At 66.5% G+C, this 57,671-nt stretch carries 48 protein-coding genes and 6 pseudogenes (1 of these 54 running past the window's edge); 26 read left to right on the forward strand and 28 right to left on the reverse strand.

Annotation, left to right across the window (positions count from 1 at the left end):
• Positions 1 to 255 precede the first annotated feature (255 nt).
• Positions 256 to 618 (forward strand): annotated as a pseudogene (locus MSM1_RS22160) (transposase); the annotation flags it as partial.
• Positions 619 to 705: 87 nt separating this feature from the next.
• Here the strand turns inward: MSM1_RS22160 and MSM1_RS18475 are convergent.
• Both MSM1_RS18475 and MSM1_RS18480 read right to left on the reverse strand, forming a co-directional pair.
• Positions 706 to 2,532, reverse strand: coding sequence for a site-specific integrase (locus MSM1_RS18475; RefSeq protein ID WP_213445124.1), 1,827 nt, complete (start codon positions 2,530 to 2,532; stop codon positions 706 to 708).
• Positions 2,529 to 3,569, reverse strand: a complete 1,041-nt coding sequence (locus MSM1_RS18480) for a tyrosine-type recombinase/integrase (RefSeq protein WP_213441018.1) — start codon at positions 3,567 to 3,569, stop codon at positions 2,529 to 2,531. The genes MSM1_RS18475 and MSM1_RS18480 overlap by 4 nt, the downstream gene beginning before the upstream one ends.
• Here MSM1_RS18480 and MSM1_RS18485 point away from each other — a divergent pair.
• Positions 3,546 to 4,067 (forward strand): hypothetical protein, encoded by a 522-nt coding sequence (locus MSM1_RS18485; RefSeq protein ID WP_236056891.1) that lies wholly within the window; start codon positions 3,546 to 3,548, stop codon positions 4,065 to 4,067. The genes MSM1_RS18480 and MSM1_RS18485 overlap by 24 nt on opposite strands.
• Before the next feature lie 13 nt (positions 4,068 to 4,080).
• Complete coding sequence (locus MSM1_RS22165) at positions 4,081 to 4,512, forward strand: DUF6262 family protein (RefSeq protein ID WP_282100971.1); 432 nt, start codon at positions 4,081 to 4,083, stop codon at positions 4,510 to 4,512.
• Between the two features lie 97 nt (positions 4,513 to 4,609).
• Here MSM1_RS22165 and MSM1_RS18490 read toward each other — a convergent pair.
• The 3 genes and pseudogenes from MSM1_RS18490 to glnA form a co-directional block, all read right to left on the reverse strand.
• Positions 4,610 to 5,662 (reverse strand): annotated as a pseudogene (locus MSM1_RS18490) (IS256 family transposase); the annotation flags it as partial.
• 125 nt (positions 5,663 to 5,787) lie between these two features.
• On the reverse strand, positions 5,788 to 6,228 hold the full coding sequence (locus MSM1_RS18495) for a DoxX family protein (protein WP_213445126.1): 441 nt from the start codon (positions 6,226 to 6,228) through the stop codon (positions 5,788 to 5,790).
• Positions 6,229 to 6,249: 21 nt separating this feature from the next.
• Complete coding sequence (glnA, locus tag MSM1_RS18500; protein ID WP_213445129.1) at positions 6,250 to 7,686, reverse strand: type I glutamate--ammonia ligase; 1,437 nt, start codon at positions 7,684 to 7,686, stop codon at positions 6,250 to 6,252.
• Between the two features lie 206 nt (positions 7,687 to 7,892).
• Here glnA and MSM1_RS18505 point away from each other — a divergent pair, with 206 nt between their 5' ends.
• Complete coding sequence (locus tag MSM1_RS18505) at positions 7,893 to 8,441, forward strand: RDD family protein (protein ID WP_374101742.1); 549 nt, start codon at positions 7,893 to 7,895, stop codon at positions 8,439 to 8,441.
• A gap of 59 nt (positions 8,442 to 8,500) precedes the next feature.
• Here MSM1_RS18505 and MSM1_RS18510 read toward each other — a convergent pair whose 3' ends face one another.
• The 7 genes and pseudogenes from MSM1_RS18510 to MSM1_RS18540 form a co-directional block, all read right to left on the reverse strand.
• Positions 8,501 to 9,253 (reverse strand): DUF4191 domain-containing protein, encoded by a 753-nt coding sequence (locus MSM1_RS18510; protein WP_213445131.1) that lies wholly within the window; start codon positions 9,251 to 9,253, stop codon positions 8,501 to 8,503.
• 36 nt (positions 9,254 to 9,289) lie between these two features.
• Positions 9,290 to 10,228 (reverse strand): lipoyl synthase, encoded by a 939-nt coding sequence (gene lipA, locus MSM1_RS18515; RefSeq protein WP_307857437.1) that lies wholly within the window; start codon positions 10,226 to 10,228, stop codon positions 9,290 to 9,292.
• 154 nt (positions 10,229 to 10,382) lie between these two features.
• Positions 10,383 to 11,069, reverse strand: a pseudogene (gene lipB / locus MSM1_RS18520) (lipoyl(octanoyl) transferase LipB); the annotation flags it as partial.
• 117 nt (positions 11,070 to 11,186) lie between these two features.
• Positions 11,187 to 12,098: a TIGR01777 family oxidoreductase gene (locus tag MSM1_RS18525; RefSeq protein ID WP_213445137.1), complete on the reverse strand. Its 912-nt coding sequence runs from the start codon at positions 12,096 to 12,098 to the stop codon at positions 11,187 to 11,189.
• A gap of 15 nt (positions 12,099 to 12,113) precedes the next feature.
• Complete coding sequence (sucB, locus tag MSM1_RS18530) at positions 12,114 to 13,883, reverse strand: 2-oxoglutarate dehydrogenase, E2 component, dihydrolipoamide succinyltransferase (RefSeq protein ID WP_213445740.1); 1,770 nt, start codon at positions 13,881 to 13,883, stop codon at positions 12,114 to 12,116.
• Positions 13,884 to 14,094: 211 nt separating this feature from the next.
• Positions 14,095 to 15,630 carry a leucyl aminopeptidase gene (locus MSM1_RS18535; protein ID WP_213445139.1) on the reverse strand — a complete coding sequence of 512 codons (1,536 nt, stop codon included), beginning with the start codon at positions 15,628 to 15,630 and terminating at the stop codon, positions 14,095 to 14,097.
• Between the two features lie 11 nt (positions 15,631 to 15,641).
• On the reverse strand, positions 15,642 to 16,775 hold the full coding sequence (locus tag MSM1_RS18540) for an adenylate/guanylate cyclase domain-containing protein (protein ID WP_307857438.1): 1,134 nt from the start codon (positions 16,773 to 16,775) through the stop codon (positions 15,642 to 15,644).
• Between the two features lie 43 nt (positions 16,776 to 16,818).
• On the opposite strand from MSM1_RS18540, the gene gcvT reads away from it, so the two are divergent.
• On the forward strand, positions 16,819 to 17,916 hold the full coding sequence (gene gcvT / locus MSM1_RS18545; protein ID WP_213445143.1) for a glycine cleavage system aminomethyltransferase GcvT: 1,098 nt from the start codon (positions 16,819 to 16,821) through the stop codon (positions 17,914 to 17,916).
• Between the two features lie 22 nt (positions 17,917 to 17,938).
• Positions 17,939 to 19,045, forward strand: coding sequence for a branched-chain amino acid aminotransferase (locus tag MSM1_RS18550; protein WP_213445145.1), 1,107 nt, complete (start codon positions 17,939 to 17,941; stop codon positions 19,043 to 19,045).
• Positions 19,046 to 19,097: 52 nt separating this feature from the next.
• Here MSM1_RS18550 and MSM1_RS18555 read toward each other — a convergent pair whose 3' ends face one another.
• The 4 genes from MSM1_RS18555 to MSM1_RS18570 are packed head-to-tail and all read right to left on the reverse strand — an operon-like array spanning position 19,098 to position 22,153.
• Complete coding sequence (locus MSM1_RS18555; RefSeq protein ID WP_213445147.1) at positions 19,098 to 19,832, reverse strand: adenosylcobinamide-GDP ribazoletransferase; 735 nt, start codon at positions 19,830 to 19,832, stop codon at positions 19,098 to 19,100.
• Positions 19,829 to 20,896, reverse strand: a complete 1,068-nt coding sequence (gene cobT / locus MSM1_RS18560; protein ID WP_213445742.1) for a nicotinate-nucleotide--dimethylbenzimidazole phosphoribosyltransferase — start codon at positions 20,894 to 20,896, stop codon at positions 19,829 to 19,831. The genes MSM1_RS18555 and cobT overlap by 4 nt, the downstream gene beginning before the upstream one ends.
• Positions 20,893 to 21,438, reverse strand: coding sequence for a bifunctional adenosylcobinamide kinase/adenosylcobinamide-phosphate guanylyltransferase (locus MSM1_RS18565; protein ID WP_213445149.1), 546 nt, complete (start codon positions 21,436 to 21,438; stop codon positions 20,893 to 20,895). Before MSM1_RS18565 ends, cobT begins: the two co-directional genes overlap by 4 nt.
• A gap of 28 nt (positions 21,439 to 21,466) precedes the next feature.
• Complete coding sequence (locus tag MSM1_RS18570; protein ID WP_213445744.1) at positions 21,467 to 22,153, reverse strand: DUF3043 domain-containing protein; 687 nt, start codon at positions 22,151 to 22,153, stop codon at positions 21,467 to 21,469.
• Positions 22,154 to 22,309: 156 nt separating this feature from the next.
• Between MSM1_RS18570 and MSM1_RS18575 the strand changes: the two genes are divergently transcribed.
• The 3 genes from MSM1_RS18575 (at position 22,310) to MSM1_RS18585 (ending at position 25,145) form a co-directional block, all read left to right on the forward strand.
• A complete protein-coding gene (locus MSM1_RS18575; protein ID WP_213445746.1) occupies positions 22,310 to 23,389 on the forward strand; it encodes a glycerate kinase in 1,080 nt (359 codons plus the stop codon).
• A gap of 129 nt (positions 23,390 to 23,518) precedes the next feature.
• Complete coding sequence (locus MSM1_RS18580; protein ID WP_213445151.1) at positions 23,519 to 23,875, forward strand: iron-sulfur cluster assembly accessory protein; 357 nt, start codon at positions 23,519 to 23,521, stop codon at positions 23,873 to 23,875.
• 295 nt (positions 23,876 to 24,170) lie between these two features.
• On the forward strand, positions 24,171 to 25,145 hold the full coding sequence (locus tag MSM1_RS18585; RefSeq protein ID WP_213445154.1) for a carbohydrate kinase family protein: 975 nt from the start codon (positions 24,171 to 24,173) through the stop codon (positions 25,143 to 25,145).
• Between the two features lie 43 nt (positions 25,146 to 25,188).
• Here MSM1_RS18585 and asnB read toward each other — a convergent pair whose 3' ends face one another.
• On the reverse strand, positions 25,189 to 27,147 hold the full coding sequence (asnB, locus tag MSM1_RS18590; RefSeq protein ID WP_213445156.1) for an asparagine synthase (glutamine-hydrolyzing): 1,959 nt from the start codon (positions 27,145 to 27,147) through the stop codon (positions 25,189 to 25,191).
• Between the two features lie 241 nt (positions 27,148 to 27,388).
• Here asnB and MSM1_RS18595 point away from each other — a divergent pair, with 241 nt between their 5' ends.
• From MSM1_RS18595 to MSM1_RS18625, 7 genes and pseudogenes are all read left to right on the forward strand, one after another.
• A complete protein-coding gene (locus MSM1_RS18595) occupies positions 27,389 to 28,435 on the forward strand; it encodes a cytochrome c oxidase subunit II (protein WP_213445749.1) in 1,047 nt (348 codons plus the stop codon).
• 8 nt (positions 28,436 to 28,443) lie between these two features.
• Positions 28,444 to 28,863, forward strand: coding sequence for a cytochrome c oxidase subunit 4 (locus MSM1_RS18600; protein WP_213445158.1), 420 nt, complete (start codon positions 28,444 to 28,446; stop codon positions 28,861 to 28,863).
• 282 nt (positions 28,864 to 29,145) lie between these two features.
• The gene (locus tag MSM1_RS18605) at positions 29,146 to 30,069 is read left to right on the forward strand and encodes an MmpS family transport accessory protein (RefSeq protein WP_213445160.1); all 924 of its coding nucleotides are present in this window, start codon (positions 29,146 to 29,148) and stop codon (positions 30,067 to 30,069) included.
• The gene (locus MSM1_RS18610) at positions 30,069 to 30,725 is read left to right on the forward strand and encodes a DUF2561 family protein (RefSeq protein WP_213445163.1); all 657 of its coding nucleotides are present in this window, start codon (positions 30,069 to 30,071) and stop codon (positions 30,723 to 30,725) included. The genes MSM1_RS18605 and MSM1_RS18610 overlap by 1 nt, the downstream gene beginning before the upstream one ends.
• Positions 30,726 to 30,874: 149 nt before the next feature.
• A pseudogene (locus MSM1_RS22570) lies at positions 30,875 to 31,510 on the forward strand (transposase); the annotation flags it as partial.
• Entirely contained in the window at positions 31,491 to 32,171 is a 681-nt protein-coding gene (locus MSM1_RS22575; protein WP_282100973.1) for a transposase, read from the forward strand. The pseudogene MSM1_RS22570 and the gene MSM1_RS22575, both read left to right, overlap by 20 nt.
• A 425-nt stretch (positions 32,172 to 32,596) precedes the next feature.
• Positions 32,597 to 33,994: an IS1380 family transposase gene (locus MSM1_RS18625; protein WP_213445167.1), complete on the forward strand. Its 1,398-nt coding sequence runs from the start codon at positions 32,597 to 32,599 to the stop codon at positions 33,992 to 33,994.
• Positions 33,995 to 34,247: 253 nt separating this feature from the next.
• Here MSM1_RS18625 and MSM1_RS18630 read toward each other — a convergent pair whose 3' ends face one another.
• The 4 genes from MSM1_RS18630 to MSM1_RS18645 form a co-directional block, all read right to left on the reverse strand.
• Positions 34,248 to 35,480 (reverse strand): ISL3 family transposase, encoded by a 1,233-nt coding sequence (locus MSM1_RS18630; RefSeq protein ID WP_213445169.1) that lies wholly within the window; start codon positions 35,478 to 35,480, stop codon positions 34,248 to 34,250.
• A 178-nt stretch (positions 35,481 to 35,658) separates the two neighbouring features.
• A complete protein-coding gene (locus tag MSM1_RS18635; RefSeq protein ID WP_213445171.1) occupies positions 35,659 to 36,108 on the reverse strand; it encodes a hypothetical protein in 450 nt (149 codons plus the stop codon).
• Between the two features lie 25 nt (positions 36,109 to 36,133).
• Positions 36,134 to 39,046, reverse strand: coding sequence for an RND family transporter (locus tag MSM1_RS18640; protein WP_213445172.1), 2,913 nt, complete (start codon positions 39,044 to 39,046; stop codon positions 36,134 to 36,136).
• Positions 39,043 to 39,486 carry an MmpS family transport accessory protein gene (locus tag MSM1_RS18645; protein WP_213445173.1) on the reverse strand — a complete coding sequence of 148 codons (444 nt, stop codon included), beginning with the start codon at positions 39,484 to 39,486 and terminating at the stop codon, positions 39,043 to 39,045. The genes MSM1_RS18640 and MSM1_RS18645 overlap by 4 nt, the downstream gene beginning before the upstream one ends.
• A gap of 136 nt (positions 39,487 to 39,622) precedes the next feature.
• On the opposite strand from MSM1_RS18645, the gene MSM1_RS18650 reads away from it, so the two are divergent.
• Positions 39,623 to 40,456, forward strand: a complete 834-nt coding sequence (locus MSM1_RS18650; protein WP_213445174.1) for a TetR family transcriptional regulator — start codon at positions 39,623 to 39,625, stop codon at positions 40,454 to 40,456.
• A gap of 236 nt (positions 40,457 to 40,692) precedes the next feature.
• On the opposite strand, the gene MSM1_RS18655 is transcribed toward MSM1_RS18650, so the two are convergent.
• Entirely contained in the window at positions 40,693 to 41,178 is a 486-nt protein-coding gene (locus tag MSM1_RS18655) for an N-acetylmuramoyl-L-alanine amidase (RefSeq protein ID WP_236056896.1), read from the reverse strand.
• Positions 41,179 to 41,828: 650 nt separating this feature from the next.
• Here MSM1_RS18655 and MSM1_RS18660 point away from each other — a divergent pair.
• Complete coding sequence (locus tag MSM1_RS18660) at positions 41,829 to 42,767, forward strand: IS1380 family transposase (protein ID WP_236057143.1); 939 nt, start codon at positions 41,829 to 41,831, stop codon at positions 42,765 to 42,767.
• Between the two features lie 274 nt (positions 42,768 to 43,041).
• Here MSM1_RS18660 and MSM1_RS18665 read toward each other — a convergent pair.
• Positions 43,042 to 44,232 (reverse strand): annotated as a pseudogene (locus tag MSM1_RS18665) (IS3 family transposase).
• A gap of 842 nt (positions 44,233 to 45,074) precedes the next feature.
• Between MSM1_RS18665 and MSM1_RS18670 the strand changes: the two are divergent.
• Positions 45,075 to 45,503, forward strand: coding sequence for a hypothetical protein (locus MSM1_RS18670; RefSeq protein WP_213445177.1), 429 nt, complete (start codon positions 45,075 to 45,077; stop codon positions 45,501 to 45,503).
• Positions 45,504 to 45,701: 198 nt separating this feature from the next.
• On the opposite strand, the gene MSM1_RS18675 is transcribed toward MSM1_RS18670, so the two are convergent.
• From MSM1_RS18675 to MSM1_RS18690, 4 genes are read right to left on the reverse strand one after another with little or no spacing between them, the layout of a single operon-like run.
• Positions 45,702 to 47,375 carry a cytochrome bc complex cytochrome b subunit gene (locus MSM1_RS18675; RefSeq protein WP_213445179.1) on the reverse strand — a complete coding sequence of 558 codons (1,674 nt, stop codon included), beginning with the start codon at positions 47,373 to 47,375 and terminating at the stop codon, positions 45,702 to 45,704.
• On the reverse strand, positions 47,372 to 48,568 hold the full coding sequence (locus MSM1_RS18680; protein WP_374101743.1) for a ubiquinol-cytochrome c reductase iron-sulfur subunit: 1,197 nt from the start codon (positions 48,566 to 48,568) through the stop codon (positions 47,372 to 47,374). The genes MSM1_RS18675 and MSM1_RS18680 overlap by 4 nt, the downstream gene beginning before the upstream one ends.
• Entirely contained in the window at positions 48,565 to 49,380 is an 816-nt protein-coding gene (locus MSM1_RS18685) for a c-type cytochrome (protein WP_213445751.1), read from the reverse strand. The genes MSM1_RS18680 and MSM1_RS18685 overlap by 4 nt, the downstream gene beginning before the upstream one ends.
• Before the next feature lie 58 nt (positions 49,381 to 49,438).
• On the reverse strand, positions 49,439 to 50,050 hold the full coding sequence (locus tag MSM1_RS18690; protein ID WP_213445181.1) for a heme-copper oxidase subunit III: 612 nt from the start codon (positions 50,048 to 50,050) through the stop codon (positions 49,439 to 49,441).
• Positions 50,051 to 50,161: 111 nt separating this feature from the next.
• Here MSM1_RS18690 and trpD point away from each other — a divergent pair, with 111 nt between their 5' ends.
• The 5 genes from trpD (at position 50,162) to MSM1_RS18715 (ending at position 54,928) form a co-directional block, all read left to right on the forward strand.
• Entirely contained in the window at positions 50,162 to 51,259 is a 1,098-nt protein-coding gene (trpD, locus tag MSM1_RS18695) for an anthranilate phosphoribosyltransferase (RefSeq protein WP_213445184.1), read from the forward strand.
• Positions 51,260 to 51,384: 125 nt separating this feature from the next.
• Positions 51,385 to 51,678, forward strand: coding sequence for a hypothetical protein (locus tag MSM1_RS18700; RefSeq protein ID WP_236056898.1), 294 nt, complete (start codon positions 51,385 to 51,387; stop codon positions 51,676 to 51,678).
• 109 nt (positions 51,679 to 51,787) lie between these two features.
• Entirely contained in the window at positions 51,788 to 52,921 is a 1,134-nt protein-coding gene (ripC, locus tag MSM1_RS18705; RefSeq protein WP_213445757.1) for a peptidoglycan hydrolase RipC, read from the forward strand.
• A 34-nt stretch (positions 52,922 to 52,955) separates the two neighbouring features.
• Positions 52,956 to 53,771 (forward strand): hypothetical protein, encoded by an 816-nt coding sequence (locus tag MSM1_RS18710; protein WP_374101754.1) that lies wholly within the window; start codon positions 52,956 to 52,958, stop codon positions 53,769 to 53,771.
• 11 nt (positions 53,772 to 53,782) lie between these two features.
• A complete protein-coding gene (locus tag MSM1_RS18715) occupies positions 53,783 to 54,928 on the forward strand; it encodes a glycosyltransferase family 4 protein (RefSeq protein ID WP_213445186.1) in 1,146 nt (381 codons plus the stop codon).
• A gap of 106 nt (positions 54,929 to 55,034) precedes the next feature.
• Here the strand turns inward: MSM1_RS18715 and MSM1_RS18720 are convergent.
• A pseudogene (locus tag MSM1_RS18720) lies at positions 55,035 to 56,835 on the reverse strand (long-chain fatty acid--CoA ligase).
• Between the two features lie 126 nt (positions 56,836 to 56,961).
• Between MSM1_RS18720 and MSM1_RS18725 the strand changes: the two are divergent.
• Together MSM1_RS18725 and MSM1_RS18730 are read left to right on the forward strand one after the other, a co-directional pair.
• Positions 56,962 to 57,351: a polyketide cyclase / dehydrase and lipid transport gene (locus tag MSM1_RS18725; protein ID WP_213445188.1), complete on the forward strand. Its 390-nt coding sequence runs from the start codon at positions 56,962 to 56,964 to the stop codon at positions 57,349 to 57,351.
• 105 nt (positions 57,352 to 57,456) lie between these two features.
• Positions 57,457 to 57,671: the beginning of an SRPBCC family protein gene (locus MSM1_RS18730; protein ID WP_213445190.1), read on the forward strand. It continues 223 nt past the right edge of the window; the window shows 215 of its 438 coding nt (coding positions 1–215); its start codon is at positions 57,457 to 57,459; its stop codon lies beyond the right edge, outside the window.

The following is a 57,671-nucleotide window of genomic DNA, read 5'->3' on the forward strand; positions in this document are numbered from 1 at the left end:
CTGCGCGGTGAGCGTATCTGCTCGCAACGTCGTGCCGCCCACATCGGCCTGCTCAACCGGTTTTTCGCCGCTATCCGCCAACATTGCTGGGACACTGCGCTTCCCGCCGACGCGACGTTCTACGTCGAGGACTATCCCAAACGCGCCGAACGGCTGCCGCGGGCGCTGGCCGAACATGTCATGGCCCAGCTCGAGCACCCCGACAACCTCGCCCAGTTCGCCGACCCCGCCCACCGGCTGGTCACGATCATCTTGATGCGCTGCGGGCTGCGGGTAACCGACGCGCTCCGGCTGCCTGCCGACTGCCTGGTCGCCGACGCCGAAGACGCCCCGTATCTGCGCTACTACAACCACAAGATGAAACGCGAAGCGCTGGTGCCGATCGATGAGCAATTGCGCGAACTGATCACCCAACACCGGCACCGCATCGCCCAACGCTGGCCGGCCGGCACACCCGGCCTGTTCCCGCGGCCGACGAAAAATGTCGACGGCACCCAGCCAATCGCCAGTCCCACCTATCGGGCGGCGCTACTGCGCTGGCTGGCCGCCTGCGACATCCGCGACGAACACGGCCAGCCGGTGCACCTGACGCCTCACCAATGGCGCCATACCCTCGGGCATCGGCTGATCAACCGCGATGTTCCCCAAGAGGTGGTGCGGCGCATCCTCGACCATTATGCGGGTGATCTTGTCAAGTGGGTGCGGTCAGGAGGCGGCATCGTCGAGGCGGGCGAGCAGTCCGTCGAACACTTTCTGGCGGCCGAGTTGTCCTTTCTCGGCGGCGTCGTCGCGTTGTGCCTGCAGAGTCGGGCGGAATTCGATGGTGGTCTGGAAGAAAGTGCAGGATTCGCAGATGGATTCGAAGTGGCAGTCCAGGCCGACGGGTCGGGCGCAGTAGCCGTTGCCGAGCATGCGGCGGTGCATCTCGGCACGGAGCTTGCGCATTTCAGCGCCTTCGGCGTCGGCGGGAAGTGCGCGCGGCTGATCGTAGAGGGCTTCGACTTTTTCACTGACGGAGAAGTATTCGTCGGCGACAGTGCGATCGGCGATTCGGGCGTAAACGAGCGTCATACGCATAGATCGGTGACCCAACAGCGCGGCCAGCGCTTCCAGGGACATGCCGCGGTTGATCGCCTGGGTCGCCAAGGTATGCCTGAGACGATGCGGCGAAACACGGCCGATGCCAGCCGCTTTCGCGGCTTCAGCGACTGCCCGATCGACGCGGCCCTCGCCGATGCGTTGGCCGTATTCGATAAACAGGTAGGGGCTGCGCAAGCTGGTGGGTCGGTTGGCGATCCAGGCGTCGAGGAGGTCCTTGAGTTGGGGGTGCAAGGGGATGTAGCGGTCGGTGCGCAGTTTCCCCAGCGGCACGTGCAACCAGTATGCCGCCCCGATCTGCACCACGGAATCAACTGTGAGATCGAGGAATTCGCCCTTGCGCAGCCCGGTGCGGGCCAGAAACTCCACACACAGTCGAACGAACGGATCATCAGCGGTGCGCGCGGCCTGCAGCAGCTTGGTGAACGCGGCGTCGTCGAGGAAGCGGGGCAGCGGGTCGTCGCGCAGCGGCAGGTCGCCGGTGAACATGAGCACGCGGGCGGGAATGTCGTCGCCGCACCATTCGGTGAGCCGGTCGAAGCAGGTGCGCAAGGTACCGAGGTGTTCGGCGAGACTGATCTTGGACAACCGCCCACCGCGGGCCGAGGGCCGGGTGCTCAGGTGCAGCTTGTAGGCCTCGATGTGTGTCCGACGCAGGTCGGCGACGCAGACCACCTCGGGGGCGTTCGCGGCCAGCCAACCGGCGAACTCCCGCAGCACGCCTTCGACGCGCACCATCGTCGACGCCCGCAGCGACAGCCGTGTCTGGGCGATGTAACCGGTCAGGGTGGCCGCCAGCCGCGGCGGGACCGCCGCCCACTGGGCGGCCCGTTCAGCCGAGCGGTTTGGGCTGGTCTTGCGGGGCGCGGTGTCCAGGACGCCGAGGTGGAACAGGGTGGTCTGCGCACCGAACAGCGCCGCGCTCAGTGCCTTGGCGCCGTGGCTGCCGGGTCGGTGGCGAGTTATCGCGCTGGTCAACGCTTTTCGCTGCGTATCGATCACCGGCTGGGTCAGCTTCTCGGGAGTCAGCCCGGCCAGCGCGGCCACCTTGGCCAGGGCGGACCACTGCAGGCGGGTCACGACGGGACCGAACCCGAGCTCAGTGGAGGTCGCCACGAACCGTTGGTGGAACCTGCGGTGATGGTGAGCGGCGACTTCGCCGAGGTAGGGCCGGCACGCCACGAGATAGTCCGGGCTGGGCCGCAGCCGTCCCGTCACGATCAGCCAACCGACCACCCGTCGATCCTTCAGCGGCAAAGCGCACTGGGTTGCCAGCGGCAACGCAGACCAGCCCGCCACACCCACGCGGGTGAAGAACGTGCGGGCCACCGAGGTCACCGGGTGTCCCGCGAACATCCTGGCCGCAACGAGGTCGGCCCTATACGCCTCGACGAGCTCCTCGATGTCGGGGCGAGGTGCCGGTGAGCGGTTCATTTCTCGGCCGCCTCACCGGACGCGACGACCTGCGCCTCGATCGCCTCGGCGGCCCGCAGGTACTCCCGTTCCAGCCAGTCGTTGGCCAGATGCAGATAGATGCGGGTCGAGTCGATCGATGCGTGGCCGGCCTGAGCCTGGATCGCCTCCAGCGCCATCCCCGCCTCCCGCAGCCGGGTGAAACAGGTGTGCCGCAGCTGATGGCACGTCGCCTGGGTCAGCCCGGCGCGACCGCGCGCACCCTCGAGGATCTCGTCCAGACCGGCAGCCGACAACGGCTCGCCACGCCGGGATCCCTTCAACACCACGAACACTCGATCGGTCGACGTCTGCGGGCGCTCCTGATCCAGATAGTCCCCCAGCGATGCGAAGAACCGCGCCGATACCGGCACCATCCGCTGCCGACCGCCCTTGCCTTCGGCCACGAACACCCGCCGCTCGCCGGCGTTGACATCGTCGAGGCGCAGTCCCAGCACCTCACAGCGTCGCAGACCACCCAGCAGCATCGCCTCGACCATGGCCCGGTCGCGGTGGGTGCGCAGCGCCGCCCGCAACGCGTCGACCTCGCTTGGCACCAGCACCCGGGGCAGCGTGCGCGGGGTGCGGATCAACGGCACGCCGCCCTTGCCGCGCCGAGCACCGGGGCGACGCGCCGCCAGGCTTGTCGGGACGGGGTTGCAGGTGACGCCGGTATCACCGCGGGCCGCGAGGTAGGCATACAGGCCACGCACACTGGACAACCGGCGGGCGATCGTGCGCGACGCCAACCCTGGCTCGCCGTCCTCCAACCGCACCACCTGCTCGCCCAAGCGGGCAGTGCGTTGAGAAGCCAAGAACGCGAAGACATCTGCGGCGTTCACCTGAGCCGGTTGCTTGGCAACTACACCGAAGAAGATCTTCAAATCCGACGCCACCGCCAGCCATGTGTTGGTCCGGGCTCGCGCCGCAACGAAGGCCAGGTAGTCATCCAGCAGCGAATGCCCCAGGGTGATCGCGACCAGTTCCGCCCCACGATGGTGACGAACCAGGCACGGCATGAACACGACAACCTCCCGCCGCCAGCATCCGCGTCAGCCCCGCTGGATCACGGCAGACACGCCGAATATCACCCGTATATCAAACACGACTCCGCGCAGATGACCGGGCACTATGCCCGGCTGAACGACACCACAGTGCGCCGCCAGTGGCAAGCCGCCCGCAAGGTCGACATCCACGGCCGCACAGTCACTTTGGACCCCGCCGGGCCGTTGGCCGACGCGGCCTGGGCCAAGCAACGACTGGGTCGTGCCACCCAGGCCCTTCCCAACGGCTACTGCGGGCTGCCGGTGCAGCAGAGCTGCCCGCACGCCAACGCCTGTCTGACTTGCCCAATGTTCCTGACGACCCCCGAGTTCCTGCCCCAACACCGCGCCCAGCGCCAGCAGGTCCTGCAACTGATCACCGTCGCCGAAGCCCGCGGCCAGCAACGGCTCGCCGAGATGAACCGGCAGGTGCTGGGCAACCTGGACAACATCATCACCGCCCTCGACGAGTAAAAGGACACCAAACATGCGGGCTGACAACAGCATCCACCTCATCACCGCCGCCAAACAGCGTCACGAATACACCCGCGCCAAGGCGCTCGCAGCGATGCATGAGCTCGATAGAGCCGGCGCCGTGCTCACCTTCGAAGCTGTCGCCCGCCACGTCGGAGTGTCGCGCTCCTGGATCTACACCCAGACCGACATCAAAGACGAGATCCGTCGGCTCCGCGCCCAGCACCGGCCCGAGCCAAGCACACCGTTACCTGCCCGGCAACGCGCCAGCGATGACTCCCTACGCCAACGTCTTGAACTCGCCAACCGCCGCAACCGCGAACTCGCCGACGAGAACCAGCGGCTGCGCCGCCAACTCGCCCACGCCCTCGGCCAACTCCGCGACCGCGGACCGTTCCCAGCCCGAACCAACCATTGCAGTTCTGTAACGATCGCACCGTGCTGACCACCGCCGAGACCGATGACATCGCAGCGTCGAAGACACCATCCACAACGCAAACCCCCAGGTCAACAGCGCCTCTTACTCGAAGACTCGAGATAATCATCGGATTCGTCGTCCTCAAGTGGATCCAATGTTCGGCCGGATACTTGTAGAACTCGAGCAGGGTGTCCAGGTCGTCGGTGATCTTGGCGACCGCCTTGGGATACCTCGCGCCGAAATCGACCTCGAACGCTTTGACCGCCACCTGAGCCTTGTCAATATCCTCGGCGTTGTAGATGTCCTTGATCGCCGCCAACGCGGCCGGGTGCGCCGACTTCGGCAGCGCGGCAAGGACATTGGCTTGCTTGTGAAACCAGCACCGCTGCTCCCGGGTCGCGGGGAACACTTCGCGGACGGCCTTCCAGAACCCCAAAGCGCCGTCACCGACGGCCAACACCGGGGCGGTCATCCCGCGACGCTTACAGTCGCGCAGCAGATCGGCCCACGACTCGCTCGACTCCCGATACCCATCGGTCAATGCGACCAGTTCCTTGCGGCCATCAGCACGCACACCGATCATCACCAGCAGGCACAGCTTGGTCTGCTCCAAGCGCACCTTCAGATGGATGCCGTCGACCCACAGGTACACGTAGTCGGTGCCGGACAAATCCCGACGGCCGAACGCGGCGGCTTCGTCTTGCCACTGCGCGGTCAGGCGGGTGATCGTGCTCGCCGACAACCCTGCCCCCGACCCGATGAACTGCTCCAGCGCCGGCCCGAAATCGCCGCTGGACAGCCCATGCAGGTACAGCAGCGGCAACACCTCGGACATCTGCGGGGACTTTCGTGCCCACGCAGGCAGGATCGCCGAGGAAAACCGCTGCCGCTCACCAGAATCGGGGTCGACACGGCGGTCGTTGACCCGCGGTGCTTTGACCTCGACCGCGCCGGCCGCGGTCAGCACCACGCGGGCCTGGTGATAACCATTGCGCACCACCAGCCGGTGACCGTTCTCGTCGAGCTGGTCGGCGAACTGCTCCACATACGCGGCCACCTCGGCTTTGAGCGCCGTGGCCAGCATCTGGCGGGCCCCGTCGCGGACGATGTCATCGAGCAACGATCGGCTGGCCTCGTTGCCGTTGGCCTCATCGGCGTCGTGAACTACGGTGAGCATGGGCGTACCTTCCCAACCAGCGCGCCAACGCCGGTCTTGATCAGAGCTACTGGACTTTCAGATCATCCTCGGGAAGGTGCGCCCACCTTCACGCCCCCTCACCGAGGCTCATCCACAGGTTCTGATCATTGCTCACGGCCCCTTGGTGAGCGGGTCAGCTGCCTAGTGGTGGCGGACCGGCGGGCGTCTAGCCCATACGCCCCCGCCCCGAGAAAGACCAGCAACAGGAAAGCAAAACAGTAGAGCAGCGCGAGCTCACCCTTGTTGGTGATCGGCACCAGCCCGAGCGGCAGGTGCCGGATAAAGTACGCGACCGCCATCTCGCCGCACGCGATGCCGGCCGCTATCCGGGTGAACAAGCCGATGACGACCAGCGCGCCGGTGACCAGTTCGATCCAACCCGCGTAATACAACGGCCACTGGCCGACCGGGACCGCGTGAGTGGCTGGCCAACCGACCAGTTTGGACAGCCCGTGGCAGGCGAACAACGCTCCGAACACCACGCGGAACACGGCCACCGCCGCAGGTGCACAAGCGTCACGCCGGGCCCGAAGATTACCCTTCATGCGGCGACGACACCCGCTGGCCTACACGTCGAAGTACAGCGCGAACTCGTACGGATGCGGGCGGATGTTAACCGGCTCGATCTCGTTCTCGCGCTTGTAGGCGATCCACGTCTCGATCAGATCTTCGGTGAACACCCCGCCCTCGGTGAGGTAGTCGTGGTCCGCTTCGAGGCGGTCGATCACCGCCGACAACGAGGTGGGGGCCTGCGGGATGTTCGCCGCCTCTTCCGGCGGCAGCTCGTAGAGGTCCTTGTCCACCGGCGCCTGCGGCTCGATCTTGTTCTTGATGCCGTCGAGGCCCGCCATCAACTCGGCCGCGAACGCCAGATACGGGTTTCCCGACGAGTCGGGGCAGCGGAACTCCAGCCGCTTGGCCTTGGGGTTGGTGCCGGTGACCGGGATACGCACGCATGCCGACCGGTTGCGCTGGCTGTAGACGAGGTTGATCGGTGCCTCGTACCCGGGCACCAGGCGCTTGTAGGAGTTGACCGTCGGGTTGGTGAACGCCAGCAACGACGGCGCGTGGTGCAGCAGGCCGCCGATGTAGTGCCGGGCCAGGTCCGAGAGGCCCGCGTAGCCCGCCTCGTCGTAGAACAGCGGGTTGCCGTCCTTCCACAGGGACTGGTGGGTGTGCATTCCCGATCCGTTGTCGCCGAAAAGGGGTTTGGGCATGAACGTCACGGTCTTGCCGGCCTGCCAGGCGGTGTTCTTGATGATGTACTTGTATAGCTGCGCGTCGTCGGCCGCGTGCAGCAGCGTGTTGTAGAGATAGTTGATTTCCGCCTGCCCGCCGCTGCCCACCTCATGGTGACCCTTTTCGAGGGTGAACCCGGCGTTGATCAGGTTGGTCAGCATCCGGTCGCGCAGGTCGACATAGTGGTCGTTGGGCGCAACCGGGAAGTAGCCACCCTTGTGGCGCACCTTGTAGCCGCGGTTGGGGCTGCCGTCGGCTTCGGTCGCATTACCGGTGTTCCACCAGCCCGAGATCGCGTCTACCTCGTAGAACGCGCCGTTGGCTCGCGAGTCGAAGCTCACCGAGTCGAAGATGTAGAACTCGGCTTCCGCCCCGAAGTATGCGGTGTCGGCGATACCGGTGCTCGCCAGGTAGTTCTCCGCCTTGCGGGCGACATTACGCGGGTCGCGCGAGTAGGGCTCCAGGGTGAACGGATCGTGCACGAAGAAATTCAGGTTCAGTGTCTTGGCGGCCCGGAACGGGTCGACGCACGCGGTGTCCGCATCGGGCAGCAGCAACATGTCGGACTCGTGGATCGCCTGGAAGCCGCGGATCGACGAGCCGTCGAACGCGATTCCGTTCTCGAACACGTTCTGGTCGAAGCTTGACGCCGGAATCGTGAAGTGTTGCATGACGCCGGGTAGATCACAGAACCGGACATCGATGTATTTGATGTCCTCGTCTTTGACGAGTTTGAAGACGTCGTCGGGCGTCATTTCCGTCACTGATGTGCTCCTTTACTGGTCATCGCCGGATCGACGCTAGGGAGCCCATGTTTCCTGGGCGTCAAGCCTGTGTTGCGCAGACGTTACACCAGCTTGTGGCGATCTTCGAACCGGGTGTCACATCGCTACTCTCGTACCGATCTCATACCGATTATCCCGGCAGACCTATCGCGGCGTACCTGTGGTGGCATACCTATGGTGGGGAGGTGGCCCGCGTGATCGCATCCTGGCTGTCCGGTCGTGCCCGGTCGCGGTGCGGACACGCCGAGCCCGGGGCGGGCCGGCCCACCGCCGGCTGGGAATCGGGGCATCAGACCCGCCCGCCGGTCGGCGGTCGTCGTGGCGGGCATCCGGGTGAGGCGCTCGGGCTGCCGGAGGGCGGCCCCGGATCGCTGGCCCGGATGGGGCGCCGGTCAGCGGCGCTGGCCGTCGACTGGCTGGTGGCCTACGGTCTGGCAGCGCTGGCGATGCGGTTGGGGATGGTGACACCGGAGCAGCTGGCGACCGCGGTCATGGTCGTCTGGCTTTTGCTCGGCGTGGTTGCTGTCCGGTTGTTCGGGTTCACACCGGGTCAGTTCGCCCTGGGCATCAGGGTGGTGCCGACGGGTGCGGGGACTGGCCGGTCGCACGTCGGGCTCGGCCGCGCGGTGGCGCGGGGCGTGATGATCGCGCTGGTGATTCCGGCGCTGTTCGTCGACGCCGACGGACGCGGTCTGCAGGACCGGCTGAGCGGAACCGCTGTGGTGCGCCGCTAAGCCGCTAAAGCGTGTCGAGGGGACTTCGCCTAAACTCAGCCTGCCTGGGTTTAGCCGCGTTATCTGCGGCGCACGGTGCGCTGCACGCCGCGTAACTTGGCCGCGGTGGGTGCCGGCCCCTTCGGCGTGGCGGTCGCGGAGGCCCGCGAACCCAGTGCGGCCAGCCGCGACTCCAGCGAGTCCATCTGTTTGACGCTGATGTTGGCTGGCAGGCGGGTGAGGTGGCGCTCCAGCTTGGCCAGCGGAATCTCGCCCTCGGCATTGCCCACGACGATGTCGTAGATCGGTGTGTCGCCGACAAGCCTCGCGGTGCGCTTCTTTTCCTGGGCGAGCAGCGGTTTGACGCGGGCGGCGGATCCTTCGGCGACGAGGATGACCCCGGGGCGGCCGATCACGCGGTGCACGGCGTCAAAATGACCGGTGTCGGCCACGTTGCGGGTGACGCGCCACTTGCCGCGGAGGTTGTCTAGCACCCATGCCGCCGCACCGGGTTGTCCTTCCGCCTTGCGGTAGACCGTCCGTTGCGCGCGGCGGCCGAAGATGACGAATGCCGCCAGCGCGCCGACCACGATACCGAGTGGGATCATCATGATCGTGTTGAACCCGCCCGCGGCCACGGCGGCCATCACCGATACCCCGACGATCAGCACGAATGCGCCGATCATGAGGGGCAGCAGCCACTTGTCCTCCCGGCGCTGCATGAGGAACATCTGCCAGACCTGGGCGCGGCGCTCCCGGGCGGCGGCCTTACGGGCGGCCCTGGCCTCGGCCCTGGCGGCCTTTGCGGCAGCGGTATTGCGGGATTTCACCATGATCACCAAGGATACGGAAAAGTGGCCAGCGCCGTGTCAGCGGGGGCCAGCGGCGCGACCCCGTGCGACCGCCTGCTCGTAGAGCCGGCCGGCCCGGTAGGACGATCGCACCAGCGGCCCGGCCAGTACCCCGGCAAACCCCAGTCGTTGGGCGTATTGCGCGTAGTCGACGAACTCCTGCGGGTGGATCCAGCGCTCAACAGGGTGGTGGCGCGCCGACGGGCGTAAGTATTGCGTGATGGTGACGATGTCGCAGCCGGCCTGATACAGGTCGGACAGGGCGGTGCGCACCTCGTCGGGGGTCTCACCCAGCCCGAGGATCAGGTTGCTCTTGGTGAGCAGTCCGACGTCGCTCGCCGCGGTGAGCACGTCGAGGCTGCGCCGGTAGGCGAACGCGGGCCGAATCCGCTTGAAGATGCGCGGCACGGTTTCGACGTTGTGCGCCAGCACCTCCGGGCGTGCTTCGAAAACCCGCTCGAGCCGGGCTGGATCGCCGTTGAAATCCGGAATCAACAGCTCGACGCCGGTCGACGGGTTGAGCCGCTTGATGGCGCGTACCGTCTCCGCGTACAGCCACGCCCCGCCGTCGGGCAGATCATCGCGGGAAACGCCGGTGACCGTGGCATACCGCAGACCCATCGCACGCACACTCTCGGCGACCCGCCGCGGCTCATCGCGGTCCAGCGGCGCCGGTTTACCGGTGTCGATCTGGCAGAAATCGCATCGACGGGTGCACACTTCCCCGCCGATCAGGAAGGTCGCCTCCCGGTCCTCCCAGCATTCGAAGATGTTGGGGCAGCCCGCCTCCTCGCAGACGGTGTGCAGACCTTCACGGCGGACCAGGCGTTGCAGCTCGGTGTACTCCGGGCCCATGCGCGCCCGGACCTTGATCCACGGCGGCTTGCGCTCGACCGGCGTTCGCGCATTGCGAACCTCCAGGCGCAGCAATTTACGGCCTTCCGGGGCGACGGTCACGATGGCGATGCTACGCGTGCACGGCGACGATGCCCGCCGGGACGGGGGGCTGAGGAGCCGTGCCATCAAGCCCGCGGGCGACGATGCCCGCCGGGACGGCGGGCTGAGGAGCCGTGCCATCAGGACTGCAGGCGACGATGCCCGCCGGGACGGGGGGCTGAGGAGCCGTGCCATCAGGACTGCAGGGCAGTATGCCGTCGAGGGCGTCGCGCACCGCGTCGGCGACCGCCGAGCGGACGTCATCGACACCGACGCGGCGGCCCAGTTCCACCGATAACGACGTGACGCCGGCATCGGCGATGCCGCACGGGATGATCCGCGCGAACGCAGCCAAGTCGCAATCACAGTTGAGCGCGAACCCGTGCAGGGTCGTCGCGTGCGACACCCGGACACCGATGGCGGCCACCTTGCGGGCTGGCCGACCGGAGCCGGCCGGCAGCCAGACCCCGGAACGGCCGTCGACCCGACCCACCTCCAGGCCCAGATCGTTGCACACCTTGATCAGCGCTCCCTCAAGGCGCCGAACATAATTGACCACGTCAAGCGGTTCGGTCAACCCGATGATCGGGTAGCCGACCAGTTGCCCGGGGCCATGCCAGGTGATCTTCCCGCCACGGTCGGTGTCGATCACCGGTGTCCCATCGACGGGTCGTTCGTGGGGCTGGGTGCGCCGTCCGGCGGTGTACACCGCCGGGTGTTCCAGCAGCAGCAACGTGTCGGGGCCGCCGGCGATGCGGGCGTCGACAAGCTCGCGCTGCAACTGCCACGCGGCCAGGTAGTCGATGCTGCCCAGTTGGCGGACGTCGATCGGAGCCGCGCTGGAGCGGATGGAACTCGTCACGGTGGTGAGGGTACGCCGGTCGAGGATGGGGCCGCGCGGCGACCGGCGGCAAGCTGAAGTCCGCATGCGGCGGGCTCACTTACCGACGATAAGCGCGGACCTGCACGCCAATCCGGACTATGCCCTGACGGGCCGAGCCAGGGCCGAGCTCAATGCCTCACCGATGGTGTTGTGGTGGAACTGGAAACCCGCGCGCTCGAGGGCGGCCGGGATGGCGCGCTGGCCGGTGAGCAACCCCTCGTCGGCGAACTCGCCGAACGCGGCGCGCACCGCGAACCCCGGCCATATGAACGGGGCGGGGCGATTAAGCGCGCGTCCCAATGTCGCGGTGAACTCGGCGTTGGTGACGGGTGCGGGCCCAGTCAGGTTGACCGGGCCCGACAGCGACGGCTGTGCAACAACGAACATCAGGGCCCGAACCTCGTCTTCCAGGGTGATCCACGACATGTACTGGCGCCCATTGCCCAAGCGGGCGCCCAGTCCGAGCGAGAACAACGGGCGTAGCCGGCGCAGCAGACCTCCCGATGCGGCCAGCACCAGGCCGCTGCGGGCCAGCACCACACGGGCGCCGGCCTGCTGGGCGGGCGCTGTTGCCGCTTCCCAGTCTTTGCACAGCTGTGCCAGGAAACCTGCTCCAGCAGGGGCGGTTTCGTCGACAGTTTGATCTTTGGTGTTCCCGTAATAGCCGACGGCGCTGGCGTTGATCAGCACCCCGACACCAGCGTCGGCGACCGCAGACGCGAGGACCTCAGTCGGTGTGATGCGGCTGTCGCGCAAGCTTTGTTTGAAGGCTCCCGACCACCGGTGCCGGGCGATGTTGACGCCACAGAGGTTGATCACGGCGTCGACACCACGCAGCGCTCTGGCGTCAAACTGGCCGCTGTCGGGATTCCAGTGCAGCTCGCTGGCGGTGGCCGGTATTCGGCGCACGATCCGCAGCACGTGGTGGTCAGCGGCGCGCAGCGCCGCCACCAGTGCCGACCCGATCAGCCCGGACGAACCGGCAATCGCGATGACAGCCTCGGCCACGGTGGGAAGCCCTTCTCACAGCCCCAGGTCGGCCTCGAACGCTCCCTCTTCGAGCCGGTTTTTGATCGTGGTCAGGAAACGCCCCGCGTCGGCGCCGTCGATCAACCGGTGGTCGTAGGTCAGCGGCAGATAGCAGACCGAGCGTATTCCGATTGTTTCGTTGCCGTTTTCATCGACAATCACCCGCAGGCGTTTGACGATCGCCCCGGTGCCCAACATGGCGGACTGCGGTGGAATCAGGATCGGGGTGTCAAGCAGTGCGCCTTGGCTGCCGATGTTGGTGATGGTGAAGGTGGCGCCGAACAGCTCGTCTGGCTTCAGGTCTCCCGAGCGTGCCCGCGCGGCGATGTCGGCGATGGCACGGGCCAGTCCGGCCAGCGACAGATCGCCGGCGTTGTGGATGACGGGGGAGAGCAGACCCTGCTCGGTGTCGACGGCGATGCCGAGGTGTTCGGCATCGTAGTAGGTGATCTCCTTGGTCTCTTCGTTGTAGCTGGCGTTGATGTTGGGGTGAACCTTCAGCGCGTCGATGACCGCCCGGGCGATGAACGGCAGGAAGGTCAGGTTCACCCCTTCGCGTTCGGCGAATTCCGCCTTGGCCCGGTTGCGCAACGCCACGATCTTCGTCATGTCGACCTCGTGGGTCTGCGTGAGTTGCGCCGTAGCTAGCAGGGATTCCCGGGTTTTCTGGGCGGTGATTTGACGGATTCGGCTGGCCTTTTGGACGGTGCCCCGCAAATGCGCCAACGCCGGTGTGGGGGTGGGTGCGGCCGGCGCCGTGGTGCTGGGAGCAGGCTGCGGCGCGGCCGCGCGGGCTTTCTTCGCTTCTTCTTTCCGCTGGACGGCGGCCAGCACGTCTTGCTTGCGGATGCGCCCGCCAACACCGCTGCCCTTGATTTCGCTGAGGTCGATGCCGTTGTCGGCGGCCAGTTTCCGCACCAGCGGGGTGACGTAGGGCGCGCCGGTTGTCACGGGCGGCGATGCGGGCCGGGGCGCGGGTTGCGGTTCGGCCCTGGGGCTCGGCGGTGCCGCGGTGGCCGCCTCAGGCGCTGGCGCAATCGCCACCGCCCGCGCCGGCTCCGGTTTGGTTTCCGGCTCCGGTTTGGTTTCCGGCTCCGGTTTGGTTTCCGGCTCCGGTTCGGGCTGGACGGCACCGGGTTGGGCCTCGACGGCACCGGCCGCGGACGCGGGGCCGATTCGGGCGAGCTCACCGCCGACGGGGACGGTGGCGTCCTCGGCGGCGGTGATGCTGATCAGCGTGCCGGCCACCGGTGAGGGAATCTCGGTGTCCACTTTGTCGGTGGACACCTCCACCAGCGGCTCGTCAACTTGCACGGAATCGCCGACGTTCTTCAGCCAGCGGGTCACGGTGCCCTCGGTCACCGACTCGCCGAGCTCGGGCATGAGTACCGGTGTGGAGTCGTCGCCCCGCCGGATGGATGCGCCCGGGGCGGGCGCTTCGGGCTGCGGCTCGGTCTGGGTTTTGGGCTGCGGTTGCGGTACCGCCGCGCCGGGCTGCGCTTGCGGGCTTTCCGCCGGGCTTTCCGCCGCGTCACCGATGACGGCCAGCTCGCCGCCGACCTCGACGGTGTCGTCCTCCCGGGCGATGATCTTGGTCAGCACGCCGGCCGCCGGCGCCGGGATCTCCGTGTCGACCTTGTCGGTTGACACCTCGACCAGCGGTTCATCGAGTTCGACTCGGTCGCCTTCTTGCTTGAGCCAGCGGGTGACCGTCCCCTCGGTGACGCTTTCACCGAGTGCCGGCATCTGCACTGAGAAGGCCATCTGCGTTGACTCCTCGATCGATCGATCGGTCGGCATGCGCCGACTTCTGGCTTACCACGGCGCCGGGCGCCGCACCCGGGCCGATGTCACAACCATCCTGTCACTTCCGGACGCTCAACCCCCATGCAGGGCAGAGCCGACCGGCGCATGCCTCGGGGGTGTCGCGCGGCGTGTCCGTCAGGCCGCCGGGGACCTCGACGAGGTCATCCCGCTACCCGTTTTCGGCGATGTCCTCCAGCACAGCGAACATGGTGCGAGTCGGCACACCGGTGCCGCCCTTGGGCGTGTATCCCCATGGGCCGCCGGTGTTATACGCCGGTCCAGCAACGTCGATATGCGCCCAGCTGACTCCGTCGGCGACGAATTCGCGCAGGTAGGTGCCCGCGACCAGCATCCCGGCGAAGCGCTGGCTGCTCACATTAGCCAAATCGGCCACCGTCGATTTCAGCTCGTCTTTGAGCTCCTCGGGCAACGGCATCGGCCAGCCGTTCTCACCGACCCGCTGCGAAATCGCGGCGACCCGGTCGCGGAACTCGTCGCTGCCCATCACCCCTGGCGTGCGGTTGCCCAGCGCCACCGTCTGCGCCCCGGTCAGCGTCGAGGTCTCGATCAGGTAGTCCGGGTTGTCCTCACAGGCGCGCACGATGGCGTCGGCCAGGATCAGCCGGCCCTCGGCGTCGGTGTTGAGCACCTCCACCGTGGTTCCGCCGTAGTGGGTCAGCACATCGCCGGGGCGCTGCGCGCTGCCCGACGGCATGTTTTCGGCCATCGGCACCGTGGCGATCACGTCGATGGGCAGCCGCAGTTGAGCGGCCAGGGCCACCGTCCCGATGACGGCGGCCGCCCCGGCCATATCCCCGGTCATGTGGTGCATGTTCGCGGCTGGCTTGATGGAGATTCCCCCGGTGTCGAAGGTGATGCCCTTGCCGACCAGGGCCACTTTCTTGGTCTGCTTTGGGCTTTTGCTCAGCCGCGAGCCGTGGTGGATCAGGCGCACCAACCGTGGTGGGCGTGACGAGCCCTTGCCGACGCCGATCAGCCCACCGAAGCCGGCCTTGGCCAGCGCCTCGTCGTCGAGCACCTCCACATCGAGACCGACGGATTCACCCAAAGCCTTTGCACGCCGCGCGAATTCGACGGGATAGAGGTGACTCGGCGGGGTGTTGACGAAGTCGCGCGCCGTGGCGACGGCGGTCGCCACGGCCGCGGCGCGTGCGGCCTGGTCCCGGGCATTTTTGGCGGTGGATAGCGCGGTGATCTTGCGCAGCCCCGGATCCTTCGGTGCGGTCTTGTCGCTGCGGAAGGCGGTGAACCGGTAGCTGCCCAGGATCAGTCCCTCGACGGTGGCGGCCAGATCCAGCCCGGACAGCGTGGTGATCACCGACTCGGCGCCGTTGAGCGCCCGTGCCGCGGAACCGGCCGCACGCCGGATGGTCTCGGCCGGCCACTCGTCACGCGCCTTGCCCAAACCCACCGTCAGCACGCTGCCCACCGCCAGCGAGGACACCACCAGCCGGTGCACCTGCTCGCTGCCGCCCTTGGCGCTGAGCGCGCGCAGCCCGGCCTCGATCTCGGCGACGGCCTCGGCAGGCAGGAACGGCTCGGCCGCGGTGACGGCGGCGCCCGGCTGGTCCTCGTCACCGGTCGAGACCACCGGCACGATCAACACCGCCGACGCCGCGCCGCGGCGCGGCAGCGAGGCGGCGACGCTGACGGAGGGAGACAGGTACCTGAGTTCGGTGCTCACGGCCAACCACCCTAGTCAGCGCGCTGCGGCGGATTCGTCATGCCGCGCGGTCGCTGGCCGCCACTTAGGTCGTAGGCCTTAACTGGTGCGTGAAAGCCCTTCAGTGGCAATGGGTCTTGGGCAATGGCCGGCCAGTCGGGAAGTTTGTCGCGGATTTCCGGCGCGGCAAGGATCTGCCCGGGCCGTGCCGCGGCGACCAGCCGGGCGGCCAGGTTCACCGGGTTGCCGAAGTAATCACCATCGACGGCCAGCATCTCGCCGTAGCCCAGGCCGGCGCGGACCCGCAGCCCGACCTCGCGCACCCGCGGGTGATCGACCAGGTCGACCGCCGTCCTGGCCAGCCGTGCGACCGTCGGGCTCACCCACATCACGGCGTCGCCGATGAACTTCACCACCCGTCCTTCGTCGGCGCGCACCACGTCGGTGACGGTGGCGCCGAACTCGGTGAGCATTGCCGACAACTGCTCGGGTGTGAGCATCTGGGTCAACGCGGTGAAACCGGACAGATCCACAAAACCGACACCGCAGACCACGCTGGCCGCCGGCTGCGGGCTGACACTCTCGAAGTAGGCCCGGGCGGCCACCAGATGATGGCGGTGGACGGCGTCGAACATCGCCCCGATGCGCGGGATGAATTCGTTGACCCTGCGGTAGGCCCGCGCGGTGGTGAGTTCATCGTGGGTCTGGGTGATCCACACGTCGGGTGCGCCGACGCGGACAACCGCCGACTCGGCTTCGGCCAGCCGGGCGACGGTCGCGCCGATGACACGCAACAGGCCGCAAGCGGCGTCCGCGCCTATCTGGGCTCTGAGCGCCACCCAGGTCGCCAGGCCGTCGACGTCGGCTTGGGTCAACGCGGCAGTGTCGGGGTCTGCGACGGTCAGGCCAAGCATGGCCCAGGCGTGCGCGACGTCCGCCACCGGAACATCGAGCGCCTCGGCGGCGCTGCGCAGGCTATAGGTCCGGGGACCCGACCATTGCAGGACGTCACCGGCAAGTCCGAACAGCCGGCCCCGGCGCTCGGCCTCGGCCATCTCCTGGGCGGTGAAGCCGAGGCCCGCCAGGTACTCGATCAGCGGCGCGCGCTCACGCGCGTTGGCGATTCCGAGTGCCTCGAGCGCGTCGAAATCCAGGGCCTCGACCACCGACACAGTGTGCCAGCCGCGGACCGCATTAGGGTGGGTTTGCATGAGCGCCGACCTGCTGCACGGACCTCTGGAAGACCGCCACCGCGAGCTGGGCGCCAGCTTCGCCGAGTTCGCCGGCTGGTGGGTGCCGATGTCATATGCCGGGACCGTCGCCGAGCACAACGCGACTCGCGGCACCGTGGGCCTGTTCGACGTCAGCCACCTGGGCAAAGTGTGCGTACGCGGGCCGGGAGCCGCGGAGTTCGTCAACTCCGCGTTCACCAACGATCTTCGCAAAATCGGTCCCGGCAAGGCCCAATACACGTTGTGCTGCACCGAATCCGGCGGTGTCATCGACGACCTGATCGTCTACTACGTGGGGCCCGACGAAATCTTTCCGGTGCCCAACGCCGCGAACGCCGCCGCCGTGATCGCCGCGCTGCAGAACGCCGCTCCAGACACCCTGACGATCACCGACGAGCACCGCTCCTACGCGGTGCTGGCCGTGCAGGGGCCGCGGTCCACCGAGGTGCTCGACGCGCTGGGGCTGCCGAGCGCGCTGGAGTTCATGAGCTTCACCGACGCGACGTTCGACGGGGTGCCCGTGCGGGTGTGCTGCAGCGGCTACACCGGCGAACACGGTTACGAGTTGATGCCACCCTGGGAATCAGCCGCCGGGGTGTTCGACGCGCTGGTGAAGGCGGTCACCGACGTGGGCGGGCAGCTGGCCGGCATGGGGGCCCGCGATACCCTGCGCACCGAAATGGGTTATCCGTTGCACGGACACGAGCTCTCGGCTGACATCTCACCGCTGCAGGCCCGCTGTGGCTGGGCGGTCGGCTGGAACAAGGACACGTTCTGGGGCCGTGGTGCGCTGCTGGCCGAGAAGGCGGCGGGACCGCGGCGGCTGCTGCGGGGGCTGCGAGCCGTCGAGCGTGGTGTGTTGCGCCCCGGGCTGACGGTGTTCGACGGGGACACCAAGGTCGGGGTCACCACCTCCGGAACGTTCTCTCCGACACTGAAAGTCGGTATCGCGCTGGCACTGATCGACACCGCCGCCGGCATCGAGGACGGTCGGCGCGTCACCGTGGACGTCCGTGGACGCGCCATCGCGTGCGAAGTGACGCGGCTGCCTTTCGTGGCAGCCAAAACCCGATAACGCGCACATATAGAATCGGCGCATGGTCAGCGGTCCGCTCGAGTTCACGGTTTCTCGTGCGGTGAGCCCGGCGACCGACGAGGTGCGGCGATCGATCCTGGCGGACCCCGGTTTCGGCAAGTATCACACCGACCACATGGTGTCGATCGACTACGCCGACGGGCCCGGCTGGCACAACGCGCGGGTGATGGCCTACGGCCCGATCACGCTGGACCCCTCGGCGATCGTCTTGCACTACGCGCAAGAGGTGTTCGAAGGCCTTAAAGCCTATCGCTGGCCCGACGGCTCGATCATGTCGTTTCGCGCCGACGCCAACGCCGCCCGGATGCGCTCGTCGTGCCGTCGCCTGGCGATCCCCGAACTGCCCGAGGAGCTGTTCCTGGAATCGCTGCGCCAACTCATCGCCGTCGACAAGGCGTGGGTCCCCCCGCCCGGCGGCGAGGAGTCGCTGTATCTGCGGCCCTTCATCTTCGCCACCGAACCGGGACTAGGCGTGCGCCCGGCCAAGCAGTTCCGCTACCTGCTGATGGCTTCACCGGCCGGCGCATATTTCAAAGAGGGCATCAAACCGGTCAGCGTTTGGGTGTCGACGCAATACGTGCGGGCCTGCCCCGGTGGGACCGGCGCGGCGAAGTTCGGTGGCAACTACGCCGCATCGCTGGTGGCCCAGGTTCAGGCCGTGGAAAACGGGTGCGAACAGGTGGTGTGGCTGGACGCTGTCGAGCGCCGCTACATCGAAGAGATGGGCGGGATGAACATTTTCTTCGTGTTCGGCAGCGGGCCGTCGGCGCGGCTGGTCACACCCGAGCTGACGGGCTCGCTGCTGCCTGGTATCACACGGGACTCGTTGCTGCAGTTGGCGATTGACGCAGGTATCGCTGTCGAGGAACGCAAGATCGATATCGACGAATGGCAGAAGAAGTCCGCCGCCGGCGAGATCACCGAGGTGTTCGCCTGCGGCACCGCGGCCGTCATCACTCCGGTCGCGCGCGTCAAGTACGGCGACGCCGAGTTCACCATCGCCGACGGCGAGCCTGGTGAGGTGACCATGGCGCTGCGCGACACGCTGACCGGAATTCAGCGCGGCACCTTCGCCGACACCCACGGCTGGATTGCCCGCCTGGACTAGCCCCGGGTGTAAGCGCCGCCACAGCATGGCGGGGCGTTTCAGGCGTGTCGGGCTAGAACCGGGCCAGCCCCGCCAGCAGCACGGCGGTCACCGTCGTCGTCACCTCGATCGCGGCGCCCAGGACGTCGCCGGTGATGCCGCTGAACCGGTGTATGCAGTGCGCGATCAGCACCGCGGCGCAACAAAGCGCCACCAGCACCGCGACCGGTCCCTGCCAGGGCCGCGGACCGGCCGCCAGCGACACCACCGCCAGCACCACCAGCCAGGCCGCCACCACCGTGGCCGGCTGGGTGCCGGCCACGCGGGCGCCCAGGGTGCTGCCTTCGGCCGCGGGCACCGATCGGCGGCAGGCCACCACCACCGCGACGCGGCCGGCAACCACGGCGTCGACGATCCCGACCACGCTCAGCGTCGCGAACGCCAGACCCTGCACGACGATCACCATCACCACGGCCGCTACCCCCAACGGGCCGGTCCGCCCATCGCGCATCACCGCAAGCGCGCGGGACGGCGGGCCGTAGCAGCCCAGCCCATCGGCGGTGTCGGCCACGCCGTCGATGTGCAGGCCGCGGGTCGTGGCCAGCAGCGTCGCCACCGCGAGCAGGCCGGACAGCGCACTGCCGGGGCCGAAGACCAGTGCACCGACCCACGTCACGGCTGCGGCCAGCGCGCCCAGCGCGGCGCCCACCATCGGCAACGCCGTTATCGTGCCGCGGTCCAGCCGGCGATCGCCGGGCAGCGGGACCACGGTTTCGAAAGCGAAAGCGCTTGCCAGCGCCTTGATCACGGCGGTGGCGGGGGATCGGCTTCAGCACGGGTGGACACACCGGCCGCGGCAAAGGTGGCCATCGACGACAGCGCGGCCACCGCCGCCCGCAGCACACCCAGCGCCACCGCGGCGCCGGCCCCCTCGCCCAGTCGCATCCGCAGGTCGAGGATTGGCTCGAGCTCTAGGGCCGCCAGGGCCAGGCTGTGAGCCGGTTCCGCCGAGCGATGACCGGCCTGCCACCACTGCCGGGCGCCCGGGGCCAACCGCTCGGCGACCAGGGCCGCAGCCGTGACCGCCAGGCCGTCGAGCAGCAGCGGGGTGCGCCGGACCGCGGCCTGGGCGCAAAAGCCCGCCATCGCCGCCAGGTCGGCGCCCCCGCAGCAGCGCAGCAACCCCACCGGGTCAGAAAACAGCGGCCGCGCCCGAAACAGCGCGTCGCGCACCGCGGCCGTCTTGCGGGCCCAGCCGGCGTCGTCGATGCCGGTGCCAGAGCCGACCACTGCGACCGGCTCGGCGTCGGTGAGCGCTGCGACCAAAACCGCCGCCGGGGTGGTATTGCCGATCCCCAGATCGCCGGCGATGAGAACGTCGGCGCCGGCGTCGACCTCCTCGTCGGCGATCAGGCGACCGGCCTCGATTGCGCTGGCGATCTCCTGAGCGGTCAGCGCGTCCTCTTTCGCGATGTCACCGCTGCCACGCCGAACTTTATGCGCGCCAATCTGCTCCGCGAGGGGGTCGGCGTCCACGGCCAGATCCGCTACCCGCACGGTCGCACCCGCGACACCGGCCACAGCGTTGATCGCCGCGCCCCCGCTGACGATGTTGGCGACCATCTGGGCCGTCACCGTTGGCGGGTAGGCCGACACCCCGCGGCGGGTCACCCCGTGATCACCGGCGAACACCACGACCCGAGCACGTTCGAATTGCCTTGGCGGGCAGCGTCCCTGGCAAGCCGCGACCCACGCCGACAGATCTTCGAGGCGGCCCAGCGCGCCCGACGGCTTGGTCAGCGTTTCGTGGCGCGAGCGAGCGGCCGCGGCGGCGGCGGGGCTGGGGGGCGGCACCGGTGCGAACTCCATCAGATCCCCGCTCCCCGGAACGGCTTGAGCTGCGCCGGTTGGCCGGCCACCACCAGCACCACACGATCGCACAGCGCGGCGAGTCGCTGATTGAGCATGCCCAACTCGTCGGCGAAGCGCCGGCCGGACACGGTGCCCGGCACCACCGACAATCCCACTTCCGGGCTGACAAGCATCAGGGGTGCGCGGAACTCTCGTACCGCGGCGATCAGCTCTTCGACGTCGACTGCCACCGATCCGGCGTCCCAGGCACGGTGACGGTCCAGGGCTGCGGTCAACCAGGCGCCGATGTCGTCCACGAGCGTCGGGGTGCGCGGTGAGCGCCGCAATTCGGTGGCGACGTCGTCGGTCTCGACCGTCGACCAGTGCGCGAGGCGGCGGGCGCGGTGCTCCGCGACCCGCGCCAGCCACACGTCATCGGCGTGATCGGCCCGCCCGGTGGCCAGGTAGCGCACCGGCTGGCCGGGCGCCAGCAACTCGGCGATGGCCGCCTCCGCCCACTGGGACTTACCCGACCGGATCCCGCCGAGCACCAGGGTGCGCACCGCGGGTCAGGCGGCTCTCAGGCGGCTTTTAAGCAACATTGCTGCCGCGGCTGACCTGGGGGCGCGGGGCCCGTGTGCGGCGCAGCTGGGAAGCCCGGCTGACGGCGTAAAGGCCCAACTTCCACCGGCTTTCGGTGTTATCGGGGAACTTGGCGTCAACCAGGGTGGCGACCTTGCGGGCCAGGATGATCCCATCGATGGCCATGACGGTCATCAAGACCATCATCGCGGGCGAGAGGTACAGCTGGAGCTGTGGCACGGCAAAGGTGGGAACCAGCAGCGCCAGCACCGAGGGCATGAACAACCCGAGCACGTTGCGGCGGGAGTCCACCACATCACGGACGAACCGGCGGACCGGGCCGCGGTCACGCGGCAGCAGGTACGCCTCGTCGCCGGCCATCATGCGTTCCCGGCGTTCCGCCATCTGCGCACGTCGCCTGGCCCGGTCGGCCCGACGCTCCTCACGGTTGAGTTTGGGCCCGGTATGTAGTTTGCGCCGCGCGCGAGCCTCGGCGAGGTTCATGGGCGCCGGGGCGACCGGGCCCCGTTTTCTGCGGTCCTTGTCGCGGCGTTTAGGCGTGGGCCGCCCTTTGGGTGCGGTCGTGCGCGAGCCGCGGACGGCTTCGGGCGGGGAGCCGGGGCCCGCCGTCGTGGCGGCATCCCCCCTGACGTGGGCGTCATCGACCAGTTCCTTCTTACGGCCCAGCAGCTTCACAGTCACCAGGTTACTTCGATGTGGCTTATGGCCGGCTACCCGGTCGGTGATGAGCCCAGTTTCGGCATGCGCCACCAGCCGCCCGGTTCTACGCTTTCTGAAATGAGCGGCCGACCGGCTGGTGCTGGCGTGGTGGCGACCGGAGTCCACCGACCGATGTGGCGGGTGCTGGTCGCCCCGGACAGCTATGGCGACAGCCTGACCGCGGTACAGGCTGCCGCCGCCATCGCGGCCGGCTGGAACCGGGCACGTCCGGGCGACCAGTTCACCGTTGCGCCGCAGTCTGATGGCGGACCGGGTTTTGTGTCGGTGCTGGCGGCCCGGCTGGGGGAGGTACGGCGGCGACGGGTCTGCGGCCCGCTCAGCGCCGAAGTCGATGCGGACTGGGTGTTCGACTCTGGCTCGGCGACGGCCTACCTGGAATGCGCGCAGGCCTGCGGCCTGGGACTGCTGGGCGGCCCACCGACACCGCAGACCGCCCTGGCGGCGCACAGCAGGGGAGTCGGCCAGCTTATTCTGGCGGCGTTGCAAGCCGGGGCGACACGGATTGTGGTGGGGCTCGGCGGTAGCGCAAGCACCGATGGCGGACAGGCGCTGGTCGACGAACTCGGGGGTCTGGACGCCGGTCGGCGGCGGCTCGCGGCGACGGAGTTGATCGTCGCCTGCGATGTCGAATACCCGCTGCTGGGACCGTGGGGTGCCGCGCGGATATTCGGCCCGCAGAAAGGTGCCGACGCGGGCACGGTCGCGGCGCTCGAAGAGCGCCTCCGGTGGTGGGGCGCAAAACTGGACGCGGCTGCCGGGCGGACGGTGAGCGCGGAAGCGGGTTCGGGTGCCGCCGGTGGTATCGGGGCTGCGCTGCTCGCGCTGGGCGGAAGATGCACGTCCGGTGCGGCCCTCGTCGCCGAACACACGCATCTGGCCGACGACATCGCCGCTGCGGACTTGATCGTCACCGGTGAAGGCCGGCTGGACGAGCAGTCGCTGCACGGCAAGGTGGTCGGGGCGCTGGCCGCTGCCGCGCAACCGCGACACATTCCGGTGGTGGTGCTGGCGGGGCAGGTTCGTATGCACGAGTCCGCGTTGCGATCGGCGGGGATTTTAGCGGCCTACGCCATCGCCGATTATGCTGGTTCGGTGGGGTTGGCCCTGGCCGATGCCGCTAACCAGCTTATGGGCCTGGCGTCGGCGGTGGCGTCGCGACTCGGGAATTACGCCCAGAGCAGGTACCGTTGAGTCAGCGGGCAGTCAAGTCCGGCCCGGCGACGATGCGGCCCGAACGGTGGGCCGGGGAGGAGCCGGGTGTCAAGTCCGATCCAATACACCGAACACATACCGAACACATAGGGACGCGTAGGAGACCTAATGGCTGTTCCAGACCAGTCCACGGCGACGACTCATGGCGTGACCTTGACCGAGGCCGCTGCCGCCAAGGCGAAGGCCCTGCTGGAGCAGGAGGGGCGCGACGACCTGGCGTTGCGTATCGCGGTTCAGCCGGGCGGATGTGCTGGGCTGCGCTACAACCTGTTCTTCGATGACCGCACGCTTGACGGTGACTTGACCGCGGAGTTCGGTGGCGTGACGCTGACGGTGGACCGCATGAGCGCGCCGTATCTGCAAGGCGCGACCATCGACTTCATGGACACCATCGAAAAGCAAGGTTTCACCATCGATAACCCGAACGCCACCGGGTCCTGTGCCTGCGGAGATTCATTCAACTGAGAACTGATTGCGCTCGATGAGCAACTGCGCGAGGGTCGTGGTCGTCGCGAGGCGGGGTGCCTGACTCTGCTTGGCCCAGGGCGTTGACCACACCGCCGGTCGGGCACGACGTCCTGGCCACCGCACCGGCCGTCGCGAGCGATGGTATCGACTTCCCCGGTTGCCGGACACCCGGTAGCCTAAATCGCCGCTAATGTCGTGTGTCCGAGCGCACCCGCGGGCGCCGACCCGGTTTTGCGCCCTCTACCCGCATAGTCTTAGGTAGCCGAGCTTACGAACGAAGGGCGGAGATTTCGTGACGATAGTTGTGACCGGCTCGATTGCCACCGACCATTTGATGCGGTTTCCGGGCCGGTTTTCCGAGCAGTTGCTCGCCGAGCACCTGGAGAAGGTATCGCTGAGCTTTCTGGTCGATGACTTGGTGATCCACCGCGGTGGGGTGGCGGGCAACATGGCCTTTGCCATCGGCGTCCTCGGCGGTGACGTTGCGCTGGTCGGCGCTGCCGGCGAAGACTTCGACGAGTATCGCCAGTGGCTGGAGGCGCACGGCGTGAATTGTGCGGCGGTGCGGATCTCGAAGACCGCGCACACCGCGCGTTTCGTCTGCACCACCGATCTGGAGATGGCCCAGATCGCGTCGTTTTATCCGGGCGCTATGTCGGAGGCCCGTGAGATTTCACTCGCCGATGTGGTCTCGACCATCGGGAAACCGGAGTTGGTGATCGTCGGCGCCAACGACCCGGACGCGATGTTTTTGCACACCGAGGAGTGCCGCAAGCTGGGGCTGGCGTTTGCCGCCGACCCGTCCCAACAGCTGGCCAGGCTTTCCGGTGAGCAGATTCGCCAGCTCATCGACGGTGCCACCTATTTGTTCACCAACGATTACGAATGGGATCTGCTGCTGTCCAAAACCGGCTGGACCGAAGCGGACGTGATGGCGCAGGTCGGCCTGCGGGTGACCACACTCGGCCCCAAGGGCGTAGACATCGTTGACCGCGACGGCACGGTTGTCCACGTCGGGGTGGTGCCCGAGACCGACCGAGTGGATCCCACCGGCGTCGGTGATGCGTTTCGGGCCGGCTTCCTGACCGGACGCAGCGCGGGACTGAGCCTGGAACGTTCCGCGCAGCTCGGGTCGCTCGTCGCGGTGTTGGTGCTGGAGTCGACGGGCACACAGGAGTGGCAATGGGATCGCGACGTCGCGATGGCCCGGTTGGCCGGCGCCTACGGCGAACCGGCGGCCCGGGAGATAGGCGCTGCGCTGCCGTAGGCCGGTCCGAGTCGTGTCGAGGACTGCGCCGACTGCTCGGATTTCACACGTGGACCGGGTAGTGTGGCTCGCTGATCTGCGGCTTCACGCTGTGCTCGACAAAGATCGCATGCCACAGCATGAAGATCAGCACTGTCCACAACCGGCGACTATGATCACTTGTACCACAACGATGTTCATCGAGCATCCGGCGTACAGCAGCGATGTCGACAAGATGGTCGGCCTGCGACGAGTCCACCATCGCATACGCCCACTCCAATAGCTCGCCGGCGCGCAGCCAGTGCCGGATGGGCACCGGGAACCCGAGTTTGGGCCGGTTGAGCACGTGCGCCGGGACAATCGCTTGCAGCGCTCGCCGCAGCGCGTACTTGGTGGTGGTTCGGGTAATTTTGGCCCGCAGCGGCAACCGGGAAGCCACCGCGAACACCTCGGGATCCAGGAACGGCACGCGCAACTCCAGCGAGTTCGCCATGGTCATCTTGTCGGCCTTGACCAAGATGTCACCTCGCAGCCAGGTGAACAGGTCGAGGTGTTGCATGCGGGCCACCGGATCCCATCCCCGCGACTGCACGTACACCGGCGCTGTCACGTCGGTGTGGGTCCACTCCGGCCGGAAACCGGGCAATACCGCGCGCAGCTGCTCATCGGAGAAACTGCGGGCGTTGCCGTAATAGCGTTCTTCTAGGGTCAGTGAGCCGCGGCGCAAAAGGCTCTTGCCACGCATGCCCTCCGGCAGCGGTTTAGACACCTTTCCCAGCGAGCGTCGCAACGCATCGGGCAAGTAGTCGAAAGGCCTGAGCGACAACGGCTCCCGGTAAATTGTGTAGCCGCCGAACAACTCATCGGCACCTTCGCCGGAAAGCACCACCTTTACGTGTTTTCGAGCCTCGCGAGCAACGAAGAACAACGGCACCAGTGCCGGGTCGGCCACCGGCTCGTCGAGGTACCAGACGATCTCGGGTAAGGCCGCCACGAACTCGGTAGGGCTGATTACTTTGGCGATGTGGCGGGCACCGATGGCCTCCGCCGATGCCACGGCGACGTCGATCTCAGAGAAGCCCTCACGCTCGAAACCGGTAGTGAAAGTGATCAGCCGCGGATTGTGCCGGATGGCCAGCGCCGCGATCGCCGTGGAGTCGATGCCTCCCGATAAAAATGCGCCCACGGTAACGTCGGCACGCATGTGTTTGGCCACCGAGTCCTCCAGGACGGCGGTGATCTCGTCATAGCGGTCCTGCTCGGTGTCCCGGGTGATCGGCGTAGCGGTGAAGCGCGGCACAAAATACCGGGTGATTTCGCTGATTCCCTGTCCGGGGCGGATTCGCGCGTAGCAGCCCGATTCCAGGCGCCGCACGCCGTGGTGCAGTGTCTCGGGTTCCGGGACGTATTGCAGCACCGTGTAGTGCTGCATGGCACGCTGGTCGACGCCGGTATCGAATCCGACCAGGTCCGCCAGGTCCAGCAGGCATTTCTTCTCGCTGGCCACCGCGGTCCCGCCGGTCCCGGTCGCAATGAACAGTGGTTTGATGCCGAAGGGGTCACGGGCACAGAACAACTCCCGGGTAACCGTGTCCCACAGCGCGAAGGCAAACATGCCACGCAATCGGGGCAACGCTGCGACACCCCAGTAGTGGTAGGCGGCGATAATGGCCTCGCCGTCGCCCTCGGTGGCGAACCTAGCCGCGTGGGTGGCGGCCAGTTCCTCGCGTAGTTCCAGGTAGTTGTAGATCTCGCCGTTGAACACCAGCGCGTAGCGACCGGGGGTCTCGGGTGGGCCCCACCGCAGTGGCTGATGCGAGTGCGCGATGTCGATGATGGCCAGTCGGTTGAAACCGAGCACGACAGTCGGATGCGAGTCAACGTCGGACCAGGTTCCCAGCTCATCGGGCCCGCGGTGGCGCATCAAGTGCGACGCGCGGGCGACAGCATCGACGACGCTGCACGCAGAACAGCGAGGGTCCGTGCCGGTGCCGGCCCGGACAAAGGCCAGCAATCCACACATGGCGCACCAGTATGCCGCAACCGCTGCGAGGCCGCGTCATCGCCGGGCAACGGGCCGGCCCCACGCGGCGCTGCCCGGCCCGCGTCGTCACCGGGGGAGGCGTGGTCTACGCTGCGTAGTATTCGAGTGCTGCAGCGCGGCGAGGGCAGCCGACGTTTCTTGGGGAAATCCCCCAGTCGGCCCAGCTTGTGACGGAGGAGGCGCCAACGTGACACTTCGCTGGCCCGGGTGTGCCGATGGGATGTGGGGGAAAATTCGCCGGGGATTTTCCCGCCGGCGCCGCCTGTTGGCGCTGTCCGGCACCGTGAGCGCGCTGGCGGTCAGCCTAAGTGGATGCAGCTGGTCGGAAGTGCTAGGCCTGGGCTGGCCCCGAGGCGTCACCCCGGAGGCGGACCTCAACCGGCACCTGTGGCTCGGCGCCGTGATTGCCTCGCTGGTTGTCGGGGCCATCGTGTGGGGGCTCATTTTCTGGGCTTCTACCTTTCACCGCAAAAAAGCCACCGACACCGAATTACCGCGTCAGTTCGGGTACAACATGCCGCTGGAGCTGGTGCTTACCGTGACACCGTTTCTGATCATCTCGGTGCTGTTCTATTTCACCGTGGTGGTGCAGGAGAAGATGCTCCATTTGAGTTCTGACCCCGAGGTTGTGGTCGACGTCACTGCGTTTCAGTGGAACTGGAAGTTCGGCTACCAGAAGGTTGATTTCAAAGACGGCACGCTGACTTATGACGGCGCCGACCCGGCGCGCAAGCGCGCGATGGCCTCCAAGCCCGAGGGCAAAGACAAGTACGGCGAAGAACTCGTCGGGCCCGTGCGCGGCCGCAACACCCAGGACCGGACCTACCTGAACTTCGACAAGGTCGAAACCCTGGGCACCAGCAGCGAGATCCCGGTGCTGGTGCTGCCTGCCGGTAAGCGCATCGAATTCCAGTTAGCCTCAGCCGACGTGGTGCACTCCTTCTGGGTGCCGGAATTCCTGTTCAAGCGCGATGTGCTGCCCGACCCTGCGGCGAATAACTCGGTAAACAAATTCCAGGTTAAAGAGATCACCCGGACCGGAGCGTTCGTCGGACACTGCGCAGAAATGTGCGGCACTTATCACTCGATGATGAACTTCGAGGTCCGCGTGGTGACGCCCAACGACTTCAAGGCATATCTGCAGCAGCGCATCGCCGGAAAGACAAACGCCCAGGCCCTGCAAGCGATCGACCAGTCCCCGGTCGCGATCAGTACGCACCCGTTCGAAACCCGCCGAGGCCAGCAGGTCCCCCAAGCGAGTAGGTGAAGACGTTCATGCGCATCGAAGCCAGGCTGTTCGAGTTCGTGTCCGCGTTCTTCATCGTGGTCGCGGTGGTGTACGGCGTTTTGACGCAACTGTTCGCGACGGGCGGCGTCGAGTGGGCCGGAACCACCGCGCTGGCGCTGACCGCCGGCATGGCGCTGATCGTGGCCACGTTCTTCCGCTTTGTGGCCCGGCGCCTGGACACCCGGCCCGAAGACTACGAGGGAGCTGAGATCAGCGACGGGGCAGGGGAATTGGGGTTTTTCAGCCCGCACAGTTGGTGGCCGATCCTGGTCGCGCTGTCGGCGTCGGTGGCAGCGGTCGGGGTCGCGCTGTGGCTGCCGTGGTTGATCGTCGCCGGCGTGGTGTTTGTTCTTAGCTCGGCAGCCGGACTGGTCTTCCAATATTACGTGGGTCCCGAAAAGCACTGAGGGGTTCGGTCGTGGTTAGAGTGCCCGGCTTCTCCTCGGGCCCTGGCGGGCCCGCATCGTCGCCCGGTCGTGGTTAGAGTGCCCGGCTTCTCCTCGGGCCCTGGCGGGCCCGCATCGTCGCCCGGGCAAGACGCAATCAAGGCACGAGTTGATTCGTGGCGGTTCGCCATGACCGCCCCGCCGCGCTCTGTTAGGTAGGCTTGCCGAGCACAATAGAAAATGTCTTGGGCGCGCGGCAGCAGTGCCGCGTGTTGGTGATGCAGTCGAACAGGACAGACAAACATGGGTGGGCCTAATCCCTCGGGACCGAAATCTGAAGAGCTGACACCCGGTGGCGAGCACGGTGACGAGCTGACCGTGGGCGGTGAGCGCGGTGAGGAATCGCAGCTCGGTAGCGAGCCCGGTGGCGAGGAGTCGGAGCCGGAGACTAGTGCGACCGAGTTTTACTCGCGGGCCTACTCGGCCCCGGAATCCGAGCACTTCACCAGCAGCCCGTACCTGCCGGTCGATCCACATCTATACGATTACGACAGCTACGGCGAGTCGATCGGCCTAGAAGATGAACGGGTCACTCCACGCTGGCCGTGGGTTGTCGGCGTAGCCGCGATCGTCGCCGCAATAGCTCTGGTCGTATCTGTGTCGTTGCTGTTCGCCCGCACCGACACCCAAAAGCTTGCCACCCCGGGCACTGCCCCATCATCCACGCCGCCTATGCAGGACGAGATCGTCACCACCACAGCCCAGCCGCCACCACCGCCGTTGAGTTCCGCGCCCCCGCCGCCCCCTCCGACGGAGACGGTGACGGTAACGACGACCCCCCCGCCCTCGCCCCCGCCACCGGCCGCCGAGACGCCGCCCCCGCCACCGGCTGCCACGGCACCACCGGCGTCGACGACGCTCGCGGCACCCCCGGCGCCCCCCCCTACTGTGGCCGGCCCACGGCAAGTCACCTATTCGGTGACCGGAACCAAGGCACCCTTTGACGTCATCACCATTACCTATATCGATGCGTCCGGGCAGCGACGGACGCAGCGCAACGCGTACATTCCGTGGTCGCTGACCCTGACGCCGATTTCGCAGTCTGAGATCGGGTCGGTGGAGGCATCTAGTCTTCTCCGGCTCAGCAAACTCAACTGCTCGATCACGACAAGTGACGGAACAGTTTTGTCGTCAAACAACAACGATCAACCGCAAACGAGTTGTTGATGGTCGACCGCGATCCCCGCGCCGGGCGCGGGTGGGGGACTGTGTCGCTTAGCACTACCGACCGCATCCTGCTCGGCTTGTGTGCAGGGGTCTGGCTTTTGCTGGTGGGCGTGAGCGTAGCCGCCATCGTCGCGCTGGTGGACCTGGGCCGGGGATTTCGCACGGGGGCAGGCAACGCGCATACCCCGGCGGCGCTGTACGCCATCATTGCCGTGTCCGTAGTGGTCATTCTGGCCGCCATCCCGTTGCTACTGCGGGCCCGCCGCACCGCCCCGGTTGAGCCCGGTGCTCGGCCGGTAGCCGCGTCGGTACCCGGGGCGAGTATCCGGCCACTCAGGCCTTCCCTGGGCTCGGCTGCGCACGGTGCGGCCGAGCAGGCCCCCACGGAGCGGCTCACCGCTTTTGGGCGGATCGCCTTGTCCGACGCCGAAGTGGACCGGATCTGGTTGCGGGGCACCATCGCCTTGCTGGCCCCGATGGGCACCGCGTTGGTTTCCGTCGCAGCGGCAACCTACCTGATGGCCATTGGCAGGTATGGCGCTTCCTGGACGGGGTACGTTATCGCCGGGATCGCCACCGTGTCGATGATTGTGCTCTCCTGGCGCAAGGTTCGGCAGTTGCGCCGCCTGGGCGCGGAGCACCAGCCGCCGTACTGAATGGGACAACGACGGGTCGTGTCCCTGCGGCGGTGTAAAAGGGTTCGGACGTAGGTTCCCTCGAAGACGAGCAAGTCTGAAGGAAGGAGCCTACGTCCGTGTCGAAAAGGTTATCGCCTGCGCAGCGGTTGCAGGAAGAAATTGATGGGGTGTTCGCCGGTGGAGAGGACCTGGCGGGCGCGATCGAGGAAGTAGCCCGGCTCGGTGCCCGGTTGCTGCCGCAGGCCGCGATCGAGGCCGAGGTGACCGCGTTTTTGGGACGCGAGTGCTACCAGCGCTCGGTGTTCAGTGAGGACGCCCGCGCGGGGATGCGCAACGGCTATTGCCCGACCACGGTGAGGACCACTGCCGGGCCGGTGACGCTGGAGCGGCCCACGGTGCGTGGCACCACCGAGCGGTTCGCTTCCCAGCTGTTCGGTACGGGGGTGACCAAGACCAACGCGCTGGAGGCGCTGGTGATCGCCGGGTTCGTGCGCGGGCTGTCGACACGCGATGTGGAGGCCACCTTGGTCGAGGCGCTGGGTGAGTCTGCGGCGATGTCGAAGTCGACGGTGTCGCGGATCTGCGAGGACATCCACGACCAATTCGAGGCCTGGAGTAGGCGCCGGCTCGACGACATCGAGCTGGATTACCTGTTCCTCGACGGCAGCCACTTCAAATACCATGCCAATGCCTCGGCTGAGCCGGTGTTGGCCGCCTGGGGCATCGACACCGGCGGCACACCGGTGTTCGTCGGGCTAGATGCGGCCGCCAGCGAGTCCGGGGATGCCTGGGAGGGGTTTTTGCGCGGGCTCGGGGGAGCGCGGCCTGGCGTGTCCGCTGTTGGTGATCAGCGACGGGGCACCCGGGTTGATCGGTGCGGTGCAGACCACCATGGGCGCGGCGTTGCGGCAGCGCTGCCTTCTTCATCGCGCCCGCAACCTTTTAGCCAAAATACCCAAGCACGCGGCTGCCGAGGTCAAGGCCGGCTACTGGGCGATCTTCAACCTGCCCGCCGACATCCAACCCGGCCTGGAGGCGGTCACACTCGCCCAGAACCGCATCGACGCGTTCGCCAAGCGCTGGCGCGACTCGTATCCGGCGGCGGTGCGCTGCTTGCTCGATGACCGTGACTCGCTGACGGTCTATCTACGGTTTCCGCGCGAGCATTGGACCCGGGTGCGGCATTCGAACTTCATCGAGCGAACTTTCGGTGAGACCCGTCGCCGGGTCAAGGTCATCGGTCGGCTGCCCGGCGAGCACTCCTGCCTCAAGCTGGTGTGGGCGGTGCTTGATCGCGCCTCGGCCGGATGGCGCGGGTTCACCATGACCCCGGCCGGGCTGCGGCTGCTGGCCGACCTACGCAGATCGCTGCACGACCTACCAACCGAACTGCCACAAAGAAATTCGAAAGCAAACTCAAAAACCGCGACGGTAGCAAGTGAACCTGTCAGCGCTACCGCATAAGATCATGAACGCAAGCGAGCGGCATCTACGCCAGGCCACTTTTACACCGCTCCTCAGACGCCACCGTCCTCCGCCGCTCGAGCAGTACCCGAAAGATGTGGCGGACTGGTGTGGCGAAGGCCCAGGCCTTGCGAGTCCCACGCCTGTGAGTCCTACGCCCGCCCGTCCAACCAGTCCAACCAGCCCCACAGGTCCCACGAGCGCAGCGCGGCCCTCAACCCCAGTGAGCCCAACGAGTCCTACGACCCCAATGAGTCCCACGAGCCCGGCGGCACCGGGCAATGCGCGGTGACAACATAAGGTCAGACCCTGATTTTTCAGCCGGCTATGGATTGAGGGCCGCGTCGTAGCGCGGAAGTGCCCTTCCTGCAAGGGATAGTCGTGTTTGTGGAAGGCGACGATGATCCCAGAGAAAGGGCACCCGTGTGGTGAATGCTACCGGTTTGTTGTTCGATGTCGATGATGTGGTGCTGGCGAGTCCGAAACACCCGGTGCCGCACCCGCTGATCAGCGCGGGCGAGGATGATCTGACGCCGGTGGCGGGGGTGGCGTTGTGGGGTCCGCTGCTGGACCGGCTGGGTGTGGTCGGCGAGGCCGATCGGCGGGGGTTGCGTCTGATCGGGCCGGGCGGCTATAGCGGTGGGCAGTGTTATCGGGCGTTGACCGAGACGCTGCTGGCCGGTGGGGACTTCTTGAGTGATCGGGTGTTGCTGGCCGACCCGGCGACCATGGTGCTGCGCGGGACCAACCCGTTGCCGTCGGTGCCCACGTTGTGGCGGTTTGTGGCGGGCGCGGATTTGGGTCGGGTGGCCAAGGCCGGCGCGGTCAACCGGGTGATGCTGCGCCGAGCCTGGGCTGCTGGCGCCGCCCCTGAAGGTGAGCGGCTGACCATCGACCCCGATGCCACCCGGGTGGCGACCTACGGGGCGGGCAAGCAAGGCAGCGCATTCTCGCGCACCGGGCAGACCGCGCTATCACCGCTGGTGGGCGTGTGCGGGGAGACCGGAGACGTGCTCGCACTGCGCGCCCGCGGCGGCGCAGCTAACGACGGGCGGGCGATGGGCAGCTTCATCGACGAGTGCGTGAGCGCGATCCCGGCCGGTTGCCGCGATACCTACCGGTTGTGGCTGCGGGTCGACTCGGCCGGCTACCAGCAGCAGGTGATCGAGGCCGCCGAACGCCACGGCGCGGACTACTCGGTCACCGCCAAGCAGTACCGCCCGGTGGCCGCGCTAATCCACGCGCTGGCCACCGACCCGCACACCGTATGGGCCCCGGCAAAAGGGCAGGAGACCGACAAGGGCAGCCAGATCGCCGAGACCACCACCACGGTGCTGGGACGGCGTGTGCGGCTGATCGTGCGCCGCCAACCCAAACAGCCCGGTGAGCAGCTGGCCTTCGATGACCTGGATGGCTGGCGGCTGCACGCGATCATCACCAACGTGCCCGCCGAGCGGATGAGCGCCGCCGAGGTCGCCGCGCATCACCGGCTGCGCGGCGGCATCCCCGAAGACACCATCCGGGCGCTCAAAAACGATTTCGGGATGATCCACGCCCCGGCGCGATCGTTCTTCGGTAACTGGCTGTACTGGCAGGCCGCCGCGCTGGCCCACAACATCGGGTGCTGGTTGCGCACCCTGGCGTTGCCCCGCGCGGTGCGTCGAGCGCGGGGAAAACGACTACGCCTGGCATTTGTCAACGTCGCCGCCCGGCTGGTGCGTCACGGCCGACGCCTGCACCTGCGTTTTGCTGCCGCCTACCCCCACGTGGAGGCGTTCGCCACCGCGCTACCACACATCCGGGCGCTACCGGCCTTCGGTTGACCGCCGCGAACCGGCCCGTCAACGCACACCTCGCACCCCATCTCCAACCCTCCACCGCCACAACGCGATCGACCTATCCCTAAAACCGGTCACCACAGCCCCGCGGCCGTGCCCACCCCCAATTACGCCATCACCCAACAGCTTCCAACCCCCATCAGCGCATCCCAACAGCGCAGCCACCACCGCCCCGGCCACCGAAAACAAGATCATCACAGGCCGGCTGAAAAATCGGTTCTTCCGGGAAGTTTGTGGGTCATGGTGCGACCGGGTAGAGCTGTAATCCACCGAGGTGGAAGTAGATTGCGGTCTTGAAGTGCTCTCGGTTGCGGTAGCCGCGGGCGGAGACGCGGATGGCCTGGATGCGGGAGTTGAGGCCTTCGGCTCCGGCGTTGGTGATCGGATGCGCGAAGTAGGACAGCAGCCCCGCTTGGTGGCGTTTGAGTGTCTTTGCTGCGTCGATGATCGGTTGCAGTCGGGAGTGGGTGGCCCAGAAGTACCAGCGCTTGAAATGCTTGGCGCCCCAGCCGCGGCGCCGGTAGGACCAGAAGCGCCGTAGGTTCTCCTTGATGGCCCAGGCCCGGGCGGTCTTCAAGTCGGCGCCGCGCAGGGCGGCGAAGCGGTCGGTGTGGCGCTCGGGCAGGTTCTCCGCGGAGTACAGCCACAGATACTTGCTGCCGGCCAGGCTTTTGTCACCGACCGCGGCCAACGCCTGGTTCTCGGCCTTGCGCACGGTGTCGACGGCCTTGGTGAGATAGCCCATCAGGTGATAGCGGTCAAACACGATCTTGTCGTCGGCGTCGGCTAGGTGCGCACGCACCGAGGCGGCGAACGGCTCCCACATGTCGATCGCAACCGCCGCGATCCCGTCGAGCTGCTCGGCGGTGAATTTCTCGAAATAGCCGTCCAGGCTGGCCTGTCGGCGCTCGTCAGCAATATATTCCACGGTCCCGGCATCTAGGTCGGAGACCACGGTGATGTAATCCTGTCCTTTCCCGGCCGCTTTCTCATCGACCCCCACATGGGCTGGCACGTTCAGCGGTTTGGCGGCCAAACCCCCAGTGACCGCACGCTCCATCAGGTGCCACGCCTCGTCCCAGCTGATACCCAGCAGCTTGGCTGCGGCGGCTACGTCGCAGGCGGCGAGCACGTCGATCGCCAGCCGCTCGAACAACACGGTGAACCGCGAGTGCGGCTCGGCCCACGGCAACGCAACCTGACGCACCCCGTGTTCGGGACAATCCACTCGCGGCGGACTTGCGTGCAGGAAGGTCAAAAACGCGCACGAGTCCAGATGCCGCCACACCCGCTCGGCCGAGTGGTCATAGACCGACAGCACGGCATCGCAGTCCGGGCAGGCAAACCGGGTCCGGGCTGGATGTTCAACCCATACGTCCACTCGCCGGTCGGTTGCTGACAGCTCGACCCGCCCCACCTTCCATGGAGTCTCCAGTCCCAGCAGATGGCGGTACAGCTCGGTGTCGCGCATGAGGCAAATCCTGCCGCTGATCGCCCGTCAACCCCAAGCCGGACCCACACAAAACCCGGAAGCGCCGAAAAATCAGGGTCAGAGCTGTAAAAGTTCGTCTACGCTAAGAACACGCCGGTGAGGGCATATTGGAGAGGCGAACGGCCGCGCGGCTTGGTTCTTCTAGTCCTGCAACTGCTCACACAGATGACTGACGCACTGCCGTAACTGCCTGGTCCAGACGCCCTTTCAATCGCGCGACTCTGAGTAGCTGCAGGGTCAGGTTTATGGATCCGAACATGGGGAGCACCCCGATGAACGTTCGAACCGAAGGCGTGGCGCCGTGCAGCTGTTGTAGACAGCCGAAGACATAAAAGCATCCCATTGCGAAGATGGTGGCGGGTATCGAGTACGCAAGCGGAGAGCGGCAATCAGAAATGATTTCCCGCGCGTAATCGATTTCGTCCTGCGACATCGGTTCGCGGTTGCGCAGTTTAGCCAGAACCGCTTTGTGAGCGCCCACGGTTTCGCCTAGCGGGGCGGCCTTGCGATCTTCCAACCGCCTTACGAATAAGAATGCACAGGCAATGAACGTAAGTCCCAGGACCGCAAAAACTATCGTGAGGAAGCCATACAGACCGTATGCCACCGCTGCGCTCCCTTCAAAGTTTCCGTTATGCCCGGGCGGGGGCGGTGCTGTCGGAGGCCTCCGCCGAATCGTCGTCTTCCCAAAGCAGCAGCTGTCGAACCGCGGGGCGCGGTCCATAGGGCCGCAACATCGTGCTGGCCGGCCGCGGCCGCACGCGCAGCGGCCACCAGAACCACCGCCCGAGCAGCGCGGCGATGGACGGGGTCATGAACGCGCGCACGATCAGCGTGTCGAAAAGCAGACCCAGTGCGATGGTCGTCCCAATCTGGCCGAGAACCCGTAGATCGGCGAACACGAACGAGGCCATGGTGGCCGCGAAAACCAGGCCGGCGGAAGTGACCACCGATCCGCTGCCCGCGATGGCGCGGACGATTCCGGTATTGAGTCCCGCGTGGATCTCCTCTTTGAACCGGGAGATGAGCAAAAGGTTGTAGTCCGATCCCACCGCCAACAGCAAAATGACTGCCAGCGCCAGCACGATCCAGTACAACTGAATGCCGAGAATGTCCTGCCAAAGCAGCACCGACAACCCGAATGAGGCGCCCAGCGACAGCGCCACCGTACCGACAATGACGAACGCGGCGATCAGGCTTCGGGTGATGAACAGCATGATCAAGAAAATCAGGCTGAGCGCCGCTAGTGCTGCGATCAAAAGGTCATACGTAGCGCCTTGCTGGATGTCCTTGTAGGTCGCGGCGGTACCGGAGAGGTAGATGTGCGAGCCGGCCAAGATGGTGCCCTTGACCGCATCCTTGGCCGCGTTTCTGATCTGGTCGATGCTGGCGATGCCTGCAGGTGTGGCGGGATCACCCTCGTGGGTGATGATCATCTGGGTGGCTTTGCCATCCGGTGAAAAGAACAGATTCAGACCCCGTTTGAACTCGGGGTTGTCGAAAGCCTCGGGTGGCAGGTAAAACGAATCGTCGATCTTGGCGGTGTCAAAAGCCTGGCCCAGCGCGGTCGCGTTATCGCTGTTGGCGCGCGATTCGGCGTTGATCCCGGAGTTGGTGGCGTAGTTGGACAACGTGAGTCTTAGGTTTTTCTCTTGATCGGCAATCTGTGGCGGTAGCAGCGTCACCAGTTTCTGCTGGCCAGCATCTAATTTGTCCAGGCTCGCTGTCAGTTTCGTGAATATTTCGGAGAGCTGGTCGATGCCGTCGATGGCATTGAATAAGTCTCTGAACACCGAGCAGGCCGGGATATCATAGCAATGTTTTTCCCAGTAGAAGTAGCTGCGAATCGGCCGGAAAAAGTCGTCGAAGTTCGCGATTTCGTCGCGCAGTTCGTTGATGATAGCGATGGTGTCGTGAAAGCTCTGTGTCTCTTCTTTTGTCGACGCGGCGAGGTCCTTTTGCAAAGAGTATTGTCGCTTCAAAATGCTCAGTGTGTCGAGTAACTGGTCGGCCTGCTTCAGCAGGTCGTCCGCGCGGTCTTTCTGGTATTGCAGGTTCTCGATATTGCCGACGTTTCCCGCGCTGATCTGAAACGGTATCGAGGTGTGCACAATAGGGGTTCCCTGAGGCCTGGTAAGCGCCTGCACTTTCTGGACTCCAGGCAGGTGAAAGACGGCTTTCGCAATTCGGTCGACGACGAGCATGTCGGCTGGGTTGCGCATATCGTGATCCGCCTCGACCATCAGCACTTCGGGATTGAGCCGTGCTGTGCCGAAATGCCGCTGGGCGGCCGCATAGCCTTGGTTGGCCGGCGAATCGGCGGGCATGTAGGTGCGGGCGTCGTAGCTCGTGGTGTAGCCCGGTAAGGCCAGCAGACCGATCAGCGCAATCGCGACCGTCGCCACCAGAATGGGTCCTGGCCAGCGCACGATGGCGGTGCCGATGCGCCGCCAGCCGCGGGTGCGCATCGCGCGTTTGGGGTCGAACAGTCCGAAGTGGCGGCCGACGCTCAGCACGGCCGGCGCCAGGGTCAGCGCTGCTGCCAACGCGACAAGCACGCCGATCGCCGCAGGGATGCCCAGGCTCTGGAAGTACGGAAGCCTAGTGAAGTGCAGGCAGAATACCGCGCCGGCGACCGTCAGGCCCGAGCCCAAGATGACGTGCGCGGTCCCCCGGTACATCGTGTAGAAGGCCGCCTGACGATCCTGCCCGATATAGCGCGCTTCGTGGTAGCGGCCGAGGATGAAGATCGCGTAGTCCGTGCCGGCGGCGATCACGAGTAATGTCAACAGATTTGTTGAGTATGTCGACAGCCCGATGACGCCGGCGTTCGCCAGCAGCGCTACGACTCCGCGGGACGCGGTCAACTCGATCATCACCGTGAAAAGCACAAGGACCGCGGTGACCAAAGATCGGTAGACGGAAAATAACATGATGATGATCACCGCGATCGTGAGCAGCGTGACCTTGAGGGTGCCTTTGCTGCCGACTTCGAATTGGTCAGTGACCAGCGGGGTAGCGCCGGTGACATACACCTTGACCCCTGGCGGGGGAGACGAGTGGGCCACGATATTGCGCACCGAATCCACGGACTGGTTGGACAGCGACTGGCCCTGGTTCCCGGCGAGGTTGACCTGCACCAATGCGGCTTTGCCGTCATTGCTCTGGGAGCCCGAGGCAGTCAGCGGATCCCCCCAGAAATCCTGGATGTGCTGGACATGCTTGGTGTCCTGGGCAAGCTTGCGCATCAGACCGTCGTAGTAGTGGTGCGCGTCGTCGGCGAGCGGCCGGTCGCCCTCCAACACGATCATGGCCACGCTATCGGAATCGAACTGTTTGAAGACTTTGCCGATGCGTTTACTGGCCTTAAGCGCCGGCGCATCCTGCGGGCTTTGCGACACGTTGTGCGCTTGGGCCACTGTTTCCAATTGCGGCACATAGACATTCGTGACTACCGCTAGGCAAAGCCAGAATGCCGCGATCGGCACCGAAAACCGCAGCAGCAGCCTCGGCACCGAAAACCGTGGCGCATCATGCTCGGTCATGCGGACTTCACCAAGCAAAACGTGTAGGCGTTCACGGTGTTAACGATCCTTTCATCTTTGACCTCGCCGTCCACGGTGATGCGACAGCCAAGCGAGTCGCTGTTACCTTGCGCCACAACGTTGGTGAAGGCCCCCGGTTGTGTCGTGACCATCTCCATCGTCCACGGCAGGTGTGCGTTCATGACCTTCTGTGGCTGCACGTTGATGTCGAGGTAGTTGATGGTCGCCACTGTTCCCGGGTTGCCCCACACCTCAAGGACGATGTGCTTTGGGTTGAAGTTGACGTCGTTGCCGATCGGGCCGGGGGTCGACGTTTCGTCCTTCGAGCCGAAGATGCCGTGCAGCCGATAGACACCCGAGCCCGCGGCGGCGACCACGACCACCGCGACCAGAACTATCCAGCCTCGCTGGAGGAGCTGGCCGATCGAAAACCTGTTCATTGCATCCCGTGTGGCTCAGCTGGGCGGCGGCAGCATTGTGATCAAGCACCTTCTCACCGCGTTAGCCTAGTATGGTATAATTAGTAATTGCAAATTGTTCCTAATGTCAGAAAGCCAATGTCAGAAAGTGTGTGGCATGACCGCGACGTCATCCGGGCTCGACAGCCAGTGTGCTGCTGACAAGCTCCCGGTCGCCGAGGAACTAGTGCAAGCCGCGTTGAGGGCCGCCGAAAAGCGAGGCAAGGACGTAGCCGACGTGCCGGTGCTCGCGATCGCGCGTGAAGCTGGGATTTCCCGTAGCACGCTGCTGCGTCGCCTCAGCGGCACGCGGGCAGCGTTAGACGAGGCCGTCCGCGCCGCCGGTGTGGATCCGGGAGGACAGGTGCCGGTGCGGACGCGGGCGTTGAACGCGGCGGCCGCGTTGATCAGCGAATCCGGGCTAGCGGCAGCCACATTGGAGGCGATCGCCACGCGCGCCGACTGCTCGGTGCACAGTCTCTACATGGCATTCGGCAGCCGTGATGAGCTGTTGCGGAGTGTGTTCGAACGTTACAGCCCTATTCCTGATTTGGAGGACGCTCTCGACAGCGCCACCGACGATCTGACGGCTACGGTGCAGTACATCTATCAAGCGCTGGCGACAGCGCTGATCCGCGAACCCCGGGTAGGGCCCGCAGTTCTCGCTGAAGCGTTCGCCCGTCCCGACAGCCCGGCCGTACAGACGCTGACCCAACACGCCGCTCCGCGGATGCTGGGTGTAATCGGGGTATGGCTGACCACGCAAGTGCAAAAGGGGCGTATACGTGATCTGCCTATTCCGTTGCTAATTCAGCAATTGATGGGCCCGATGGTGATTCACATGCTAGCCCGGCCAGCCCTGGCTACTGTCGATGTGGTCGAGCTGCCTGACATGGATACCGTGTGCACGGCGTTCGCCGCAAATTTCGTGCGGGCCGTGGCTGCCGAATAACGTCTAGCCGCCGTCAGCCGGCGCTTTCAGTTTTTCGTCAATCTGGTCAGACGATGGCGACACAGCGAAGCGGTTCGCTCATAGTCACTGCTGAAACGATCAATCAATTCACATACTGATGTGCCCAGTCGTGGCCGTCGTCGAAACAATGCCGACTTAGCCTTACGGACACAGCACAATTGGTATTCCGTCGATGGGTACGGGCTTGCCGTCGTTGCCATCTGAATGCGCCTGGGTCAATTGGCAGCCTCGATCGCCGCGACTCTCGCGGAAGCCTCGGGCTCGCAAAAGCGTTGAAGATCGACCTTGCCGGCGGCAAGCAGATCATCGATGCGGCGCTTTAGGTCACCTGAGGCGCCCGGGCACGAAGTTTGGGCAAGGTCTCGATGCACCGCCAGGGTGTTACTCGCAACTGCCGAGTTCTGGGCAGCCCACGCGAACGCAAGTGCTACGGCGTGAAGCTGTGCCTCCGGCACAGTCTCTCTGTCGAAGACCCCTTCGCACAGCACGAGGAAATGGCCTGTGGTGTCGTAGTCCGTTGCAGTGTCGCCGGCGATCTCTGTGCTGCGTAGTTCGTAGATGTTGCCGTTGCGATCGACGCCGACGTGATAGGCGATGTCGATCCAGCCGTGCTGGTCTTGGTGATACTGCTGGTCCAGTCGCAAATGTGCTGGGGCGTTGCGGTTCTCGCCGAGGGCGATAGTCTCGTGGTGAAGGGTCATCCGGGTGATGGTGTGGCGCTCACCTCCTGGGCGCTCAGGGCGCGCCCCCCAAGCGTCGCGACATATCAACTCAGACCCTGATTTTTCAGCCGGCTATGGATTGAGGGCCGCGTCGTAGCGCGGAAGTGCCCTTCCTGCAAGGGATAATCGTGTTTGTGGAAGGCGACGATGATCCCAGAGAAAGGGCACCCGTGTGGTGAATGCTACCGGTTTGTTGTTCGATGTCGATGATGTGGTGCTGGCGAGTCCGAAACACCCGGTGCCGCACCCGCTGATCAGCGCGGGCGAGGATGATCTGACGCCGGTGGCGGGGGTGGCGTTGTGGGGTCCGCTGCTGGACCGGCTGGGTGTGGTCGGCGAGGCCGATCGGCGGGGGTTGCGTCTGATCGGGCCGGGCGGCTATAGCGGTGGGCAGTGTTATCGGGCGTTGACCGAGACGCTGCTGGCCGGTGGGGACTTCTTGAGTGATCGGGTGTTGCTGGCCGACCCGGCGACCACGGTGCTGCGCGGGACCAACCCGTTGCCGTCGGTGCCCACGTTGTGGCGGTGTGTGGCGGGCGCGGATTTGGGTCAGGTGGCCAAGGCCGGCGCGGTCAACCGGGTGATGCTGCGCCGAGCCTGGGCTGCTGGCGGCACCCGAGGGCGACCGGCTGACCATCGACCCCGATGCCACCCGGGTGGCGACCTACGGGGCGGGCAAGCAAGGCAGCGCATTCTCGCGCGCCGGGCAGACCGCGCTCTCCCCGCTGGTGGGCGTGTGCGGCGAGACCGGAGACGTGCTCGCACTGCGCGACCGCGGCGGCGCAGCCAACGACGGGCGGGCGATGGGCAGCTTCATCGACGAGTGCGTGAGCGCGATCCCGGCCGGTTGCCGCGATACCTACCGGTTGTGGCCGCGGGTCGACTCGGCCGGCTACCAGCAGCAGGTGATCGAGGCCGCCGAACGCCACGGCGCGGACTACTCGGTCACGGTCAAACAGTACAAGCCGCTCGCGGCCGTGATCCACGCGCTGGCCACCGACCCGCACACCGTATGGGCCCCGGCAAAAGGGCAGGAGACCGACAAGGGCAGCCAGATCGCCGAGACCACCACCACGGTGCTGGGACGGCGTGTGCGGCTGATCGTGCGCCGCCAACCCAAACAGCCCGGTGAGCAGCTGGCCTTCGATGACCTGGATGGCTGGCGGCTGCACGCGATCATCACCAACGTGCCCGCCGAGCGGATGAGCGCCGCCGAGGTCGCCGCGCATCACCGGCTGCGCGGCGGCATCCCCGAAGACACCATCCGGGCGCTCAAAAACGACTTCGGGATGATCCACGCCCCGGTGCAATCGTTCTTCGGTAACTGGCTGTACTGGCAGGCCGCCGCGCTGGCCCACAACATCGGGTGCTGGTTGCGCGCCCTGGCGTTGCCCCGCGCGGTGCGTCGAGCGCGGGGAAAACGACTACGCCTGGCATTTCTCAACGTCGCCGCCCGGCTGGTGCGTCACGGCCGACGCCTGCACCTGCGTTTTGCTGCCGCCTACCCCCACGTGGAGGCGTTCGCCACCGCGCTACCACGCATCCGGGCGCTACCGGCCTTCGGTTGACCGCCGCGAACCGGCCCGTCAACGCACACCTCGCACCCCATCTTCAACCCTCCACCGCCACAACGCGATCGACTTATCCCTAAAACCGGTCACCACAGCCCCGCGGCCGTGCCCACCCCCAATTACGCCATCACCCAACAGCTTCCAACCCCCATCAGCGCATCCCAACAGCGCAGCCACCACCGCCCCGGCCACCGAAAACAAGATCATCACAGGCCGGCTGAAACTCAAAAGCCGCGACGGTTGGGCTTGACCCCGTTTGGTGGACACAGGGTCAGGCGGCTTGTGCCGTCTGAGTGAGTCGGTTCTCGAACTCGACGGGGCAAATCATACCCAGGGATGAGTGGCGCCTGCGTCGGTTGTAGACCCGCTCGATCCAATCGCCGACGGCGAGTTTGGCGGCGGCTTTGGTGGGCCACACGTAGCGGTCGTAGAACTCGACTTTCAGTGTCGCCCAGAATGATTCCTGCTGGGCGTTGTCCCAACACACCCCTGTACGGCCCACCGAGCGGGCCAGGTTGTGCTCGCGGGCCAACCGCGCCAGCTGCGCTGAGGTGTACTGGCAGCCGCGATCAGCGTGCACCACAACCTGCTGGGGCGGGCTCGCCGCGCATCGCCACGGCCATCTCCAAAGCGCCCTGGACCAGATCGGTGTGCAGGCAATCGTCGATGGCCCAGCCGATCACCTTTCGTGAGCAGCCATCGCGCACGGCACACAAATACAGCCAGCCCTCACCCGTGCCCAAATAGGTGATGTCGCTGGTCCACACCCGGTTGAGTATCCCGGTGTCGAAACGGCGCGTGAGCGGGTCTTTGGGCACCGCGGCAGCCAGGTCAACCACCGTGGTCGCCGGCGCGAACCGGCGGGGGCTGATCCCGGCCAAACCCCGCCGGCGCAGCGAGGCCGCCACCGTTTTCCGTGACACCGTCTCACCGTCGTCGCCTAGATCGGCCAGGATGCGTGGGGCGCCGGACACACCGTCAAAGGCCGCGTGAAACGTCGCGACCTTGGCGTCCAGCTCGGCGCGGCGCTGCTGCGCCGGGGTCGGCCCACTATCACGGGATGTGCGCCACTTGTAGTACCCCGAGCGCGACACCTCCAGCAGCTCGCGCATCCGCTTGATCGGGTCGGTGGCCTGCTGCGCCTCGATCACCCGGTAGGCTGCTACCGGTGGTGTTCGGAGACGAAGAAGGCCGCGGCTTTTTTCAGAAACTCACGGTCCACACGTAATTCAGCGTTTTCGCGGCGCAGACGCTCCAGCTCTGCGCGTTCATCAGCATCTAACACCGCGCCAGTATCACCAGCCGATAGGGCTCGGCGTTGGAGGCGAACCCAACGCCCCAGCACTTGTTCACCAACACCGATCTCGGCGGCCACATGAGCCACCGGCCGGCCGGTCTCAATCACCAGGCGGGCAGCCTGCTCCCGAAACTCCGGGGTGTACTTACGACGCTTGCCCGACATGCGGACATCCTTCCCGCGGGACCAGCAGTCCCACCAGTCAGGTGTCCACCATCAGGGGTCAACCCCAACGGTAGCAAGTGAACCTGTCAGCGCTACCGCATAAGATCATGAACGCAAGCGAGCGGCATCTACGCCAGGCCACTTTTACACCGCTCCTCAGACGCCACCCAACGACGACCCGGTAGAGGGCACGCGGCGTCACCGAGTCGGGATTCCGCTTCGCCGGCCAGCCCGGAATAAGCCCGGAATAACTTTCGACCTGCGGTCTGGTGGCCACGGTCCTTCCGGCAGGGTGGTCTTCGTAGCGTGCGTTTACTTCAGCCCGGCCATACGAGCCATACGCCGGGTCAACTCCGACCGTGCGAGTGCGTGAACTATCTCGTAGCGCACGACGCACCAACGATCGCATCGACGCGGCCGGAGCGGTTGGTGTGGCCGCGGCGCAAGGCGATGCCCGCTCGGTAATGACCGAGGATCACGTCTGTCGACGGCTTCGCATTACTCGACGAGCGGCGAAACAGCCTATCGCAGAACACAACCCGCGCTGTTACCCACCTGCACCGGTTGGTCCAGCAGCTGCTGGCTGGCGGTGCCCGCCCATCTGGCCGCCGCCGAGCAGGTACTTCCTCGTCGGCCTCCCATGTGAGCAGGAGAAGGCGGGCCTCCTTCGACAAGTGTTGCGGGTGGCGGACACCGGCATCGAAGACGGCCAGCCTTCATCGGCAGAGCCACACGGGGCGAGGAATCTCGATGAGCGCCAGTGGGGAATTTCGGTGAGCGGGGTGAGCTGTACCGTGTGTCGGCAACGAAGGGGAAACCAAGGGGCAACCAAGGAGGTACTGATGACCACATCGGCGCAGGCGGTCACTCGCACGCGTATGTTCGCCCGCGTATTGGGTCCGTTCTTCGCAATCGTTCCCACCACCGTTGCGCTTCGCGGCTCGTATATGCAGGTTCTGTTCACCGAATTTCAGGCTAACCCGATGTGGCCATGGCTCTACGGCGCCATTCTGTTGTTGTTCGGCCTGGTCGTCATCGCATTCCACCAGTACTGGCGCAGCCTCGCGGCGATCATTGTGTCTGCTGTGGGCTGGTTTCTCGTGGTACGCGGGCTGCTGCTGCTAACCGTTCCCCGGGTCTACAGCGCGGCCGGCAACGCCGTCTACCGGTCGGGTGCGACGGCGGTGATATGGGTGCTATTCGCCGGGCTGGCCCTGGCCGGGCTCTACTTGACCTACGTTGGGTGGCGGCCGGAACGACGCGCGGGGTGACTACGACTGCCGGTGGCCCGCGCCCGCGGATGATGATGAGCTGGCAGGCTGCCTCGCTCACCGCCGATCACATCACCGGTAGATCCACGGATTCAGGCTTAGCCACCCGCAATCCATCGCGCCAGCCCCGACGGGGTGATCTGCGGCGGGCCGGGCCGAAACAGCAACCGTGACGCTTTCGCGTGCTGCGGGGATCTCTCAGTGATCCCCGCGCTCGCCGCCCGTGGTATCGGTGACGGTTTCCTGGCGCTCGCGCAGCGCGGTCAGGGCCCGCTGCTCGGCGGCGTGCGCCGCATCACGCAGGGCGGCGTCTTCAGACGCCGGGTCGGCGAACAGGAAGCTGCCGTGGCCGGGCGACCCGGCCAAGCCGAGCTTGTTCATCCGCTTGGGTACCGGCGCACCCTGGTACTCCAGGGGTATCGGATGGCCGTGCTCATCGACCGGACCGAGCGGCTGATGCAACTCGATGTAGGCACCCTGCGGCAGCCGTTTGATGATGCCCGTCTCGATGCCGTGCTCGAGGACCTCCCGGTCGCTGCGCTGCAACCCGATACACCACCGATAGGCGACGAAGTAGACGATCGGCGGGAGCACCACCATGCCGATACGGCCGATCCAGGTGGTCGCGTTGAGCGAGATGTGGAACTTGAATGCGATGATGTCGTTCATCGCACTCAGCGTGAGCACCATATAGAAGGCGATCGCCATGGCGCCGAGCGCCGTGCGCACCGGGACGTCTCGGGGTCGCTGCAGCAGGTTGTGATGCGCGTAATCGCCGCTGAAACGCTTCTCCAGGAACGGGTAGACGATCAGCAGCACGAAGACCAAGGTCATGATCACCACCACCCAGACCGGCGCCGGGATGGTGTGATGCCCCAGGTAGAGCTCCCAGGCCGGCCAGATACGGGCCAGGCCCTCGGTCCACATCATGTAGAAGTCGGGCTGGGAGCCGGCCGAGACATGGGATGGCTTGTAGGGCCCCAGGTTCCAGATCGGGTTGATCTGCAGCAGACCACCCATCAAGCCGAGAATCCCGGTGGTCAGCGCGAAAAAGGCGCCGGACTTAAGAGCGAACACCGGCATTACCCGCACGCCGACGACGTTGTGCTCGGTGCGGCTCGGGCCGGGGAACTGCGTGTGCTTCTGAAACCACACCAACGCTAGATGTATCGCGATGAGCGCCAGGATGATTCCCGGCAGCAAGAGAATGTGCAGCGAATACATGCGGGGCACAATGTAGCCCGCCGCGTTGCAGTTGTCGCCCACACCGCCGCAGGGGAAATCGCCCCCGAACAGCGCCCAGTGCAACCACGTGCCGATCACCGGAACTCCCAATGTGATCGACGACGCCGCCGCGCGCAGCCCGATACCCGACAACAAATCGTCGGGCAGCGAGTAGCCGAAATAGCCCTCGAACATCGCCAGGATCAGCAGCAGGGAGCCGATGATCCAGTTGGTCTCGCGGGGCCGGCGGAACGCGCCGGTGAAGAAGATCCGCGCCAGGTGCACCATGATCGCGGCCGCGAACATCAGCGCCGCCCAGTGGTGGACCTGCCGCACGAACAAGCCGCCACGCACCTCGAAGCTGATGTCGAGCGTTGACGCGTAGGCTTTTGACATCTCCACGCCGCGCAGGGGTTGATAGACACCGTTGTAGGTGACCTCGCCCATGGACGGATTGAAGAACAGCGTCAAATAGACGCCGGTGATCAGCAGCACGACAAAGCTGTACAGGGCGATCTCGCCGAGCAAAAACGACCAATGGGTCGGGAAGACCTTGTTGAGCTGGCGGCGCAGCGCCGCCGCCGGGTGATAGCGGACGTCGATGTCGTCTGCTTGGCGGGCCAGGATGTCGCCGATTTTCGGGCTCATGAGGTGCGCTCCCAGAATGCTGGCCCGACGGCCTCGACGAAGTCGCCGTTGGCGACCAGATAGCCATCGGTGTCGATGGTGATGGGCAGCTGCGCCAACGCGCGCGCGGCCGGGCCGAATATCGGTTTGGCGTACTGCAACGCGTCGAACTGCGATTGGTGGCAGGGGCAGAGGATGCGGTAGTCCTGCTGCTCGTACAGCGATGCCGGGCAACCCAAATGCGAGCAGACCTTGGTGAAGGCGAACAGGTCGCCGAAGTTGAAGCTTTCTTGGCCTTTGCGTTTGACCACCCGGGACATGTCACCCGGCCGGATGCGGATGAGCATCACCGGGTTGCGCACGCCCATCATGATCTCCGAGAGCTTTTCCCGTGATTCTGGTGTGGTGCCGTCGCCGTCGGACTCCCGCCACGGAAACACCGTCTCCATCCCGCCCGGGTCGATGTCCTGCGGGCGCATCTTGATAAACGGCGCCCCGGCATGCTCTCCGGTGGCCCGGGCCAGGTAGATGGTCTCGCCGGGGTATCGCGGGGTCCAGCCCGAGGTCCACAGCACGGCCTCCTTTCCCCACGCGGTGGGGACGACCGGTTTCCAGGGGTTTTTGATCAGACCGCCGAGGAACGCCACCAGGGTGCCCAGGCCGAACGTTCCCAGCCCGACGCCCAAGGACATCCCGATTAGTTTGCGGCGCCGGATGGTGGAGCTTTCGAAGGCGTCCGTCAGGTTGGCGGCCACCGTTTTGCGGTGAATCTGCGGAGAGCCGCCACCGGCGCCGTCGTGGCGTTCCTGGATCGAGATCTCGGCCGGGATGAACTTTTTCTGGAACAGCACCGCGCCCACGGCGATCGAGAGGATGGAAAGCCCGAAGGTCAGCCCGTACAGCGGAGTGGTGAGCGAATAGAGGAGACTGCCGGGCGCCTGCTTGGGCTTGTATTCCCAGGGCCAGAAAAGGAAGACCGCCAGCAGCGCCAGCCCGAAGAACCCCCCCAACAACAGCCAGAGCGCCACCTGGCGTTCGGCCCGTTTCTCGGCTCTGGTGCCCGCGACCGGCCAGCGCGGCTCTTTGTAGACCGTGTCCACGCCGTCGAGCCGCCCGCCCAGCGCGACCAGTTCCTCGCGCGACATCGCGGCCAGCGCCGCCTCGTCGGGCTGGCCCGGAATCTCAGTGCCGGTGAGGTCGTTGGTGTCGGTCACGCTCGCGCCCCAATCCACAGCGCTGCGCCGATGACGGCGACCATGCCGATGATCCAGATCGCCATGCCCTCGGGTGCCGGCCCGAATCCGCCCAGGCCGTATCCGCCTGGGCTGCGTTCCTCGGCCACGGTTTTCACATAGGCGATGATGTCCTTCTTCGCGTCGAACGACAGCTGCCGGTCGGAGAACTTCGGCATGTTGCCCGGGCCGGTCCGCATCGCGGTGAGGATTTGCTGCTCATTGGCCGGCCCCAAATCGGGAGCATGCTTGCCTGACGACAGGGCGCCGCCTTTGCCGGTGAAGTTATGACATGAGGCGCAGTTGAGCCGGAACAGGTCGCCACCGCGGCCCAGGTCGTCGCCGCGAAGCGACCGCTGGGCGATGCTGCCGTCGGGGTTGCGCACCACGGTGGGACCACCACCATTGGCCTGCACGTAGGCACCCAGCGCGTCGATCTGCGCGGGGTCGAACACCGGCCTTTCCTGGCGTTCCGCCTGCGCCTCCCCGCGCCTGGCGGGCATCCGGCCGGTAGACACCTGGAAGTAGACCGCCGCCTCGCCAACGCCGATCAGACTCGGGCCGCGGTCGTGCACACCCTGCAGATTGGCACCGTGGCAGCTCACACAGGACGTCTCGTACAGCTCCTTGCCGGTGCGCAACAGCGCCGAGGAGGACTCATCGGCGACGGCGACTTGGGGGCGGGGGGTCAGCACCGCGGCCAGCCCGCCGGTGAGGGCCAGCGCCACCAGCAGCAACAGTCCGGCCGACAGCCGGCGGCGAAGACGTCGCCGCGTCCGGGCGGCCAACCTCATTGTCTTCAAGCGAACGCTCCTGTCTGATCTGTCTGAACTGGCCCGTTCACTGGTCTGGTCATCGGATGAAGTAGATCGTGGTGAACAGCGCGATCCACACGATGTCGACGAAATGCCAGTAGTACGACACGACGATCCCCGCGGTTGCCTGCGCGGGCGTGAACTTGCTCATCGCGGTGCGGGCCAGCAGGAAGACGAAGGCAACGAGGCCCCCGATGACGTGCAGCCCGTGAAAGCCGGTGGCCAAGTAGAACACGCTGCCGTAGGCGCTGGCCGGGATGGTGGTGCCGTGAGTGGTCAGGTGGTAGTACTCGTAGCCCTGACCCAGAACGAAAAACAGGCCCATCAGGAAGGTGATGACGTACCAGCGGCGCAGCCCGAACACGTCGCCGCGTTCGGCGGCGAACACCCCCATCTGACAGGTGAACGACGAGGAGATCAGCACCAGGGTGACCGGCACCGCCTGGTAAAGGTTCAGATGGGTCGGCGGTGGCGGCCAGTTGCCGCCGGCCTCGGCGCGCGCCGTGAAATACATCGCGAACAAGCCGGCGAAGAACATCAGCTCGCTGGAAAGCCACACGATGGTGCCGACACTGACCATGTTGGGGCGGTTCAGCGAATGCACCCGCGACGTGATTGCTGTGCCTGAACTCCCCGCAGCGCTTGTCACATCCGCAAGTATGACGCTTTGTAGTTGTCGGTCTCCACCCGGGTGGGCAATTGGCGGGCCATCTCGAGCGCTTCCTTGGGGGGCGCCCGATCTTCGTGGGACTATCGACGGGTGGCTCTCTGGTCTCCGGCGGCGTCGCGGGGTGTTTCGCCTCGCCCGGCCGGGCCGGCCTCGTGGCCGCAGGTGCTGGCGCGGTTGACGGCGGCACAAGACCTGGAGCGCGGGCAGGCCGCCTGGGTCATGGACCAGGTCATGACCGGGGCCGCGACGCCGGCCCAGATCGCCGCTTTCGCGGTGGCGATCACGATGAAGGGTCCGACCGCGGCCGAGGTCACCGAGTTGGCCGACATCATGCTCAGCCGCTCGCGCCGGTTGCCGACCGACGTCATCGGCACCGACACCGTCGATGTCGTGGGTACCGGCGGTGACGGTGTCAGCACGGTCAACCTGTCCACCATGGCGGCGATCGTGGTGGCGGCGGCCGGTGTGCCGGTGGTCAAGCACGGCAACCGGGCGGCGTCGTCGTTGGCCGGGGGCGCCGACACCTTGGAGGCCCTCGGGGTGCGTATCGACCTGGGTCCCGACGAGGTCGCGCGCAGTGTGGCCGAAGTCGGGATCGGGTTTTGTTTGGCACCGACGTTTCATCCGTTGTATCGGCACGCGTCGGCGGTGCGCCGCGAGGTTGGTGTGCCGACGGTGTTCAATCTCCTTGGGCCGCTGACGAATCCGGCCCAACCGCGGGCGGGGTTGGTCGGCTGCGCGTTCGCCGATCTGGGCGAGGTCATGGCCGGGGTGTTCGCCACCCGCCGCTCCAGCGTGTTGGTGGTGCACGGTGATGACGGCCTCGACGAGCTGACCACCACCACGACGAGCACGATCTGGCGGGTGCAAGCCGGCACCGTGGACAAGCTGACGTTCGATCCCGCCGGGTTCGGTTTCGCACGGGCCGGGCTGGGGGACTTGCTGGGCGGTGACGCGGCACGCAACGCGGCAGTGGCGCGTTCGGTGCTGGCCGGTGCCAAAGGCCCGGTTCGTGACGCTGTCGTGCTCAATGCCGCGGGCGCGATCGTCGCTCACGCCGGGCTATCCGGGCGCGCCGAATGGCTGCCGGCGTGGGAGGACGGGCTCGCCCGGGCCACCGCTGCGATCGACAGCGGCGCGGCCGAACGGCTGCTCGCACGATGGGCGAGGTTTAGCCGCCAGGCTTGAGCCCCGGCTCGTCCGGCGACGAGGAGGCCCACGCGCCACCGCCGCCCGGCAGCTGTGTCGGTATCGGCGAATAGCCTGCGGGAAGCCGGACCACCGGAACGACAGCGCCAGCTAGGGCAAGCCAGATGGGACAAACAAACGCAGCAGGGGCAGCACCAGGGGCGTGGTCGGGCGGCACCGCGCCCGGTCTCGCCGGATCGGTGCGCATCGACTGCGATGACTGCGCGGCGCGCGGCCCGGGATGCCGGGACTGCGTCATCAGCGTGGTGCTTGGGGTACCGGAGTCCTTGCGGGAGGATGAACGCGCCGCGCTGGAGGTACTCGCCGATGCGGGACTGGCTCCCAGGCTGCGTCTGGTGCCAATCCGTCGGAAGCAGCCCACAGCGCCGGCTGAACGCGATGGAGCGAAATCTTGCTGATTTCTTAAAGTAAGGATGTTGGCAATAGCTATACCATTTCGTAACCTATCTGAGACTTTATGCGGATTCGACGTTTCGTCGAGGGCTAAAAGGACACATCGCTTTGGGGTTGGGGCAGGGCCGCAGGCACCGGGTCGCGGATGTGATCACGAGCACGAGATCGGTCATTGGCGTGATCGTGGGCTGCATGGTCTTGTCGGGCGTTCTCGGTGCGCATGCCCCCGCGGACCCGGCCGATGATGCCCTGGCGAAACTCAATGCGTTGTCCCGGCAAGCCGAACAGACCACCGAGGCGATGCACAGCGCCGAACTCGATCTAGGCGAGAAGCTGGCTGCTCAGCACGCCGCCGAGAAGAAGCATGCCGAGGACCAGGCCGGGTTGGACGCCGCAAAGGCGCGGCTGGCAGCGTTCCAGTCCGCCGTGGACAGATTTGTTGCCGCGATGTACATGGGTGGGCGCACGGGCAGCGTGAACGCCATGCTGACCGCGGAGGGACCCCAGCAGCTGATCGGAAAGCTGGTCGTGCAGCGGGTGATAGCGACCCGGATGGCCGAGGAGATGGCCGGTTACCGGGCGGCTCGAGAGCAGGCCGCCAAAGCCGAGCGGGCCTCTGCCAAGTCCGCGGCCGACGCCAAGACTGCGGCCGAGCAGGCCGCGGCGGTGCGGGCGAACCTGCAGTCCAAGCAGAGCCGCCTGCAGGTGCAGATAGCGGCGGTCAAGTCGCAGTATCGCGCGCTGACGCCCGAGCAGCGCGCCGCGCTGGCCGATCCGGGTCCGGTGCCGGCCGGGCCCGCCGCCGTCGCGCCCCAGGGGGTACCTCCCGGCGAGCCCGCCGCGGGCGGTAGCCCGGACGCGACCCCACCCGACGCATCGCCGGCTGGCACCCCGGGCGGCAGTCAGGCCGCCATCGCCGTGCAAGCGGCCCTGACCCAAATTGGGGCGCCGTACGCCTGGGGCGGCGCGGCGCCCGGCGGTTTCGACTGCTCCGGTTTGGTGATGTGGGCATTCCAGCAGGCCGGTATCGCAGTGCCGCACTCCAGCCAGGCGCTGGCCCATGGTGGTCAGCCGGTCGCGCTGTCGGATCTGCAGCCCGGTGATGTGTTGACCTTCTACTCGGACGCGTCGCATGCCGGCATCTACATTGGGGACGGCTTGATGGTCCATTCCTCCACCTATGGCCAGCCGGTGCGGGTGGTGCCGATGACCTCGTCCGGTCCGGTCTACAACGCCCGCCGTTACTGACCTTCGTGCCCACGTGTGCCGCTGGCCTGCGAAGCTGCTGGCATTCGCGCTGGTAGTCGCACTGGTCATCGCGCTGGCGGCCGTTCAGAGCCCACCACGCGGCAAAACCACGCGCCTGGCCGTCGCGAAGCCGGAATCATCGCTTGTCATCGCCGGGAGCACCGTGCGGTTAACGAGTCTCGCCGGGCCGGCATCCGATCGCTTGCTGGTGCGGATTTCGGAGGAGCTCGGTCACGCGGCGGAGAATGTGCGGGCCTTCTGGGGGATCGACTGGCCGCGGGAGGTCGCGGTGGTCCTCGCCGCGTCGGAACCGCAGTTTCGTGCACAGGCCGGCGGGGGCACCGCACGGCAATGGTCGGACATCGCGGCGGTGACGGTCGCCGACCGGGTGGACCCGGGCCGGCGCCTGGCGTTCGGCCAACGAATCGTGCTCGCGCCCGGCGCGGCCGCCATGGATCGGACAGCGCTACGAATAGTGTTGGCGCATGAGCTTTTTCACTATGTGACGCGAAGAGATACCGCGCTGGACGCGCCCCGTTGGCTGACCGAAGGCGTCGCCGATTATGTGGCCCGGCCGCTGGCGGCGGTGCCCGCGGCCACGACCCTGCCCACGACGCTGCCATCCGACGCGGACTTGGACGTGGCCGGGCCGCAGCGGTCGCTGGCCTACGACCGGGCGTGGTTGTTCGCGCGCTTTGTCGCCGCGACCTACGGGATCGCCAGCTTGCGCGCGCTGTATCTGGCGGCGTGTGGCGTCGGTCATGCCGACCTGCCCGGCGCGCTGCACACCGTGCTCGGAACCGACTCGGCGGGCGCGGTTGCCGCCTGGCGGCGCTGGCTGGCCGGTTAGCCTGACGACCAATGAGCCGGATTCTGCTGGTAACCAACGACTTTCCGCCTCGCCCCGGTGGCATCCAGTCGTATCTAGGCGAGTTCACCCGCCGGCTGGTTGATGACGGGTCGCATGCGGTGACGGTGTATGCACCGCAGTGGAAGGGCGCCGAGTCCTTTGACCGCTCGGCCCGCGTCGCCGGCTATCAGGTGGTGCGCCATCCCGGAACGCTCATGCTGCCTGGGCCCGCCGTCACTGCCCGGATGGAGCGGCTGATTTCCCGGCTCGGTGTCGACACCGTGTGGTTCGGCGCGGCCGCGCCGCTGGCCTTGCTGGCGCACCGGGCGCGGCGGGCCGGGGCATCCCGGGTGTTGGCCAGCGCGCACGGCCACGAAGTGGGCTGGTCGATGGTCCCGGTGGCGCGCTCGGCGCTGCGCCGCATCGGTGAGAGCTGCGATGTCGTGACCTTCGTCAGCCGCTACACCCGGGCCCGGTTCGCCTCGGCCTTCGGGCCCGAGGCCGCGCTGGAATATTTACCACCCGGCATCGACACCGATCGGTTCCGGCCCGATCCCGCGAGCCGGGCTGAGCTACGGTCCCGCTACCGGCTGGGCGAACGGCCCACGGTGGTGTGCCTGTCGCGGCTAGTGCCGCGCAAAGGCCAAGACATGCTGATCCGGGCGCTTCCGTCGATCCGGCGGCGGGTCGACGGCGCCGCTTTGGCCATCGTGGGTGGCGGCCCCTATCTGGCGGGGCTGCGCCGGCTGGCGCAGCGGGCCGGGGTGGCCGAACACGTGACGTTTACCGGCGGGGTGCCGCCCGCCGAGCTGCCCGCGCACCACGCGATGGCCGATGTGTTCGCGATGCCCTGCCGCACCCGCGGCGCCGGGCTGGATGTCGAGGGGCTGGGCATCGTCTTCCTGGAGGCCTCGGCCTGCGGTGTTCCGGTGATCGCCGGCAACTCGGGGGGAGCGCCGGAAGCGGTGTGGCACAACAAAACCGGGCTTGTGGTTGACGGTTGGTCGGTCGAGCAGATCGCCAATGCCGTCGCCGAGCTGCTGTCCGACCGCGAACGGAGTGCCGCTATGGGTGCAGCCGGGCGGAAGTGGGTGATGGCCCATTGGCGCTGGGAAGCGCTAGCGGCGCGACTGGCCCAGCTGCTGCGGGGGGAGTGACGGTGAGCAGACGCAAAGACACCCGAAATACCAACTTTCGTAGAGCATTTGCGTCTGCTGAGCGGCCAGGGAGGCCGAGCCTAATCGTTGGGCTGCTCCTCGGCGGCTAACTGGTGCTGTAAAGCGCTTCGATGTCGGGGGCGAACTTCTCCGCGACCACCTTGCGCTTGACCTTCATCGTCGGTGTCAGCTCACCGGTATCTTCGGTGAAGTCGACGGGCAGGATGCGGAATTTGCGGATCGACTCGGCGTGCGAAACAGCCAGGTTCGCTTGTTTGACCGCGGCGTCCACCTCGGCGACCAGGTCGGGATCGGCGACCAGGTCGCCGAGCGAGACCTGGACGGGCTTGCTGTGGCGTTGCTTCCAGCCCTCGAGCGCCTCGGGGTCGAGGGTGATCAGCGCCCCGATGAATGGCCTGGCGTCGCCGACCACCATCGCCTGGCTGATCAGCGGGTGCGCCCGCAGCTGGTCTTCGAGCACCGCGGGGGCAACGTTCTTGCCGCCCGCGGTGACGATGATCTCCTTCTTGCGGCCGGTGATGGTCAAAAAGCCGTCCTCGTCGACGGCGCCGAGATCGCCGGTCTTGAACCAGCCGTCGGCAAACGCCTCGGCGGTGGCCTGCTCGTTGCGCCAGTAGCCGCCGAATACCACGCCGCCGCGTACCAGCAGCTCGCCGTCGTCGGCAATGCGCATGCTGTTTCCCGGCAGCAGCTTGCCTACCGTGCCGATTTTCAGGTCACCGACTTGGTTGACGGTGATGGCCGCGCTGGTTTCGGTGAGCCCGTAGCCCTCATGGATGGTCAGCCCGACACCGCGATAGAAGTGGCCCAGCCGCCGGCCGAGCGGCGCGCCGCCCGAAATAGAGGCCCGGCACTTGCCGCCCAGCGCCGCACGCAGCCGGTGATACACCAGGCGATCGAACACCGCGTGCTTGACGCGCAGCAACAGCCCCGGGCCGCCACGGTCGCGGGCCTCGCTCCAGTCCACCGCGGTCTGCGCGGCGATCGCGAAGATCCGGCCCTTGCCCTCGTTGGCGGCGTTCTGGGCGGCGGTGTTGTACACCTTTTCGAACACTCGCGGCACCGACACCACGATCGTCGGTTTGAACACCGCGAAGATCGACACCAGGTTCTTGATGTCACTGGTGAATCCGACGGTGACCTTGTTGTGGACCGCAGCCAAAGTGACCGCCCGGGCCAGCACATGCGCCAGGGGCAGAAAGACTAGCAACCGTTCACCTTTGCGCAGCAGTGTCGGGAGCACCTCCTTGGCTCCCTTGACTTCATAGACGAGGTTGGCATGGGTGAGCTGGCACCCCTTGGGCCGCCCAGTGGTGCCCGAGGTGTAGATCAGCGTCGCGGGGTCGGCCGCGCGCAGCGCCTCGAGCCGGTTGCTGAGTTCGGCGGGGTCGATCGACGCACCCGCCTCGGCGAGCTGATCGAGGGCCTTGGGACCGGAACCGTCGATCGAAAGCAGTCGGCGCAGCACCGGCAGCTCGCCGGTGAGTTCGGCGACCAAGGCCGCATGCCGGTCGGTTTCGGCGAATACCAGCACCGCCTCGGAGTCCTGCAGCACCCAGCGCACCTGCTCGGCCGATGACGTCTCATAGATCGGGACCGTGACGGCACCGACCGAGAGGATCGCGAAATCGAGGATCGCCCACTCGTAGCGGGTGGCCGAAAAGATTGCCGCCCGATCGCCGGGCTGCACCCCTAGTCCAATCAAACCCAGTGCGGCGGATCGAATTTGGGCGGCTGCCGTGGCGCAGGTGACATCGGTCCACACGCCGTCGATCAGGCGCTGGAAGAGCGCGAAGTCAGGATCGTCGCGCTCGTGCTCGAAGATCGTGGCGACGATGTTCGTGTTCGCCGACAGCAAACGGCGCGGGAACGCTGAATTCGCGCACTTTTCGACCTCGCTTGACATCTATGGGGGTAGCCCCTGGCTGCTGTTCAGCCTAGTGCGCACCGCGTTCCGGATGTGACCGGACTCACCTTGGCGCGTGGGCGCTCGGATATGTGAAGCTAAGGCGGTGCACAGCGTCCAAGTCGCCGACGAGACCTTTATCGCCGCCGCCGCCGCGCGGGTGGGCGCTGCTATTGCCGATCCGGACTGCTGGCGGCGGTGGTGGCCCGACCTGCGGCTGCGCGTCGTCGAGGATCGCGCCGACAAGGGGATCAGGTGGGCAGTGAGCGGCGCACTCACCGGGACCATGGAAATCTGGCTGGAGCCTTCGCTGGACGGCGTGTTGCTGCACTACTTTTTGCACGCTGAGCCGTCGGGCGCCACTGCCCGGCAACTGGCGCGGATGAATCTCGCCCGGATGACCCACCGCCGCCGGGTCGCCGCCAGGAAAATGGCCTTCGAGGTTAAAGAGAGATTGGAGCGCTCGCGTCCGGTGGGGGTTTCTCCGGCGGGTTAACCGCGCCCCCGCCGGCAAGGTACCGTTTCTGCGAGGGCTGGGGGACGCCCACGGGCAGCGGGGCCGCTCGCTCGCGGGGGACGGGCGGGGGAAGGGAAGCACCAGGTGACGGAGAAGACGGCGCAGACGATCTACATCGACGCGGATCCGCGCACGGTGATGAAGGTGATCGCCGACATCGGCTCCTATCCCGACTGGGTCTCGGAGTACAAGGAGGCCGAAGTGTTGGAGGCCGACGCCGAGGGCTATCCGACGGTGGCCCGGATGGTGTTGGACACCGCCGTTCTCAAGGACACCCTGGTGTTGTCCTACGATTGGCC

The sequence above is a fragment of the Mycobacterium sp. SM1 genome (assembly GCF_018361265.1).
Taxonomy (GTDB): domain Bacteria; phylum Actinomycetota; class Actinomycetes; order Mycobacteriales; family Mycobacteriaceae; genus Mycobacterium.

Coding starts and splice junctions, on each gene's coding strand:
- MSM1_RS18475 (WP_213445124.1), bottom strand. CDS start 2,532: ATGAACCGCTCACCGGCACCTCGCCCCGACATCGAGGAGCTCGTCGAG.
- MSM1_RS18485 (WP_236056891.1), top strand. CDS start 3,546: ATGGTGACGAACCAGGCACGGCATGAACACGACAACCTCCCGCCGCCA.
- MSM1_RS18480 (WP_213441018.1), bottom strand. CDS start 3,569: ATGCCGTGCCTGGTTCGTCACCATCGTGGGGCGGAACTGGTCGCGATC.
- MSM1_RS22165 (WP_282100971.1), top strand. CDS start 4,081: ATGCGGGCTGACAACAGCATCCACCTCATCACCGCCGCCAAACAGCGT.
- MSM1_RS18495 (WP_213445126.1), bottom strand. CDS start 6,228: ATGAAGGGTAATCTTCGGGCCCGGCGTGACGCTTGTGCACCTGCGGCG.
- MSM1_RS18510 (WP_213445131.1), bottom strand. CDS start 9,253: ATGGTGAAATCCCGCAATACCGCTGCCGCAAAGGCCGCCAGGGCCGAG.
- sucB (WP_213445740.1), bottom strand. CDS start 13,883: ATGGCCTTCTCAGTGCAGATGCCGGCACTCGGTGAAAGCGTCACCGAG.
- gcvT (WP_213445143.1), top strand. CDS start 16,819: ATGAGCGCCGACCTGCTGCACGGACCTCTGGAAGACCGCCACCGCGAG.
- MSM1_RS18550 (WP_213445145.1), top strand. CDS start 17,939: ATGGTCAGCGGTCCGCTCGAGTTCACGGTTTCTCGTGCGGTGAGCCCG.
- MSM1_RS18575 (WP_213445746.1), top strand. CDS start 22,310: ATGTGGCGGGTGCTGGTCGCCCCGGACAGCTATGGCGACAGCCTGACC.
- MSM1_RS18580 (WP_213445151.1), top strand. CDS start 23,519: ATGGCTGTTCCAGACCAGTCCACGGCGACGACTCATGGCGTGACCTTG.
- asnB (WP_213445156.1), bottom strand. CDS start 27,147: ATGTGTGGATTGCTGGCCTTTGTCCGGGCCGGCACCGGCACGGACCCT.
- MSM1_RS18595 (WP_213445749.1), top strand. CDS start 27,389: ATGTGGGGGAAAATTCGCCGGGGATTTTCCCGCCGGCGCCGCCTGTTG.
- MSM1_RS18600 (WP_213445158.1), top strand. CDS start 28,444: ATGCGCATCGAAGCCAGGCTGTTCGAGTTCGTGTCCGCGTTCTTCATC.
- MSM1_RS18605 (WP_213445160.1), top strand. CDS start 29,146: ATGGGTGGGCCTAATCCCTCGGGACCGAAATCTGAAGAGCTGACACCC.
- MSM1_RS18610 (WP_213445163.1), top strand. CDS start 30,069: ATGGTCGACCGCGATCCCCGCGCCGGGCGCGGGTGGGGGACTGTGTCG.
- MSM1_RS22575 (WP_282100973.1), top strand. CDS start 31,491: ATGCCTGGGAGGGGTTTTTGCGCGGGCTCGGGGGAGCGCGGCCTGGCG.
- MSM1_RS18630 (WP_213445169.1), bottom strand. CDS start 35,480: ATGCGCGACACCGAGCTGTACCGCCATCTGCTGGGACTGGAGACTCCA.
- MSM1_RS18640 (WP_213445172.1), bottom strand. CDS start 39,046: ATGACCGAGCATGATGCGCCACGGTTTTCGGTGCCGAGGCTGCTGCTG.
- MSM1_RS18645 (WP_213445173.1), bottom strand. CDS start 39,486: ATGAACAGGTTTTCGATCGGCCAGCTCCTCCAGCGAGGCTGGATAGTT.
- MSM1_RS18650 (WP_213445174.1), top strand. CDS start 39,623: ATGACCGCGACGTCATCCGGGCTCGACAGCCAGTGTGCTGCTGACAAG.
- MSM1_RS18655 (WP_236056896.1), bottom strand. CDS start 41,178: ATGACCCTTCACCACGAGACTATCGCCCTCGGCGAGAACCGCAACGCC.
- MSM1_RS18670 (WP_213445177.1), top strand. CDS start 45,075: ATGACCACATCGGCGCAGGCGGTCACTCGCACGCGTATGTTCGCCCGC.
- MSM1_RS18675 (WP_213445179.1), bottom strand. CDS start 47,375: ATGAGCCCGAAAATCGGCGACATCCTGGCCCGCCAAGCAGACGACATC.
- MSM1_RS18685 (WP_213445751.1), bottom strand. CDS start 49,380: ATGAGGTTGGCCGCCCGGACGCGGCGACGTCTTCGCCGCCGGCTGTCG.
- MSM1_RS18700 (WP_236056898.1), top strand. CDS start 51,385: ATGGGACAAACAAACGCAGCAGGGGCAGCACCAGGGGCGTGGTCGGGC.
- MSM1_RS18715 (WP_213445186.1), top strand. CDS start 53,783: ATGAGCCGGATTCTGCTGGTAACCAACGACTTTCCGCCTCGCCCCGGT.